At 72.4% G+C, this 54,511-nt stretch carries 59 protein-coding genes and 2 pseudogenes (2 of these 61 running past the window's edge); 33 read left to right on the top strand and 28 right to left on the bottom strand.

What is annotated here, in order from left to right; genetic code table 11:
- The 5 genes and pseudogenes from EDC02_RS30535 to hemB form a co-directional block, all read left to right on the top strand.
- Positions 1 to 128 carry the end of a redox-sensing transcriptional repressor Rex gene (locus EDC02_RS30535; protein ID WP_123605740.1) on the top strand. The gene continues 709 nt to the left of window position 1, outside the view, so the window shows 128 of its 837 coding nt (coding positions 710-837); its start codon lies beyond the left edge, outside the window; the stop codon is at positions 126 to 128.
- Positions 125 to 1,444 (top strand): glutamyl-tRNA reductase, encoded by a 1,320-nt coding sequence (locus EDC02_RS30530; RefSeq protein ID WP_123605739.1) that lies wholly within the window; start codon positions 125 to 127, stop codon positions 1,442 to 1,444. Before EDC02_RS30535 ends, EDC02_RS30530 begins: the two co-directional genes overlap by 4 nt.
- Positions 1,441 to 2,403 (top strand): annotated as a pseudogene (hemC, locus tag EDC02_RS30525) (hydroxymethylbilane synthase); the annotation flags it as partial. The gene EDC02_RS30530 and the pseudogene hemC, both read left to right, overlap by 4 nt.
- Before the next feature lie 64 nt (positions 2,404 to 2,467).
- Complete coding sequence (locus EDC02_RS30520) at positions 2,468 to 4,048, top strand: uroporphyrinogen-III synthase (protein WP_123605737.1); 1,581 nt, start codon at positions 2,468 to 2,470, stop codon at positions 4,046 to 4,048.
- Positions 4,049 to 4,057: 9 nt separating this feature from the next.
- Positions 4,058 to 5,029 (top strand): porphobilinogen synthase, encoded by a 972-nt coding sequence (gene hemB / locus EDC02_RS30515; protein ID WP_123605736.1) that lies wholly within the window; start codon positions 4,058 to 4,060, stop codon positions 5,027 to 5,029.
- Positions 5,030 to 5,090: 61 nt separating this feature from the next.
- Here hemB and EDC02_RS30510 read toward each other — a convergent pair whose 3' ends face one another.
- The gene (locus EDC02_RS30510; RefSeq protein WP_123605735.1) at positions 5,091 to 6,113 is read right to left on the bottom strand and encodes a GNAT family N-acetyltransferase; all 1,023 of its coding nucleotides are present in this window, start codon (positions 6,111 to 6,113) and stop codon (positions 5,091 to 5,093) included.
- Positions 6,114 to 6,186: 73 nt separating this feature from the next.
- Positions 6,187 to 7,512, bottom strand: a complete 1,326-nt coding sequence (locus tag EDC02_RS30505; protein ID WP_123607247.1) for a lytic transglycosylase domain-containing protein — start codon at positions 7,510 to 7,512, stop codon at positions 6,187 to 6,189.
- A 57-nt stretch (positions 7,513 to 7,569) separates the two neighbouring features.
- Here EDC02_RS30505 and EDC02_RS30500 point away from each other — a divergent pair, with 57 nt between their 5' ends.
- Both EDC02_RS30500 and EDC02_RS30495 read left to right on the top strand, forming a co-directional pair.
- Positions 7,570 to 7,806, top strand: a complete 237-nt coding sequence (locus EDC02_RS30500) for a zinc ribbon domain-containing protein (protein ID WP_123605734.1) — start codon at positions 7,570 to 7,572, stop codon at positions 7,804 to 7,806.
- A gap of 93 nt (positions 7,807 to 7,899) precedes the next feature.
- Positions 7,900 to 10,683, top strand: coding sequence for an adenylate/guanylate cyclase domain-containing protein (locus EDC02_RS30495; RefSeq protein WP_199757973.1), 2,784 nt, complete (start codon positions 7,900 to 7,902; stop codon positions 10,681 to 10,683).
- A gap of 86 nt (positions 10,684 to 10,769) precedes the next feature.
- Here EDC02_RS30495 and EDC02_RS30490 read toward each other — a convergent pair whose 3' ends face one another.
- Complete coding sequence (locus tag EDC02_RS30490; protein ID WP_123605733.1) at positions 10,770 to 11,300, bottom strand: phospholipase; 531 nt, start codon at positions 11,298 to 11,300, stop codon at positions 10,770 to 10,772.
- 185 nt (positions 11,301 to 11,485) lie between these two features.
- Entirely contained in the window at positions 11,486 to 11,644 is a 159-nt protein-coding gene (locus EDC02_RS40510; protein WP_158632368.1) for a hypothetical protein, read from the bottom strand.
- Between the two features lie 336 nt (positions 11,645 to 11,980).
- Here EDC02_RS40510 and EDC02_RS30480 point away from each other — a divergent pair, with 336 nt between their 5' ends.
- Complete coding sequence (locus tag EDC02_RS30480; RefSeq protein WP_123605731.1) at positions 11,981 to 13,000, top strand: TrkA family potassium uptake protein; 1,020 nt, start codon at positions 11,981 to 11,983, stop codon at positions 12,998 to 13,000.
- Positions 13,001 to 13,074: 74 nt separating this feature from the next.
- Here EDC02_RS30480 and EDC02_RS30475 read toward each other — a convergent pair whose 3' ends face one another.
- Both EDC02_RS30475 and EDC02_RS30470 read right to left on the bottom strand, forming a co-directional pair.
- On the bottom strand, positions 13,075 to 14,139 hold the full coding sequence (locus tag EDC02_RS30475; RefSeq protein WP_123605730.1) for a 2-oxoacid:ferredoxin oxidoreductase subunit beta: 1,065 nt from the start codon (positions 14,137 to 14,139) through the stop codon (positions 13,075 to 13,077).
- Entirely contained in the window at positions 14,132 to 15,979 is a 1,848-nt protein-coding gene (locus EDC02_RS30470; RefSeq protein WP_123605729.1) for a 2-oxoacid:acceptor oxidoreductase subunit alpha, read from the bottom strand. The genes EDC02_RS30475 and EDC02_RS30470 overlap by 8 nt, the downstream gene beginning before the upstream one ends.
- 303 nt (positions 15,980 to 16,282) lie before the next feature.
- Between EDC02_RS30470 and EDC02_RS30465 the strand changes: the two genes are divergently transcribed.
- Positions 16,283 to 16,660: an NADH-quinone oxidoreductase subunit A gene (locus tag EDC02_RS30465; protein WP_123605728.1), complete on the top strand. Its 378-nt coding sequence runs from the start codon at positions 16,283 to 16,285 to the stop codon at positions 16,658 to 16,660.
- 16 nt (positions 16,661 to 16,676) lie between these two features.
- Here the strand turns inward: EDC02_RS30465 and folP are convergent, their stop codons facing one another.
- Positions 16,677 to 17,546 (bottom strand): dihydropteroate synthase, encoded by an 870-nt coding sequence (folP, locus tag EDC02_RS30460; RefSeq protein ID WP_123605727.1) that lies wholly within the window; start codon positions 17,544 to 17,546, stop codon positions 16,677 to 16,679.
- Positions 17,547 to 17,712: 166 nt separating this feature from the next.
- Here folP and EDC02_RS30455 point away from each other — a divergent pair, with 166 nt between their 5' ends.
- The 4 genes from EDC02_RS30455 to EDC02_RS30440 are packed head-to-tail and all read left to right on the top strand — an operon-like array spanning position 17,713 to position 20,016.
- Positions 17,713 to 18,276 (top strand): DivIVA domain-containing protein, encoded by a 564-nt coding sequence (locus EDC02_RS30455; protein WP_123605726.1) that lies wholly within the window; start codon positions 17,713 to 17,715, stop codon positions 18,274 to 18,276.
- Positions 18,273 to 18,758, top strand: a complete 486-nt coding sequence (locus tag EDC02_RS30450) for an SRPBCC family protein (protein ID WP_123605725.1) — start codon at positions 18,273 to 18,275, stop codon at positions 18,756 to 18,758. Before EDC02_RS30455 ends, EDC02_RS30450 begins: the two co-directional genes overlap by 4 nt.
- Positions 18,755 to 19,357 carry a DNA-3-methyladenine glycosylase I gene (locus EDC02_RS30445; protein WP_123605724.1) on the top strand — a complete coding sequence of 201 codons (603 nt, stop codon included), beginning with the start codon at positions 18,755 to 18,757 and terminating at the stop codon, positions 19,355 to 19,357. The genes EDC02_RS30450 and EDC02_RS30445 overlap by 4 nt, the downstream gene beginning before the upstream one ends.
- 32 nt (positions 19,358 to 19,389) lie before the next feature.
- Positions 19,390 to 20,016, top strand: coding sequence for a hypothetical protein (locus EDC02_RS30440; protein WP_233606525.1), 627 nt, complete (start codon positions 19,390 to 19,392; stop codon positions 20,014 to 20,016).
- A gap of 87 nt (positions 20,017 to 20,103) precedes the next feature.
- Here the strand turns inward: EDC02_RS30440 and EDC02_RS30435 are convergent, their stop codons facing one another.
- Both EDC02_RS30435 and EDC02_RS30430 read right to left on the bottom strand, forming a co-directional pair.
- Entirely contained in the window at positions 20,104 to 20,895 is a 792-nt protein-coding gene (locus EDC02_RS30435; protein ID WP_123605723.1) for an enoyl-CoA hydratase-related protein, read from the bottom strand.
- A 48-nt stretch (positions 20,896 to 20,943) separates the two neighbouring features.
- Positions 20,944 to 21,756: a PaaX family transcriptional regulator C-terminal domain-containing protein gene (locus EDC02_RS30430; RefSeq protein WP_123605722.1), complete on the bottom strand. Its 813-nt coding sequence runs from the start codon at positions 21,754 to 21,756 to the stop codon at positions 20,944 to 20,946.
- 190 nt (positions 21,757 to 21,946) lie between these two features.
- Between EDC02_RS30430 and EDC02_RS30425 the strand changes: the two genes are divergently transcribed.
- Positions 21,947 to 22,114, top strand: coding sequence for a DUF3117 domain-containing protein (locus EDC02_RS30425; protein WP_007455245.1), 168 nt, complete (start codon positions 21,947 to 21,949; stop codon positions 22,112 to 22,114).
- A gap of 240 nt (positions 22,115 to 22,354) precedes the next feature.
- On the top strand, positions 22,355 to 23,782 hold the full coding sequence (locus EDC02_RS30420) for a M17 family metallopeptidase (protein ID WP_370461619.1): 1,428 nt from the start codon (positions 22,355 to 22,357) through the stop codon (positions 23,780 to 23,782).
- Positions 23,783 to 23,868: 86 nt separating this feature from the next.
- On the opposite strand, the gene EDC02_RS30415 is transcribed toward EDC02_RS30420, so the two are convergent.
- The 3 genes from EDC02_RS30415 to EDC02_RS30405 form a co-directional block, all read right to left on the bottom strand.
- Positions 23,869 to 24,441: an O-methyltransferase gene (locus tag EDC02_RS30415; protein WP_123605720.1), complete on the bottom strand. Its 573-nt coding sequence runs from the start codon at positions 24,439 to 24,441 to the stop codon at positions 23,869 to 23,871.
- Between the two features lie 148 nt (positions 24,442 to 24,589).
- Positions 24,590 to 25,467, bottom strand: a protein-coding gene (locus EDC02_RS30410; protein WP_370461505.1) for an IS5 family transposase whose coding sequence is annotated in 2 segments (ribosomal slippage) — positions 24,590 to 25,075 and positions 25,078 to 25,467 — 876 coding nt in all. Because the reading frame shifts where the segments join, the coding sequence is not laid out codon by codon here.
- A gap of 148 nt (positions 25,468 to 25,615) precedes the next feature.
- Positions 25,616 to 27,079, bottom strand: coding sequence for an NF041680 family putative transposase (locus EDC02_RS30405; protein WP_305036219.1), 1,464 nt, complete (start codon positions 27,077 to 27,079; stop codon positions 25,616 to 25,618).
- Between the two features lie 355 nt (positions 27,080 to 27,434).
- On the opposite strand from EDC02_RS30405, the gene EDC02_RS30400 reads away from it, so the two are divergent.
- Entirely contained in the window at positions 27,435 to 28,862 is a 1,428-nt protein-coding gene (locus EDC02_RS30400; RefSeq protein WP_370461618.1) for a S1C family serine protease, read from the top strand.
- A gap of 77 nt (positions 28,863 to 28,939) precedes the next feature.
- Positions 28,940 to 29,320: pseudogene (locus EDC02_RS30395) on the top strand (preprotein translocase subunit TatB); the annotation flags it as partial.
- A gap of 133 nt (positions 29,321 to 29,453) precedes the next feature.
- Here the strand turns inward: EDC02_RS30395 and EDC02_RS30390 are convergent.
- From EDC02_RS30390 to EDC02_RS30380, 3 genes are read right to left on the bottom strand one after another with little or no spacing between them, the layout of a single operon-like run.
- The gene (locus EDC02_RS30390; protein ID WP_123607243.1) at positions 29,454 to 30,602 is read right to left on the bottom strand and encodes an Mrp/NBP35 family ATP-binding protein; all 1,149 of its coding nucleotides are present in this window, start codon (positions 30,600 to 30,602) and stop codon (positions 29,454 to 29,456) included.
- Positions 30,603 to 30,640: 38 nt separating this feature from the next.
- Entirely contained in the window at positions 30,641 to 31,219 is a 579-nt protein-coding gene (locus EDC02_RS30385) for a DUF1003 domain-containing protein (RefSeq protein ID WP_123605719.1), read from the bottom strand.
- Positions 31,212 to 32,477, bottom strand: a complete 1,266-nt coding sequence (locus EDC02_RS30380; RefSeq protein ID WP_123607242.1) for a magnesium transporter MgtE N-terminal domain-containing protein — start codon at positions 32,475 to 32,477, stop codon at positions 31,212 to 31,214. The genes EDC02_RS30385 and EDC02_RS30380 overlap by 8 nt, the downstream gene beginning before the upstream one ends.
- 32 nt (positions 32,478 to 32,509) lie before the next feature.
- Here EDC02_RS30380 and EDC02_RS30375 point away from each other — a divergent pair, with 32 nt between their 5' ends.
- The gene (locus tag EDC02_RS30375) at positions 32,510 to 33,406 is read left to right on the top strand and encodes a PhzF family phenazine biosynthesis protein (RefSeq protein ID WP_123605718.1); all 897 of its coding nucleotides are present in this window, start codon (positions 32,510 to 32,512) and stop codon (positions 33,404 to 33,406) included.
- A 64-nt stretch (positions 33,407 to 33,470) separates the two neighbouring features.
- On the opposite strand, the gene EDC02_RS30370 is transcribed toward EDC02_RS30375, so the two are convergent.
- Positions 33,471 to 33,986 (bottom strand): hypothetical protein, encoded by a 516-nt coding sequence (locus EDC02_RS30370; RefSeq protein WP_123607241.1) that lies wholly within the window; start codon positions 33,984 to 33,986, stop codon positions 33,471 to 33,473.
- 124 nt (positions 33,987 to 34,110) lie between these two features.
- On the opposite strand from EDC02_RS30370, the gene EDC02_RS30365 reads away from it, so the two are divergent.
- Complete coding sequence (locus EDC02_RS30365; protein ID WP_233606522.1) at positions 34,111 to 35,067, top strand: DMT family transporter; 957 nt, start codon at positions 34,111 to 34,113, stop codon at positions 35,065 to 35,067.
- 95 nt (positions 35,068 to 35,162) lie between these two features.
- Here EDC02_RS30365 and EDC02_RS30360 read toward each other — a convergent pair whose 3' ends face one another.
- Together EDC02_RS30360 and EDC02_RS30355 are read right to left on the bottom strand one after the other, a co-directional pair.
- Complete coding sequence (locus EDC02_RS30360) at positions 35,163 to 35,642, bottom strand: DUF4190 domain-containing protein (RefSeq protein ID WP_123605717.1); 480 nt, start codon at positions 35,640 to 35,642, stop codon at positions 35,163 to 35,165.
- A gap of 32 nt (positions 35,643 to 35,674) precedes the next feature.
- On the bottom strand, positions 35,675 to 36,154 hold the full coding sequence (locus EDC02_RS30355) for a DUF4190 domain-containing protein (RefSeq protein ID WP_123605716.1): 480 nt from the start codon (positions 36,152 to 36,154) through the stop codon (positions 35,675 to 35,677).
- 112 nt (positions 36,155 to 36,266) lie between these two features.
- Between EDC02_RS30355 and EDC02_RS30350 the strand changes: the two genes are divergently transcribed.
- Positions 36,267 to 37,217 carry an SDR family NAD(P)-dependent oxidoreductase gene (locus tag EDC02_RS30350; RefSeq protein WP_233606521.1) on the top strand — a complete coding sequence of 317 codons (951 nt, stop codon included), beginning with the start codon at positions 36,267 to 36,269 and terminating at the stop codon, positions 37,215 to 37,217.
- 86 nt (positions 37,218 to 37,303) lie between these two features.
- Here EDC02_RS30350 and EDC02_RS30345 read toward each other — a convergent pair whose 3' ends face one another.
- Genes EDC02_RS30345 through EDC02_RS30335 form a run of 3 tightly spaced genes read right to left on the bottom strand, consistent with a single transcriptional unit; the run spans position 37,304 to position 39,829 of the window.
- Positions 37,304 to 37,711 (bottom strand): CoA-binding protein, encoded by a 408-nt coding sequence (locus EDC02_RS30345; RefSeq protein WP_123605715.1) that lies wholly within the window; start codon positions 37,709 to 37,711, stop codon positions 37,304 to 37,306.
- A 9-nt stretch (positions 37,712 to 37,720) separates the two neighbouring features.
- A complete protein-coding gene (locus EDC02_RS30340; RefSeq protein ID WP_123607238.1) occupies positions 37,721 to 38,749 on the bottom strand; it encodes an Rv2578c family radical SAM protein in 1,029 nt (342 codons plus the stop codon).
- Between the two features lie 54 nt (positions 38,750 to 38,803).
- Positions 38,804 to 39,829 carry a LacI family DNA-binding transcriptional regulator gene (locus EDC02_RS30335; protein WP_123605714.1) on the bottom strand — a complete coding sequence of 342 codons (1,026 nt, stop codon included), beginning with the start codon at positions 39,827 to 39,829 and terminating at the stop codon, positions 38,804 to 38,806.
- Positions 39,830 to 40,089: 260 nt separating this feature from the next.
- On the opposite strand from EDC02_RS30335, the gene EDC02_RS30330 reads away from it, so the two are divergent.
- Entirely contained in the window at positions 40,090 to 41,262 is a 1,173-nt protein-coding gene (locus EDC02_RS30330; RefSeq protein ID WP_123605713.1) for a Gfo/Idh/MocA family protein, read from the top strand.
- 91 nt (positions 41,263 to 41,353) lie between these two features.
- Positions 41,354 to 42,112, top strand: a complete 759-nt coding sequence (locus tag EDC02_RS30325; RefSeq protein ID WP_123607237.1) for a sugar phosphate isomerase/epimerase — start codon at positions 41,354 to 41,356, stop codon at positions 42,110 to 42,112.
- Positions 42,113 to 42,132: 20 nt separating this feature from the next.
- On the opposite strand, the gene trxA is transcribed toward EDC02_RS30325, so the two are convergent.
- Positions 42,133 to 42,495 carry a thioredoxin gene (gene trxA / locus EDC02_RS30320; RefSeq protein ID WP_123605712.1) on the bottom strand — a complete coding sequence of 121 codons (363 nt, stop codon included), beginning with the start codon at positions 42,493 to 42,495 and terminating at the stop codon, positions 42,133 to 42,135.
- Positions 42,496 to 43,073: 578 nt separating this feature from the next.
- Here trxA and EDC02_RS30315 point away from each other — a divergent pair.
- The 8 genes from EDC02_RS30315 to EDC02_RS30285 all read left to right on the top strand — a co-directional run bounded on the left by EDC02_RS30315 (position 43,074) and on the right by EDC02_RS30285 (position 49,457).
- Positions 43,074 to 43,715, top strand: coding sequence for an RNA methyltransferase (locus EDC02_RS30315; RefSeq protein WP_123607236.1), 642 nt, complete (start codon positions 43,074 to 43,076; stop codon positions 43,713 to 43,715).
- A 184-nt stretch (positions 43,716 to 43,899) separates the two neighbouring features.
- Positions 43,900 to 44,616: a DUF6758 family protein gene (locus EDC02_RS30310; RefSeq protein WP_370461617.1), complete on the top strand. Its 717-nt coding sequence runs from the start codon at positions 43,900 to 43,902 to the stop codon at positions 44,614 to 44,616.
- A 106-nt stretch (positions 44,617 to 44,722) separates the two neighbouring features.
- A complete protein-coding gene (locus tag EDC02_RS41060) occupies positions 44,723 to 44,881 on the top strand; it encodes a hypothetical protein (protein ID WP_199757972.1) in 159 nt (52 codons plus the stop codon).
- Between the two features lie 6 nt (positions 44,882 to 44,887).
- The gene (locus EDC02_RS30305; protein WP_123605711.1) at positions 44,888 to 45,772 is read left to right on the top strand and encodes a PH domain-containing protein; all 885 of its coding nucleotides are present in this window, start codon (positions 44,888 to 44,890) and stop codon (positions 45,770 to 45,772) included.
- Between the two features lie 103 nt (positions 45,773 to 45,875).
- On the top strand, positions 45,876 to 46,514 hold the full coding sequence (locus tag EDC02_RS30300) for a SigE family RNA polymerase sigma factor (protein WP_123605710.1): 639 nt from the start codon (positions 45,876 to 45,878) through the stop codon (positions 46,512 to 46,514).
- Between the two features lie 94 nt (positions 46,515 to 46,608).
- Positions 46,609 to 47,895 carry a hypothetical protein gene (locus EDC02_RS30295; protein ID WP_123605709.1) on the top strand — a complete coding sequence of 429 codons (1,287 nt, stop codon included), beginning with the start codon at positions 46,609 to 46,611 and terminating at the stop codon, positions 47,893 to 47,895.
- Positions 47,892 to 48,749, top strand: coding sequence for a PHP domain-containing protein (locus EDC02_RS30290; protein WP_123605708.1), 858 nt, complete (start codon positions 47,892 to 47,894; stop codon positions 48,747 to 48,749). The genes EDC02_RS30295 and EDC02_RS30290 overlap by 4 nt, the downstream gene beginning before the upstream one ends.
- A gap of 87 nt (positions 48,750 to 48,836) precedes the next feature.
- The gene (locus EDC02_RS30285) at positions 48,837 to 49,457 is read left to right on the top strand and encodes a MarC family protein (RefSeq protein ID WP_123605707.1); all 621 of its coding nucleotides are present in this window, start codon (positions 48,837 to 48,839) and stop codon (positions 49,455 to 49,457) included.
- Here EDC02_RS30285 and EDC02_RS30280 read toward each other — a convergent pair.
- Complete coding sequence (locus EDC02_RS30280; RefSeq protein ID WP_199757971.1) at positions 49,454 to 49,867, bottom strand: RNA-guided endonuclease TnpB family protein; 414 nt, start codon at positions 49,865 to 49,867, stop codon at positions 49,454 to 49,456. The genes EDC02_RS30285 and EDC02_RS30280 overlap by 4 nt on opposite strands.
- Before the next feature lie 290 nt (positions 49,868 to 50,157).
- On the opposite strand from EDC02_RS30280, the gene EDC02_RS30275 reads away from it, so the two are divergent.
- Positions 50,158 to 51,012, top strand: coding sequence for a PD-(D/E)XK nuclease family protein (locus EDC02_RS30275; protein WP_123605706.1), 855 nt, complete (start codon positions 50,158 to 50,160; stop codon positions 51,010 to 51,012).
- Here EDC02_RS30275 and EDC02_RS30270 read toward each other — a convergent pair.
- The 3 genes from EDC02_RS30270 to EDC02_RS30260 form a co-directional block, all read right to left on the bottom strand.
- Positions 50,975 to 51,895, bottom strand: a complete 921-nt coding sequence (locus tag EDC02_RS30270; RefSeq protein WP_233606520.1) for an oxygenase MpaB family protein — start codon at positions 51,893 to 51,895, stop codon at positions 50,975 to 50,977. The genes EDC02_RS30275 and EDC02_RS30270 overlap by 38 nt on opposite strands.
- Complete coding sequence (locus EDC02_RS30265) at positions 51,862 to 52,281, bottom strand: Fur family transcriptional regulator (protein WP_123607234.1); 420 nt, start codon at positions 52,279 to 52,281, stop codon at positions 51,862 to 51,864. Before EDC02_RS30265 ends, EDC02_RS30270 begins: the two co-directional genes overlap by 34 nt.
- Positions 52,282 to 52,397: 116 nt before the next feature.
- Positions 52,398 to 52,742, bottom strand: a complete 345-nt coding sequence (locus EDC02_RS30260) for a translation initiation factor 2 (protein ID WP_233606519.1) — start codon at positions 52,740 to 52,742, stop codon at positions 52,398 to 52,400.
- A 118-nt stretch (positions 52,743 to 52,860) separates the two neighbouring features.
- Here EDC02_RS30260 and EDC02_RS30255 point away from each other — a divergent pair, with 118 nt between their 5' ends.
- Entirely contained in the window at positions 52,861 to 53,043 is a 183-nt protein-coding gene (locus EDC02_RS30255) for a hypothetical protein (RefSeq protein WP_123605704.1), read from the top strand.
- 28 nt (positions 53,044 to 53,071) lie between these two features.
- Here EDC02_RS30255 and EDC02_RS30250 read toward each other — a convergent pair whose 3' ends face one another.
- Both EDC02_RS30250 and EDC02_RS30245 read right to left on the bottom strand, forming a co-directional pair.
- Positions 53,072 to 53,443 (bottom strand): FmdB family zinc ribbon protein, encoded by a 372-nt coding sequence (locus tag EDC02_RS30250; protein WP_123607232.1) that lies wholly within the window; start codon positions 53,441 to 53,443, stop codon positions 53,072 to 53,074.
- Positions 53,444 to 53,543: 100 nt separating this feature from the next.
- The gene (locus EDC02_RS30245) at positions 53,544 to 54,248 is read right to left on the bottom strand and encodes a 5-formyltetrahydrofolate cyclo-ligase (protein WP_123605703.1); all 705 of its coding nucleotides are present in this window, start codon (positions 54,246 to 54,248) and stop codon (positions 53,544 to 53,546) included.
- 84 nt (positions 54,249 to 54,332) lie between these two features.
- Between EDC02_RS30245 and EDC02_RS30240 the strand changes: the two genes are divergently transcribed.
- Positions 54,333 to 54,511, top strand: the 5' portion of a protein-coding gene (locus EDC02_RS30240) for a diguanylate cyclase (RefSeq protein ID WP_123605702.1). Its footprint extends 2,179 nt past the window's final position; the window shows 179 of its 2,358 coding nt (coding positions 1-179); the start codon lies at positions 54,333 to 54,335; the stop codon falls past the right edge of the window.

Here is a 54,511-nt window from a genome sequence, read left to right as displayed (position 1 = left end):
CCGCGTTGCCGGGCGGGCTGGGCGGCGGGCCCGCCGCCGCGGCGACCTTCGACGCCACAGCGGCCAGCTTCGACGTGTCCGGTGCCAGCTTCGACGCGTCCGGCCCGGCGGAGGCGGTCGGCTCATGAACCTTCTCGTCGTCGGCGCGTCCTACCGGACCACGCCGGTCGCCACCCTGGAGCGGTTGGCCGTCGCCCCCACCGACGTGCCCGAGACGCTGCGCCGGCTGCTCGCCCAGCCGTACGTCGACGCCGCCGTGGTGCTCTCCACCTGCAACCGGGTCGAGGTGTACGCGGCGGTCACCGGATTCCACGGCGGTCTCGCCGACATCTGCGGCGTACTGGGCGAGCGGGTCGGCAGCGCCCCCGGTGAGCTGGCCGACCACCTGTACGTGCACTACGGCCAGGCCGCCGTCGAACACGCGTTCCGGGTCGCGGCCGGGCTCGACTCGATGGTGGTCGGCGAGGCGCAGATCCTCGGCCAGTTGCGCGACGCCTACCACGTCGCCAACGAGGCCGACGCCACCGGCCGGCTGCTGCACGAGCTCATGCAGCAGGCGCTGCGGGTCGGCAAGCGGGCGCACGCCGAGACCGGGATCGACCGGGCCGGCCAGAGCGTGGTCAGCGCGGCCCTGCGGGTCGGCGGCGAACTGCTGCCCGGTGGGCTGACCGGCCGGCCGGTGCTGGTCCTCGGCGCGGGCGCGATGGGCGCCCTGGCGGTCGCCACCCTGGCCCGGCTGGGCGTCGAGTCGATCCGGGTGGTCAACCGCCGGGACGACCGGGCGGTCCGGCTGGCCGGAGCGTACGGCGCCACCGCGGTGCCGTACGACCAGTTGCCGGCCGCGCTCAGCCAGGTCGACCTGGTGATCAGCGCCACCGCCTCGGCCGAGCCGGTACTCACCCGCGACGCCGTCGCCGGGGTGCTGGCCGCCCGCCCGGCCGACCGGACCGGTCCGCTGGTCCTGCTCGACCTCGCCGTACCCCGGGACGTGGAGCCGGCCGCCGCGGCGCTGCCCGGCGTCGCGGTGATCGACATCGACGGCCTGGCCGGTTCGCTCACCGACGCGCCCGCCGCGACCGACACGGCGGCCGTCACCCGGATCGTCGACACCGAGGTGGAGTCCTTCCTCAGCTGGATGCGCGGTGCGGACGTGGCGCCCACCGTGGCGGCGCTGCGCGGCCGCGCCGACGACGTGGTCGGCGCCGAGCTGCGCCGACTCGCGCAGCGTCGGCCGGACCTCACCGACGACCAGCGCGCCGAGGTCGCGCACACCGTGCACCGGGTGGTCCAGCGGCTGCTGCACTCGCCGACCGTACGGGTGCGTCAGCTCGCCGCCGAGCCCGGCGGTGACCAGTACGCCGCGCTGCTGCGCCAGCTGTTCGACCTGGAGGTGCCGGGCACCTCCACCGCCGGCGACGTGCCGGACCTGGAGGCCGACCGATGAGTGTGTTGCGTTTGGGTACCCGGGGCAGCGCCCTGGCCACCGCCCAGTCCGGTCGGGTCGCCGCCGCGCTGCGCTCCGCCACCGGCCGCGACGTCGAACTGGTGGAGATCGTCACCGCCGGGGACCGGTCCACCGCGCCGGTCGCCGCGCTCGGCGTCGGCGTGTTCGTATCCGCGCTGCGCGACGCGCTGCTGGCCAAGGACATCGACTTCGCGGTCCACTCGTACAAGGACCTGCCCACCGCCGGCCAGGCGGAGCTGCTGGTCGCGGCGGTGCCGCCCCGGGAGGATCCGCGTGACGCGCTGATCAGCCGGGACGGCCGAATGCTCGCCGAGCTTGCGCCGGGGGCCACCGTCGGCACCGGGGCACTGCGCCGGATCGCCCAGCTGAACGCCCTCGGCCGTCAGCTCGTGGTCACCCCGATCCGTGGCAACGTGGACACCCGGATCGGCCGGGTACGCGGCCCGCAGCCCGATCTCGACGCGATCGTGCTGGCCCGGGCCGGCCTGGCCCGGCTCGGCCGGACCGCCGAGATCACCGAGACTCTCGACCCGATGCTGATGCTGCCGGCGCCCGCCCAGGGCGCCCTGGCCGTCGAATGCCGGGCCGACGACACCGACCTGGTCGAGCTGCTCGGCACGCTCGACCATGCACCGACCCGGGCCGCGGTCGCCGCGGAACGGTCGTTGCTCGCGACGCTGGAGGCCGGCTGCAGCGCACCGGTCGCGGCGTACGCGGAAGTCGCCGAGGGGGATGACGGCGACGAGATCTACCTGCGCGGGGCGGTGATCAGCCCGGACGGACTCCGGGAGATCAGACTGTCGCGCACCGGTCCCCCGGCCACCGCCGTCGAGATCGGCGCGGCGCTCGCCGCCGAGCTGCTCGACGCCGGAGCCGACACGATCCTTCCGGGGGCCACGCCCGGCGGTCCGTCCAGGGCCGCGGATGGCGACGGCGTGGTACCCCAGCGACCTTCAGCGCCCAATCCGTCCGGCGCGACGACCCAGAACATGGGGAGCATAAATGACCCGCACCCGTAAGCTCGCCGGCCACATCGCGTTCGTGGGCGCCGGCCCCGGCGACCCGGGCCTGCTGACCCGCCGGGCGCACGACGCCCTGGTCGAAGCGGACCAGGTCGTCTACGACCGGGGCGTCCCGGAGACCCTGCTCGCCGCGGTCCGCGCCGGCGCCAAGGCGGACACCCAGCTCAGCCCGGCCGAGGGCGCGCCAGGTGACGTGGCCAAGGTGCTGATCTCCGCCGCCCGGTCCGGGCAGGCCGCGGTGCGGCTGGTCTGCGGCGACCCGTTCGGCCACCACGCGGTGGTGACCGAGGTACAGGCCGTCGCGCGTACCGCGGTGCCGTTCGAGGTGGTCCCCGGGGTAAGCCAGGCCGAAGGGGTGGCCGGCTACGCCGGGGTCCCGCTGCCCGGCATCCGTACGGTGGCCGACGTCGACGACACCGCCGGCCTTGACTTCGACGCGCTCGCCGCGGCGGTCGGCCGGGGTTCGCTCGCCCTGGCGGTGGACGCCGGGGAGCTCGCCGCGGTCCGCGACGGACTGCTCGCCGCCGGTGTCGACGGTGCCACCTCGGTCGCGGTGACCGGGGACGGGACCGGCGAGACCCAGTACACCACCACCTCGACGGTGGACAGCTTCGTCGCCGCCGCGCTCGGCTTCACCGGCCGGGTGGTGCTCACCCTCGGTGCCGGGGTCGCCGAGCGGGACAAGCTGAGCTGGTGGGAGAACCGGCCGCTGTACGGCTGGAAGGTGCTCGTGCCGCGGACCAAGGAGCAGGCCGGCGTGATGAGCGCCCAGCTGCGCGCCTACGGTGCCATCCCGTGCGAGGTGCCGACCATCGCGGTCGAGCCGCCGCGTACCCCGGCGCAGATGGAGCGGGCGGTCAAGGGCCTGGTCGACGGCAGGTACGCCTGGGTCGTCTTCACCTCGGTCAACGCCGTACGGGCGGTGTGGGAGAAGTTCGCCGAGCACGGGCTGGACGCCCGGCACTTCGGCGGGGTCAAGATCGCCTGTATCGGCGAGGCGACCGCCGACGCGGTCCGCGCCTTCGGGATCCAGCCCGAGCTGGTGCCGGCCGGTGAGCAGTCCTCCGAAGGGCTGCTGGCCGAGTTCTCGCCGCACGACGAGATCCTCGACCCGGTCGGCCGGGTGCTGCTGCCCCGGGCGGACATCGCCACCGAGACCCTGGCCGCCGGGCTGACCGAGCGCGGCTGGGAGGTCGACGACGTCACCGCGTACCGGACGGTGCGGGCCGCGCCGCCACCGGCCGAGATCCGCGACGCGATCAAGTCCGGCGGCTTCGACGCGGTGCTGTTCACCTCCTCGTCCACCGTGCGCAACCTGGTCGGCATCGCCGGCAAGCCGCACGCCCGGACGGTGGTCGCGGTGATCGGCCCGAAGACCGCCGAGACCGCCACCGAGTTCGGTCTGCGGGTGGACGTGCAGCCGCCGCACGCGTCGGTCCCGGAGCTGGTGGAGGCGCTGGCCGGCTACGCGGTCGAGCTGCGGGAGAAGCTGGTGGCGATGCCGGCCAAGCAGCGGCGCGGGTCCAAGGTGCAGGGGCCGACCGCGCTGCGGTTCCGCTGAGTCGGCGCGATGACGTATCCGCAGAGCCGGCCACGCCGGCTGCGCCGTACCGCCGCGGTGCGGCGGCTGGTCGAGGAGACCCGGCTGTCCCCGGCCGAGCTGGTGCTGCCGATGTTCGTCAAGGAAGGGCTCACCGAGCCGCGCCCGGTCCCGTCGCTGCCCGGGGTGGTCCAGCACAGCCGGGACTCGTTGCGCAAGGCCGCAGCCGAGGCGGTGGCGGCCGGGGTCGGCGGGATCATGCTGTTCGGCGTGCCGCAGCGCCGGGACGAAACCGGTTCCGCCGGTGTCGACCCGGCCGGCGTGCTGAACGTCGCCATCCGGGACGTGGTCGCCGAGGTCGGTGACGCCACCGTGGTGATGAGCGACCTCTGCCTCGACGAGTTCACCTCGCACGGGCACTGCGGCCTGCTCGCCGCCGACGGGACGGTGGACAACGACGCGACGCTCGCCGCGTACGCGCAGCTGGCCGTCGCGCAGGCCGAAGCCGGCGCGGACATGCTCGGTCCGTCCGGGATGATGGACGGCCAGGTCGGGGTGGTGCGCCGGGCGTTGGACACGGCCGGGTACACCGACACCGCACTGCTCGCGTACGCGGCGAAGTACGCCTCGGCGTTCTACGGGCCGTTCCGCGACGCGGTGGAGTCGGCGCTGGTCGGCGACCGGCGGACCTACCAGCAGGATCCGGCGAATCTGCGGGAGTCGCTGCGCGAGGTCGAGCTGGACGTCGCCGAAGGTGCCGACCTGGTGATGGTCAAGCCGGCGCTGCCGTACCTGGACGTGATCGCGGCGGTCCGCCAGCGGGTGCACGTCCCGGTCGCCGCTTACCAGGTCTCCGGCGAGTACGCGATGGTCGAGGCGGCTGCCGCGAACGGCTGGATCGACCGGGACCGGGTGATCCTGGAGACGTTGACGTCGATCCGGCGGGCCGGCGCGCAGATCATCCTCACCTACTGGGCGACGGAGGTCGCGAACGCCCTCTGACCGGGGGAGCCGACGGCACCCACCGGCCCAGGTCGATGGCACACCCGCCGACCCGGGTCGTTCAGCTGCGCACGCCGAGCCTGTGCATCAGGGTGGCGATGTCGGCTCCGTAGTCCCACCAGTCCCGGTCGGGCTGGTAGCCGAGCTCGGCGTTGATCGCGATCAGATCCTCGTCGCCCTCGGCGTTCCAGGTCTGCACCTCGGCCAGCCTCGGCTCGACGCTACGCAGCTCCAGCAGCATCCGGGCCTTGATCGCCCGGTCGATGCCGTGCCCCAGGTGGGCTTGGGCGACGATGGTGTCGTACTGGTCGGCCCGGGTCGGGTGCTGCGCCGGCACCACCACCTCGGTCAGCCCGGCCACCGCGCCGCTGGCCAGGTGCCGGGCCAGCACGATGTACGGCGTCATGCCGCGGCGACGCAGACAGCCGAGGCTGTCCCGGAGCCGGTCCGGGTCGTAGGAGCTGGGCCGCAGGTCCAGGTCGCCGGCCTCCGGCACGCTCTGCTCGGCCTTGGTCCGGGCGTACGCCTCGACCAGACCCTCCGGCGGCCCGCCCGGATGGAACTCGATCTGATATCCGGGGACCGGGTCCTGTGCCGTCTTCTCGATCGCGGTCCAGTCGACCGCCGGCAGCCGGAGCACGCTGCGGATTTCCCGGAACTGGCGGGCGAACCCCAGTGACTCGTAGAAGTCGACGGCGCAGGTGCCCCCGATGACCTCGACACCGACCGAGCTGAACCCCTCGTGGTAGGCGCGGCGTACGGCGAGCGCCAACAGTTCCCGGCCCAGGCCGTTGCGCCGGGCGTCGGGCCGGACCAGGATCTCGAGCACTCCGATGTCGCCGAGGAGCAGCACGTTCACGTGCCCGTTGACCGGACCTGGCCGGCCGTCGTCGCCAGCGGCCTCCTCGGCCAGCCAGCAGATCCGTCGGACCCCGGGCATCGTCTCGGTCAGGTACTCCCGCAGGAAGTCTGGCCGCCAGCGCGGATCGCCTGGCAGGTCAGTCTCGAATACCCGGTTGAGACAGTCCAGCAGAGATGAGATCTCGGCGGACGACGCGGTTCGGGGGTCCCACTCGCGTACCATCACGCGTCTAGCTTGCCGCCAAGTCGCCGGTTGCGAAAGTGGCCGGGCCGGAAATTGTGGCTATCTGATTGCACTAAGTACGGCTACGTACGCCGTAGTCGTTGGCGGTGTCGAAGACCGCCTGGGCGTACGGCTGCACGTTGTTGTACGACAGGATCGCACTCCACCAATCGGAAGGTGTGGACAGATCGCGCCCGTTCCGGCACAAGTAGTTAGCGGCAGCGAGGCTGGCGTCGTCGATATCCTGCGGATCGATGACACCGTCGTTGTCCGCGTCCACAGCGAATTCCGCCCAGGTGGTCGGGATGAACTGCATCGGGCCGACCGCCCGGTCGTACACCGGGTCGTTGTCCAACTCGCCGTTGTCGGTGTCGGTGATCCGCTGACGTCCGCCGGCACCGTCCAACGGCAGCCCGGTGATCGGCGGTACGGCGCGGCCGTCGGCGTCCAACCGCGACCCGTTCGCCCGGCCGTGAGTCGACTCGATCATGCCGATCGCGGCCAGCGTGGTCCACGACAGCCGGCAGTCCGGCGTGGTGGTGGCCAGCACCAACTCGGCGTAGCCGTACGCCTCCATCGCCACTACCGGTATGTCGACCCGGCTGGCCGTGCGGGTCGCCCAGGCGGCGAGGACCGTGGCCGGCCGGGTCGGGGCACCCGGGTTCAGCCCGCCGTCGAGCGGGGGATCCGCCGGTGGCTCGAGCAGGTCGGGGTCCGTGGTCTCAGGCAACTGCGGTACGGCGGTGGTGCCGAGTGCCGTGGGCGAGGGGGCCGGTTGCCGGTCGCCGGCGGCCGCTGGGACCAGCACGGCACCGGCGGCACCGCTGCCGGCGACCAGAGCCAGCAGGAGCAGACCTGGCAGGGCCAACCGGCCGGCCGGTCGGCGACTCCACGCGCCGGCCGCCCGGGCCGCTCGACGCAGGCCGCGCCGGACCGGTCGCAGCCGCGCCGGGTGCAGCCAGCCGATCCGGGTGCCGAACGGCGCGTCCTCCCGGCGGTGTCGGCCGACCACGGCCAGCGTGGTGGCCGGTGCCGGTACGGGTGGGTCGGTCGCCGGCCGGGCCTGCTCGTCTGCGGAAGCACCGATCGGCCGGGTGCCGCCGTCGCCACCGGATTTGCTGCCGCCGGGGTCGCTGTCGGTGGGTTTGCTGCCGCCGGGGTCGCTGGCGGCGGTCGGCCGGGTGCCGTCACCCGCGGCGGGTCCGGTGTCGCCGCGTGGTCCGGAATCGCCGGTCGGTCGGGTGTCGCTGCCTGGTCCGGAATCGCCGGTCGACGCGGCGTCGGTCGACGAGACGAGGTCCGGGTCCGGGGTGCTTTCCTGCCGCGGCGGCCGGGCAGGCGCCGGCACCGCCGGACGCAACCGGTGTGGTGCTGGCGTGCCCGACCCGTCCTCGACCATGCCGTCGAGTATCACCCATCCGGCCGGAAGCGTCAGTTCCCGCCGTACCCTATCCACATGCCCCGGTACGAGTTCCGTTGTCGCGCGTGCGGCGACACCTTCGAGGTCAACCGTCCGATGACCCAGGCAGGAGATCCGGCGGCCTGCCCGCAGGGACATTCCGACACGGTCAAGCTGCTGTCCACCGTCGCGATCACCGGCCGTGGTGCCGGGGCCTCCGGTGGGCTGCCGGCCATGCCGCCAGCCCCGGCCGGCGGAGGTGGCGGCTGCTGCGGTGGCGGGTGCGGATGCTAGTTGACCCGCAGCGCTGACCGGTTCGCGATGAGCTGGGTTGCCTGACTGCGGCAGCATGAAACGCGACTTCCCAGCGGGGCGGAGGTTCCACGGGTGTCGGCACCGATCGCACTGCCGAGCGGACTGGTCACCTTCATGTTCACCGACATCGAAGGATCGACGAGGCTGGCCCGACTGCTCGGCCGCGACTACCGCCCGGTGCTCAGCGAACACCGACGGTTGGTGCGGCGTACCTTGTCGGCCAGCGACGGCACCGAGCTGTTCACCGAAGGGGATTCGTTCTTCGTGGCGTTCGCTGACGCGTCCGCCGCACTGGACGCCTGCCGGCGCGCGCAGTGGGCCCTGGCCGCGCACGAGTGGCCTACCCCGGATGTCGCACCCCGGGTGCGAATGGGGCTGCACACCGGGCACGCCGAGCCGGTCGGGGGCGAGTACGCCAGCCCGGAGGTGCACCGCGCGGCGCGGGTCGCGGCGGCGGCGCACGGTGGCCAGGTCCTCTGTTCCGCTGCGACCGCCCGGGCCGCCGACCCGTTGCCGGTCGGCGTCTCGCTGCTCGATCTCGGCCTGCACCGGCTGCGCGGATTCGACGACCGGGAGCGGCTGTTCCAGTTGGTCGCCGCCGGGCTGGAGCGCCAGTTTCCCAGACCGCGTACGGCCGACTCGGCCAGCCACAACCTGCCCAATCAGATCAGCTCCTTTGTCGGTCGCCGGACCGAACGCCACGAGCTGCGCCAGCTGGTCGCCGAACACCGGCTGGTCACCGTGGTGGGTGCCGGCGGTGCCGGCAAGACTCGGCTGGCGATCGAGGTCGCGGTTGACGCCAGCGGCGGTGATGCTGCCGAATCACCGGCGGTGGACCCGGCCACGGCCGGCCACCCGGACGGGGTGTGGTTCGTCGACGTCGCGACGGTGACCGATCCCGGCCTGGTCGCCTTCGCCGTCGCCGCGGTGTTCGGCCTGCGGCCGGAGCCGGGCCGGCCGATCCTGGACACCGTCGTGGAGTACGCGGCCGCCCGCCGGCTGCTGCTGGTGCTCGACACCTGCGACGCCCAGCCGGCGGCGTGTGCCGAGGTGATTGCCCGGCTGCTCGGTGGTGGCCGGCAGGTCCGGGTGTTGACGACCAGCCGGGAGCCGCTGGGGGTGCCCGGCGAGGTGGTGTGGCGGATTCCGCCGATGTCGGCCGAACCGGGGCCGGCCGGCGGCCCCAGCGATGCCGTGGCGCTGTTGCTGGACCGCACGGCGGCGGCCCGTGGCGGTCACCCGCCGGGTCCGACCGAAACCGCCCAGCTGCATCGGGTGGCGGCCCGGCTGGACGGGTTGCCGCTGGCGATCGAGCTCGCCGCCGCCCGACTTCGGGTGCTCTCCGTCGGGCAGCTCGTGGATCGCCTCGACGATGTCCTGGGGGTGCTGGACGCGGGGCACGAGGAGCCGGTCGACGCGCAGCGCTCCGCCGGGCGGCGGCACGGCACGCTGCAGGCGACGGTCACCTGGTCCTACCGGACGCTGGCCCCCCGGGCGGCCCGCCTGCTGCGCTGGATGTCGGTCTTCGCCGGACCGATCGATCTGGCCACCGTGGAGTGGCTGCTCGACGACGATCCGCTGGGGCCGTTGGCGGTGCTGGTCGACAAGTCGATGATCCAGGCCGAGCCGGCCGCCGGCGGCACCAGCTACCGGATGCTCGACCCGATCCGGGCGTACGCGGCACGGCGGCTGGTCGAAGCGGGTGAGGAGCAGGCTGCCCGGGACCGGCACGTGGCCTGGGCCCTGCACGCGTTGCAGCGTGCCTACCTGGGCCCGGACGGCAAGCCGGTCACCCTTTCGCTGTACACCCTCGATCCGTTGGCCGACGAACTCCGGGCCGCGCTGCGGTGGAGCACCACCGGTGGCAGCGCCCGGCGTGGCCTGCAGCTCGCCAGCGGGCTCGACCAGTGGTGGCGCGAACGCGGCCTGGCCCGGGAAGGCCGGCTGTGGCTGTTCCGGCTGTACGGGCGGATCGCCGAGACCGGCGAGGCGATCCCCGAGGCGGAGCTGGCGGCCGCGTACCACATGCATTCGCAGCACGCGGGCGCGGACGGCGAGTTCGGCGAGGAGATGCGGTTTTCGCACCGGGCGGAGGCCGCCGCCCGGCAGGCCGGCGACGCGGGCCTGCTGGCCCGGGTGCTGGCCGGTCGGGGTGCCTCGCTCATCGATCTCGGGCAGTTCGTCGAGGCCGAGCAGGTGTGCCGGCGGGTGATCGACTGGGCGGCGGCGAACGGCGCGGTCGGCGACGCGCTGTTCGCCGTCTACAGCCTGGCCGAACTGCTCTGCCGGCGGGGGGCGTTGGACGAGGCCGCCGAGGTGCTGGCCACCGCCCGCCCGGCGGAGGCCGCCCGGCCGGCGGAACGCGGCCGGCGGACCGTGGACATGCTGCTCGGGCTGGTGGCGTTGGGCCGCCGGGACCTGGTCGCCGCGCACGACCACCTGGTGGTGGCGCTACGGTCCCGGATGCGGTACGGGTTCCACCGGCGGGCCTGCGACACGCTGAACGCGATGGCGGTCCGGTGCGCGTTGGGCGGCGATCCGTCGACCGCTGCCCGCCTGTTCGGTGCCGCTCAGGCGACCCGCTCGGCGCTGCGCAGCACGGCCGGCATGTTCGGCGGCTACTGGGCGCAGGAGCAGGCCAAGGTGCGGTCGGCGATCGGCGACAGGGCGTTCGACGCCGGGTACGCGCAGGGTAGCCGGATGGGTCTGGTCGAGGCGGCGGCGTTGGCGCTCGCGGTGGAGCATCCGGACCTGACGACCGGCGCCCGGTGGTTCGCCGACGAGTCCGCTGACGCGGTCGGTGACGGCGACCCGCTCGGCGGCCGTGGTGGCCGACGGCCGGCCCGGCCGTGGTGACTGGCGACCCGCTCGGCGGCCGTGGTGGCCGGCGGCCGGCCCGGCCCCCCCGGGGGGAGAGGACGGGCCGGCCGGGTGCGGTGCGGTCAGTCGGTGCCAACCAGCCGCGGCCCGGCGGCCTGCAGCTGCCGGGCCCGCTCCAGGTCGGCGGCATTCACGACCGGCGCGCCGAAGATGCGCACCGCCTGGTAGTACGTCCAGGCGAGGCTCAGACAGGCCGGCCGGACGAAGCTGCTGTACCGGGCACACACCCGCTTGAGGTCCTCGTAGAAGGCGCTGTCCACCCGTGCCTTGTTGGCGGAGAACTGGCCGATCGCCTTGTAGTTGCGGTAGCCGAAGTCGTGCCGGTGGCAGGAGAGCCGGAAGTCGAAGCCGAGCGGGTTGTCCGGGCTGGACGAGCAGTAGTCGGTCGACCAGTCGAACTGGTACGCGGCCCAGCCCCCCTGGTTGAGCCGAGCCAAGTTCCAGGCGCTGTAGCTGCTCGCGCTGGTCTGGGTCCAGCTGGACAGGACCGCAGGCTTGTCGGCGGGCACGGCGGCGGCCGGGCTGGCCGAGCCGAGGGCGGCGGTGAGGCCGAGCAGTGCGGCGGTGAGCAGGGTGGTCAGGCGTCGGGTCATCGCGATACCTCCGGTGGACGGTCCGTGGGGGCGGCGTCGGCGCGCTTGTTACCGATGGGTCACAAGCGTGTCCACAGTCTCGTGGTATCAGCTAGAGTCGATCTTTAGTTGGCCTGATTGTTTGTCGACCAGTGTGTAAACAGACGAGTCGGCCGGACCGGTCACATCGGCCGACCGGCCCGTGGTCAGCCGACGTCGGTGGCGTCGGCCTGGGTCGCACCGGGCAACGCGGCGACCCGGACCAGGGCGACCACTCGGCCGAGCCCGCCGCCATCCGTTCCGAGGGAACGTCCGACGATCCACACCCACCGATTGTCGTAATAGACCGACAGATCGGGTCGCATCTGCTCCACCTGAAGGATGAGATTGTGTCCGCCGTACCGCCAATCGTCCTTGCCGAGTCGCAATACCGTCCCTGGGGTGATCGCAGGAATGGCGGTCGGTCGTGGCGGGTTCACAGGCTGCTCCGAAACTCACGGATGGATGGCTTGCTGGGTGAGCATCGACAACACTGCGTCCCGATGCAATGTCTCTAAGCAAGATTTGAGGCGGCGGGATACCACCGCTTCCGTCCCGGACGCACCTGGCGCAAGGTGTTGTCCAGGCGATCAAGATCAGACGGCACGGAACAGCTATGTTGTGGGCGTGTACGGGGACAAGAAGGCGGAGGCGGGCCGGCGGTGATTCACTTTCCCGCAGTACGGCAGGGGCCGCTGCGGGCACTGAGCCTGCGGCTGATGGCGGCGATCGGCCTGGTGCTCGGCGTGGTGGCCGTGGTGTACGCCGACCGCGACGGCTACCGGGACGCCAACGGCGACGGCGTCTCGCTGCTCGACAGCTTCTACTACGCGGTGGTCAGCCTCTCCACCACCGGGTACGGCGACATCGCCCCGGTCACCGAGTCGGCGCGGCTGGTCAACGTCCTGATCATCACGCCCGCCCGGGTGGTCTTCCTGATCATCCTGGTCGGCACCACCCTGGAGGTGCTCACCGAGCAGTACCGGACGAACCTTCGACTGACCCGGTGGAGAAAGAACGTGAAGGACCACGTCATCATCTGCGGCTACGGCACCAAGGGCCGTAGCGCCGTCTCCGCGCTGCTGGAGAACGGCTTCGACAAGCAGCACATCGTCGTCGTGGAGAGCAGCGGGATCGCGCTGCGGCAGGCGACCTCCGCCGGGCTGGTGGCCATCGAAGGATCGGCCACCCGGTCGTCGGTGCTCAACGAGGCGCACGTCAAGCACGCCAAGGCGGTGATCATCGCGACCGACAGCGACGACGCCTCGGTCCTGGTCACGCTGACCGTCCGGCAGTTGACCGCCGGGAAGGTACGGATCATCGCCGCCGCCCGGGAGGCGGAGAACGCGGCACTGCTGCGGCAGAGCGGTGCGCACCATGTCATCGTCTCGTCCGCCACCGCGGGCCGGCTGCTCGGCCTGTCCACGTCGGCGCCGCCGCTGATCGACGTGGTCGAGGACCTGCTCACCCCGGGGCAGGGGATGGCGCTGGCGATGCGTTCGGCGAACCGCGACGAGGTGGGCACCTCACCGCGGCAACTGGCCAACCTGGTGATCGCGCTGATCCGGCGCGGCCGGGTGGTGTCGCTCGCCGACCCGGACAGCGTCAAGATCGAGACAGGTGACCTGCTGGTCTACGTCCGCGACGACCGGACCTCGGCCAGCACGCCGTCGATCGGCTGACGCCACCCCGAACGGCCGCTGGTCGGCCAGGAAATCGGTTCCGGACCGACCAGGTCGGTCCGGAAACCGGCCAGTCAGTTGATCGACCAGGTGTCGCCGCTGCGCAGCAGCCCGGCCAACTGCTCCTCAGGGGTGCCCTCGGCGGCCGCCCGGGCCTGCTCGACCTGGGTCTGGATCAGGTTGTCGTAGCTGGGCCGGGACACGCTGCGGAACACCCCGATGGGCGTGTTGCGCAGGTCGGCGGCGGGCAGCCGGGACAGCGCGAACGCGTAGGCGGGCTCGGCGATCGTGGCGTCGTGCACCACGATCTGCTCGGCCGGCACCGACGCGGTCTCGCGGACCTCCAGCCCGAAGCCGCCGGGTGGGTGGACCACGCAGAACTGCCCGTCGGCCCCGAACGTGATCGGCTGGCCGTGCTCCAGCCGGATCAGGTAGTCGTCCCGGGTCGCCGGCTCCTTCAACTGCTCGAACGCGCCGTCGTTGAAGATGTTGCAGTTCTGGTAGATCTCCACGAAGGCCGAACCCTGGTGCTCGGCGGCGGCACGCAGCACCGACTGCAGATGCTTACGGTCGGAGTCGATGGTCCGGGCGACGAAGGTCGCCTCGGCGCCGAGGGCCAGCGACAGCGGGTTGAACGGCGAGTCGGCCGAGCCGACCGGCGTCGACTTGGTGATCTTGCCCAGCTCGGAGGTCGGCGAGTACTGCCCCTTGGTCAACCCGTAGATCCGGTTGTTGAACAGCAGGATCTTGAGGTTGACGTTACGGCGCAGCGCGTGGATCAGGTGGTTGCCGCCGATCGACAGCGCGTCGCCGTCCCCGGTCACCACCCAGACCGACAGGTCCGGGCGGGATACCGACAGGCCGGTGGCGATCGCCGGCGCCCGGCCGTGGATGGAGTGCATGCCGTACGTGTTCATGTAGTACGGGAAGCGTGACGAGCAGCCGATGCCGGAGACGAAGACGATCCGCTCCCGGGGCATGTTCAGCTCCGGCATGAACGACTGCACGGCGGCGAGGATCGCGTAGTCACCGCACCCGGGGCACCAGCGCACCTCCTGGTCGGACTTGAAGTCCTTGGCGGTGAGCTTGACCGCCACCGGCGTACCGCCGGGGCGTCCGTTGCGGGCGGGCTCAGACATTCTTCACGACCTCTTCCAGCATGGTCTCCAGCTCCGTGGCGGTGAACGGCAGGCCCCGGACCTGGTTGTAACCGATCGCGTCGACCAGGTAGCGGCCCCGGATCACGTGGGCCAGTTGACCGAGGTTCATCTCCGGGATCACCACCCGGTCGTAGTTGCGCAGCACCTCGCCGAGGTTGGCCGGCAGCGGTGCCAGGTGCCGCAGATGCGCCTGCGCCACCGAAAGGCCGCGCTGGCGCAACGCCCGGCAGGCGGCACCGATCGGCCCGTACGTCGACCCCCAGCCCAGCACCAGCGTACGGGCGTCGCCGTCCGGATCCTCCACCTCGACGTCCGGCACCGGGATCGCGTCGATCCGGGCCTGCCGGGTCCGCACCATGAAGTCGTGGTTCGCCGGGTCGTAGGAGATGTCGCCGGTGCGGTCGGCCTTCTCCAGACCACCGATGCGGTGCTCCAGACCGGGAGTGCCGGGGATCGCCCACGGCCGGGCCAGCGTCTGCGGGTCGCGCAGGTACGGCAGGAAGGTCTTGCCGTCGTCGTCGTTGGCCTCGGTGGCGAACTCGACCTGCAGGTCGGGCAGGGAGTCGACGTCGGGCAGCAGCCACGGCTCGGAACCGTTGGCCACGTAGTTGTCGGACAGCAGCAGCACCGGGGTGCGATAGGTGAGCGCGATCCGGGCCGCCTCGATGGCGGCGTGGAAGCAGTCCGACGGCGAGCGCGGTGCGATCACCGCCACCGGTGCCTCGCCGTGCCGGCCGAACAGCGCCATGTTCAGGTCGGCCTGCTCGGTCTTGGTCGGCATGCCGGTGGACGGACCGGCCCGCTGCACGTCGACGATCACCAGCGGCAGCTCCAACGCGACGGCGAGCGAGATGGTCTCGCCCTTGAGCGCCACGCCCGGCCCGGAGGTGGTGGTGATGCCGAGAGCACCGCCGTACGCCGCGCCGAGCGCCGCGCCGACCGCGGCGATCTCGTCCTCGGCCTGCATAGTGACCACACCGAACCGCTTGTGCTTGCTCAACTCGTGCAGGATGTCCGAGGCCGGCGTGATCGGGTAGGCACCGAGGAAGATCGGCAGCTTGGCCCGGACCCCGGCGGCCACCAGCCCGAGCGACAGCGCCGCGTTGCCGGTGATGTTGCGGTACGTGCCCGGGCGCATCCGGGCCGGGTTGACCTCGTAGCGTACCGAGAAGTCCTCGGTGGTCTCGCCGAAGTTCCAGCCGGCCTTGAACGCGGCGATGTTCGCCGCTACCAGGTCCGGGCGCTTGGCGAACTTGCGCTCCAGGAACCGGATGGTGGACTCGTACGGCCGGGAGTACATCCAGGAGAGCAGACCCAGCGCGAACATGTTCTTCGCCCGCTCGGCGTCCTTCTTCGATACGGACAGCTCGGCGAGCGCGCCGATGGTCATCGAGGTCAGCGCCACCGGATGTACGGCGTACCCGTCGAGCGAGCCATCCTCCAGCGGGCTGGCGGCGTATCCGACCTTCGCGAGGTTGCGCCGGGTGAACTCGTCGGTGTTGACGATGATGTCCGCGCCGCGCGGCAGATCGCCGAGGTTCGCCTTCAGCGCCGCCGGATTCATGGCGACCAGGACGTTCGGTGAGTCACCGGGGGTGAGGATGTCGTAGTCGGCGAAGTGCACCTGGAAGCTGGACACCCCGGGCAGGGTGCCGGCGGGAGCCCGGATCTCGGCCGGGAAGTTCGGCAACGTGGAGATGTCGTTGCCGAGCTGTGCGGTCTCCGAGGTGAACCGGTCACCGGTCAGCTGCATACCGTCACCGGAGTCGCCAGCGAAACGGATGACCACCCGATCCAGTTGACGGACCTGCTTGGTCACGTGAGCTGACCTCCTCGTTTCCTGCCGGTGGCGTGGATCGCCGGCCGTGCTGGGGCGGTTGCCGGCGTCCTGCGGCTGTTGCCGGCCGTGGCGCTGCCGTTGCCCGGTGCCACGATGGGTGTCCCGGTAAGGGCGTCCTAACCATGGTGACACTCTGAGGAAAGCCTACGTCGGATCGGGTCGGATACCCGGCTCGGGTCCGCCCGGTGGGACTGGAATCACCCTACGGTCACGGGGCGGTGACGCCGGTCTCGGCCGCTCGGCCCAGGCCGGCCCGGACGACCGGACGGTAGGCTGTCGGACATGCAGGGCTACCTCGGCTCGTACGCGACGTTGGGGCTGTTGCTGCTGGTCGGCGTCGCCTTCTTCACCGTCGGCTACGGCGCCAACCGGTTGCTGCGGCCGGGTCACCCGGCCGACCCGGTCGGTAAACGGGCCAGCTACGAGTGCGGCCTCGACCCGGTGGGCGGCGACTGGGCCCAGGCGCAGATCCGCTACTACGTGTACGCGTTCCTGTACGTGCTCTTCGCGGTGGAGGCGGTCTTCCTCTTCCCCTGGGCGGTGATCTTCGACCGGCCGGGGTTCGGCCTGGTCACCGTCGCCGAGATGGGCGTCTTCGTGGCCGTCCTGGCGCTGGGCATCCTCTACGCCTGGCGAAAGAACGTGCTCCGCTGGACCTGACCGCGACCGGACCCGGTCAGGCCAACGCCCGGCGGGACACCGCCGGCGGGCGGTCGCCCCGGATCGACGCCACCATGTCCAGCGCCCGCCGGGTCGCCGCGACCTGGTGCGCCCGGAACACCCGGGCACCCAGCCAGGCGGAGACCGCCGTGGCCGCCAAGGTGCCCTCCAGCCGCTGGTCGACCGGCAGATCCAGGGTCTCTCCGATGAAATCCTTGTTGGAGAGGGCAACCAGGACCGGCCACCCGGTGTCGACCAGTTCGGTGAGCCGCCGGGTGACCTCCAGCGAATGCCGGGTGTTCTTGCCGAAATCGTGTGCCGGGTCGATCAGGATGCCGTCCGGCCGTACCCCGAGACCGACCGCGCGCTCGGCGAGGCCGGTCACGGTACCCACCACGTCGGCCACCACGTCGTCGAACGCGGCCCGGTGCGGTCGGGTCCGTGGCGTGGTCCCACCGGTGTGCGAGCAGATCAGCCCAGCCCCGGTCGCCGCCGCGACCTCGGCGAGCCGGGGATCCGCGCCGGCCCAGGTGTCGTTGAGCAGGTCGGCGCCGGCTCCGACCGCCTCCCTGGCCACCTCGGCCCGCCAGGTGTCGATCGAGATGACCAGGTCCGGGAAGGCGGCCCGGACCGCCGCGATCGTGTCGACCGTACGGTCGATCTCCTCGGCCACGTCGACGGCGGTCCCGGGCCCGGCCTTCACCCCGCCGATGTCGACGATGTCCGCGCCGGCGGCGACCGCGGCGGCGACCGCGTGCAGCGCGGCGTCCGCGGCGAAGGTCGCGCCGCGGTCGAAGAACGAATCGGGCGTACGGTTGACGATCGCCATCACCGCGAGATCCCCGGGTGCCAGGGACCGTCGGCCGAGCCGCAGCGTACGCCCCATCCGTGCCTCCGATCCCGTCCCGCCTGCCAGGAGGCTAACCGGCTGCGGGATGCCGACTGCCGGCGGTCGCCGGGAGCGGCGCTCACCGGGGCGGGAGAGCCCGCCGCCGACCGACGACGCGCCGCCGGGGGTCGCCCTCGCCGCGCCGGCATGCCACGATTCGGTCATGGATCAGTTTCTCCTCGTTCTGGTCGCCGCGTTGACCGTCGCCGCGGTCGTCTTCGGGGTCACCGTGCTCGTCACCGGCAACGACCCGGGGCTGGTCCCGGTCGAGCCGGACGGGCGGGCGGTCCCGCTGCCCGGCACCCGACCGCTGCTGGAGCACGACGTCAGCCAGGTCCGGTTCGACACCGCGCTGCGCGGGTACCGGATGGCGCAGGTCGACCAGGCGCTGCGCCGGGCGGCGTACGACATCGGGTACAAGGACGAGTTGATCGAGGTGCTGCAGGCCGAGGTGGCGGCGCTGCGGGAGGGGCGTACCGAGGACGCCGACCAGTTGCGGCTGGCCCGGAACGCGGCCCTCGTGCCGGCCGTCGACCTGCCGGCGCCTGCCGGGGACGGTGCGCCGATCGACATCACCGCGACGGCGGAGCCGGACGGGGCCGCTAGCCCCGCCGCCGAGCCGGAGTCGGCCACCGCCGACAAGCCGGAGTCCGCCCCGTCACCCACGGTCGACGCAGCCGCCGGGGCCGGGCCGGAGGCCCGCCCGGCGGACGGTGCTGCCAGGTGAGCGGTCCGAACGAGGCCGCCGCCGGCACCCCCGGCGCCGGTGAGGTGACCGCGACGGTCATCATCCGGGCCCCCGCCGAACAGGTGTTCGCCGCCTTCACCGCCTGGGAACGGCAGTCCGAGTGGATTCCCTTCACCGACGTGAAGGTGGTCTCGGGCGACGGCGGCGAGGGCAGCCTGATCGCGGCGGTCACCGCGGTCGGTCCGGTGGCGTTGCGCGACGAGATGCGGGTGGTCCGGGTCGACGCTCCGTACGAGGTCCGGGTGGTGCACTGCGGCACCCTGCTGCGTGGCCCGGGGGTGCTGCGCTGCACCCAGATGGACCACGACCGCACCCAGGTCGTCTGGCACGAGTGGTTCCACCTGCCCGGTGGCGTCGCCGGCCGGATGGCCTGGCCGCTGCTCTGGCCCGGTTCCAAGGTGAGCCTGACCCAGGCGTTGAAGAAGTTCGGCCGGCTGGTCGAGACCGGGGCGCTGCCGTGACCGGGCTGAGCGTCGGGGCGGACGGCCTGGCCCGGTGCGGCTGGAGCGCCGGTTCGGCGGACTACCGCCGGTACCACGACCAGGAGTGGGGTCGACCGGTCCGCGACGACGACGCGCTGTACGAACGGCTGACCCTGGAAGCCTTCCAGTCCGGCCTGTCCTGGCTGACGATCCTGCGCAAGCGGGAGGCGTTCCGGGCTGCCTTCGACGGTTTCCGGATCGAGAAGGTCGCCGGGTACGGCCCGGCCGACGTCGAGCGGCTGCTCGCCGACGCGGGCATCGTCCGCAACCGGGCGAAGATCGAGGCCGCCGTGTCGAACGCGCGGGCCGTACTCGACCTGCCCACCGGCCTGTCCGAGCTGCTCTGGCGACACGCCCCGGCGCCCCGGTCCGCCCGGCTCGCCTCGGTGGACCAGGTGCCGGCGGTCACCGCCGAGTCGACCGCGCTGGCCCGGGAGCTCAAACGGCACGGCCTCCGGTTCGTCGGACCCACCACCGCGTACGCGTTGATGCAGGCGACGGGGATGGTCGACGACCATGTCGCCGGCTGCCACGTGCCGCCGCCGACGCGGTCCGGCGGCCCGGTCGTGGTCCGGTGATCCGCCGCCCCGCGTCGTGATGAGATAGGAGCATGCGCGAGATCAGCCAGCTCGACGATCAGCCCGCGACGCCCGGCCCGGTCCGGTCCGGCACCGGTGCCTGGGCGGTGGTCATCCCGGCCCAGCGTTACGAGGCGGAGCGGCTGTTCCACCACGACACGCTGGAGGTGACCGGCCTCGACGGTGACCCCCGGCCGCCGTACGGCGCGCCGGTGCTGGTCGTCACCGACGGCGACCCCCGGTTCGTCGTCGCGCTTGGCCGGATCGGCGGCGCCGGCGGCGGCGTCGAGGGCGGGGAGACCCGGGCGGCCGAGCCCGAACCGCTGGTGGTGCACTACACCTGCCGGGCCTTCGACGAGCCGGTGCCGGCGGCCGCCCTGCGGCTGACCGGGGCGGTGACCCCGGTGGACGGGGCCACCTACCGGTCGTTGGCCGGCCGGCTCGCCCCGGCCGGTGACCGTCGCGCCTGGCTGGTCAGCCTTGACCTGCCGATCGAGGCACCGACGGCGGCGGAGGCGGTCCGGCTGTTCTGGTCGTACGTGCGCGAGCTCGGCCCCCGCGAACTGCCGGCCTTCGTCTACCCGAGCGGCGACGAGCTGGCCATGCAGGCGTTCGTGCTCGGTGCCGAGGCCAACCAGGACCCGGAGGAGGACGACTGACGGGACGGCTGCGGCCCGGTCAGCGGCCCCGACATGGCTCCCGGTCGGCCCCGACGTGGCTCCCGGTCAGGCCGGGTGCCGGCGGCTTCAGCGCCCGTCGAACACCGGCCGCTGCTTGGCGACGAACGCAGCTGTCGCCTGCCGGTGGTCGGTGGTGGCACCACAGATCGACTGGGCCTGCGTCTCCGCGGCCAGCGCGTCGGCCAGCGAACCCGAGGCGCCGATGGACAGCGCGCGCTTGATCGCCCCGTACGCGACGGTCGGCCCGGCCGCCAACCGTTCGGCGAGTTCGTGGGCTACCGGCAGGATCTGCTCGTCGTCGTCGACCAGTTGGTTGAGCAGCCCGATCCGGTGTGCCTCGGCGGCTGGCACCGGCTGTGCCAGCAGCAGTAGCTCGGTCGCCTTCGGGTAGCCGACCAGCCGGGGCAACGCCCACGAGGCGCCGGTGTCCATCGCCAGCCCGACGTTGGCGAACGCCATCAGGAAGCTGGTCCGTGGCCCACCGATCCGCAGATCGGCCAGCATGGCCAGCGAGGCGCCGGCGCCGGCCGCCGCGCCGCGGACCGCGGCGACCACCGGCTTGGACAGTCCGGCCAGCCGGGTGGCGATCGGGTTGTAGTGCTCCCGGACGGTGTCCAGCGGCTCGGCCGTCCCGGATTCCAGCGTCTCGACGTGTTCGCGCAGGTCCTGCCCCACGCAGAAGGCCCGCCCGGCACCGGTCAGCACCACCGCCCGGCAGCCGGGGTCGGTCTCCACCTCGGCCAGCGCGTCACGCAGCGCCTCTTTGAGCTCGACGTTCAGCGAGTTCAGCGAGTCGGGTCGGTTCAGGGTCAACGTGACGACCGCACCACGACGGTCGACGATCAGCGCCTCGGTCACCTCGGATGCCCCTTTCGATAGGCTGGCGGGAGTTTGCGCGGGTGCGGCTCAGCGCGGTCCGCCGTCGCGCTGGCCGAGCTCCAGGCACTTGTCGACGTACCGGTCGGCGGCCGGGCGAAGCCGGGTGGCGTGCCGGTCGAAGAAGGTCGCCGCACTCGTCCCGGGCCAGCGTTCGGGCAGCAGCGCCGGGGGGAGCTGCGGATCCCGGAACAGGAACCCGCGCCAGGCGTGGACCAGCTGGAACCGGGCGGCGTACGCCTCCTCGTCGTCGCTGCGTACGGTCACCTTGGCCAGCAGCGGTCGCTGCGCGGCGACGAACCGCTCGTAGGCCTGTCCGATCTGGGCCAGGTCCCAGGCGCGGCGGACCAGCGCGGCGGCCCCGGTGGTGCCGGCGGCGTGGGCGGCGGTGAACCGCTCGAACCGTACGCCGGCCTCGGCCAGCATGCCGTCCACCTCGCCGGCGGCCCGGGTCGCCACCCAGGTGTGCTCGTCCAGCATCCCGTAGCCGAGGTAGCTCAGGTTGGCGCACAGCCGTTGCCGGTCCCGCCGACCGCCGGGTGGGTCGAGTACCAGCAGGTCGAACTTGCCGTCCCAGCTGATCCTGCCGGTGCGGTAGATCCGGGCGGCCGCCTCGTCCAGCCGCCGGGCGGCTTTCGGGGTCAGCAGATAGCCCGGGCCGGCGGCCAGCCGGGACGGTTGCAGCCATCCCTGCCGCACCATCCGGGAGACGGCGGTGCGCACGGCGGGCGGCGCGATCCCGAGCGGGGCCAGCAGCTTGACCAGGGCAGCGACGGGCGCGCGACCACCTCGTGGCCGAAGATGGTCACCGAACAGGTCGAAGAGCGCCGACCGTGCCTGCATGACCGCACATTGTGACAGCCCACTTCAAGATAAGCTAGACGCTGTCACAGCATTGTGGCCTCGGTTTGGGTCCGGCGGTGTTCATCAGGGAAAATCGTTGGTCGGCACCGTGGCAGTGGGATGCGGTGAGACTTACGAGGTGGCTGGGGTGCTCCCCAGCGGCCCTGGGGCAAGTCTGAGGGGAGACAACATGGCGGCGATGAAGCCGCGGACGGGCGACGGTCCGCTGGAGGTCACCAAGGAGGGCCGGGGCATCGTCATGCGGGTTCCGCTGGAGGGTGGGGGTCGACTCGTCGTCGAGATGACACCGGACGAGGCCAACGCGCTCGGTGATGCGCTGAAGGCCGCCGCAGGCTGATCGAGCCGGACCCGGGGGCGACGCTGGCCCACGGGTCGACATAGCGACGGTTGACGAGTCCGCCGATCCGGCCCCCGCCGGGTCGGCGGACTCGGTACGCCGTGGGCAGCACCCAATCTCGTACCTGGAGGTAACCCCGGCGTGTTCGCCATCCGTCTGCTGGCGGAGACCACCGCCGCCGGCACCATCGTCCTGCCCGTCGAGCCGGACCCCGGGCCGGCCGGCGCGCGGCTCGGACCACTGCCCGACCAGTTGACGATCGACGGCGACCGCGCGGAGCTCGCCGCGTCGGCCGCCGCGTTGCTCAGCCGCACCGGGCACGATGGCAGCGCCGGCGAGATGCAAGTGCTGCACCGGCCCCGGCACTCGCCGTACCAGGTGATTCTGGCCGGGGTCGGCGCGGCCGACGAGGCCGGCTGGCGGGCGGCGGGCGCGGCCGTCGGCGGGCTGCTGCGCCGGGATGCCCAACCGGCCGCCGGGCCGTGTCTGGTCGCCGTACCACCGCAGGCGGGCCCGGCGGCGGTCCGCGGGTTCGCCGAAGGTTGCTGGCTGGCCGGCTACCGGTTCACCGCGCCGGGCGAGCCCCGACCGGCGGCGGACGCCGATCGGGCGCACGACCGGCTGCCGGTGGTGCTGCTCGCCCATCCGCCCACCGGGGCGGCCGAACAGGCGTTGCGGTACGCCCGGGCCACCGCCGCCGCCACCTACCTGGCCCGGGACCTGACCAACATGCCGTCCTCGGTCAAGAACCCGGCCTGGTTCGCCGAGCAGGTCGCCGCCGCGGCGGCCGACCGGCCCGGGTTGACCGTCTCGGTACGCGGGCCGGCGGAGCTGGCCGCCGAGGGGTTCGGCGCGCTGCTGGCGGTCGGCGGCGGTTCGGTGGCTGGTCCCCGCCTGGTGGAGATCGACTGGTCCCCGCCGCACGCCGGGCGGCACGTGGTGCTCGCCGGCAAGGGCATCACGTTCGACACCGGCGGCATCTCGATCAAGCCGGTGGACGGGATGAAGCTGATGCGCAAGGACATGGGCGGGGCCGCCGCGGTGGTCGCCACCGCCGTCGCCGTCGCCGACCTGGCGCTGCCGGTACGGCTGACCGTGCTGGTTCCGCTCGCCGAGAACATGGTCAGCGGGGCGGCGTTCCGCCCCGGTGACGTGGTGCGGCACTACGGCGGGCGGACCAGCGAGACCACCAACTCCGACGCCGAGGGCCGGCTGGTGCTGGCCGACGCGATCAGCTATGCGGTCAGCAGGTTCACCCCGGACTATCTGGTCGACCTCGCCACCCTCACCGGGGCGAACGCGATCGCCCTGGGCCGGCGTACCGCCGCGCTGTACAGCGAGGACGACGACCTGGCCGGAGCGCTGCTCGACGCCTCGGTGGCGGCCGGGGAGGGGGCGTGGCGGATGCCGCTGCACGCCGACTACGTCGAGTACCTGGGCAGCGAGATCGCCGACCTGTTCAGTGCCCCGGACCGGGGGGCCGGCTCGGTGGTGGCCGCGCTCTACCTGCGCGAGTTCACCGGGCCGTTGCGCGACCGCTGGGCACACTACGACATGTCCGCCCCGGCCTGGTCCGACGACGACCACGCCGAGCTGACCCGGGGCGCCACCGGCTGGGGGGTACGGACGCTGGTGCGCTGGCTGACCGCGCTCGACCCGGCGGCATGACGGCCGGCCGAGGGTCGGCTCCGTTCCTCAGCGCGGTGCCGTTCCTCAGCGCGGCACCGTTCCTCAGCGCGGCACCGTTCCTCAGGTCAGCGCCGTACCGCCGCCAGCAGCCCGTCGCCGGCCGGCAGCAGCGCCGGCACCCATTCCTCGGCTTCCCGGATCGACTTGACCAGTTCGCGGATGGCGACCGTGTCGGGGTCGCGCGCCGCCGGGTCGCCGATCCGGCCACCGGCCAGCGCCCCGTGCACCGCCAGGATGCCGCCGGGGCGCAGCAGCCGCAGCGCCGCGTCGACGATCGCGCCGAACTCGGCGCTGTCACCGTCGACGAAGACCATGTCGTACACCGAGTCGGCCAGCCGGGGGAGCACATCGAGCGCCCGGCCGGTGATGATCCGGGTCCGCGACGTCGGGTAGCCGGCCTCGATGAAGATCCGCCGGGCCATCCGCTGGTGCTCGTTCTCCACGTCGATCGTGGTCAGCACCCCGTCGGGGCGCATCCCGCGCAGCAGCCAGACGCCACTCACCCCGGTCCCGGTGCCGATCTCGACGACGGCGCGTGCGTTGCCGGCGGCGGCGAGCAGCCGCAGCGTCGCGCCGGCGTCCGGCGAGACCGGGCGCAGCCCGACCTCCTCGGCCAGGCTACGGGCGGTACGCAGCACCAGGTCCTCGGCGGCGTACCCGGTGACGAACTGGAGGGCCTGGGGCGCCGTCCAGGCAGGGGGTCGGGTGACCGGGTGGATGGCGCACCTCCAGCGGGGGGTCGGGCGGCGGTTGCCGGTACGAGCCTAGGGCGTGTATCAAAGTCGGTCACAGCCACTCGTTGATCGCCGCGACCTGCACGGTCGCCTCGTACCGGACCGCGAGCTTGTCGTAGCGGGTCGCGACGGCACGGTTGCGCTTGAGCCGGTTGATCCCGCACTCGACCGCGTGGCGCTGCTTGTAGATCTCGGGGTCGAAGGCCGGCGGCCTGCCGCCCTTCGACCCCTTCTTCCGCCGGTTGGCGTCCTGGTCGGCCTTCGACGGGATCGTCGCGGCGACACCCCGTCGACGCAGGTAGGCACGGTTCGCCTTCGACGTGTACGCCTTGTCCGCCAGCACCCGGTCCGGACGGGTCCGGGGCCGACCGGCCCCGACCCGGGGCACCCGCACACCGTCGAGGACCGTCGTGAACTGCGGGCTGTCGCCACGCTGCCCGCCGGTCAGCACGATCGACAGCGGTTTCTGTCCCTGTTCACAGCCCAGGTGCAGTTTCGTGGTCCGTCCGCCACGGGAACGCCCCAACGCGTGGTCGTCGGGTTCCGACCCGGTACCGCCGGGTGGTTCGGCCTGCAGATCCCCCTTTTACGCGCTCCGGCGGCGTGCTGGTGCGCTCGGCTGATCGTGGAGTCCACGGACACGTCCCAGACGATCCGTCCCGCCGCGTCGGCCAGGGCCTGCAACGCGGTCAGGATCCTGGCCCAGGTCCCGTCGCGCTGCCACCGGCGGAACAGGGCGTACGCCGCCGCCCAGGAGCCGTAGTGGTCGGGGATGTCCCGCCACGGGGCGCCGGCCCGTGTGCGCCACCGGATCGCGTCGATGAGCTGCCGTTTCGTTGATGCGGGCGGTCGGCCCGGTCGGCGTGCGGTGGGCAGGAGAGGCTCCAGGACTGCCCACTGCGCGTCCGTCAGGTCGTGCCGCCTCGTCACCGCTACGCTGGTCACGAGGTCTCCGTGTTGATGGTTCGTCTTGGTCGATAAGCCATCTACCGGAGGCCTCGCTGTTTACCGGGCAGCGACACGCCGGAAGTTCGTCACCCGCCCACGGCCGACTTTGATACACGCCCTAGCTTGATCTTTAACCTGTGCGGCGTGGTCTGGGATTGGCCGATTTTTTCTTTCTGGAGGTCGTCTTCCCGGTTTGGCTGCTGGTGACGGTGTGGACGTCGTAGCGGCGGGTGGGGTGACGGTTGGGTGTGCCGGGTGGTCGTCCGGGGCCTGGCCGGGTGGGTTTCGGCGCGCTGGCGGGGCAGGTGCTTGTCGGACGTAGGTGCCGAAATCCGCGGCGGACCCGGGATGGGGTGAGCCGTTCGGGTGGCGCTGGTCGTTCCCATGGGTGACGCAGGTCGGCGGCCAGTGGCCGGGCCAGCCTCAGCTGCGTGTAGGCGGCGATGATCAGCCAGGTCCACCGGTCGGCGGCGTGCGGGTCGCGCAGTTTCGGCACTGTCCAGCCGAGGGTCTGCTTGAACAGCCGGAACGTGTGCTCGATGTCGAAGCGGCGTAGGAACGCCTGCCACAACAGGTCGATCATCGCCGGATCCGGGCTGGGATCGTGGCCCGGCTCGTGGTCGATACCGGTGGACCACCACAACCATACCGGTTTCGCGGTCGCGCCCGACGGCAGCCGCCCGACGTCGAGACGGATCACGGTGCCTTCCAGGATCGGCAGTGCAGGGCAGTCGGTCCAGGCCGCGCGGCGGGTCAGTCTCGGATGCAAGCGGTGCCAGGCTCGGGCGGTGACGGTGCCGTAGAGGCGGGTATCGGTCACCGTGGTCACATCCGGGGCACCCCAACTGCGGGGGTCGCCGAAGATGAACTCGGCGCCGTGGCGGGGCAGCCGGCCCCGCCGGCCGGGCAGCGGTGGTGGCGCGGGTCGGCGCAGGACCCTGTCCGAGCGCAGCCTGGCCAGGACGCGCACCGGCAGGTCCCGCAGCAGCCAGGCCAGGCGGGCCGCGTCGTAGCCTGCGTCCATCACCACCCAGACCTGCGGATCGCCGGGCCGCCAATGGCCGGCGGCGATCAACCGGCCGACCACGTCCCGCAACTGGGCGGCGGTCACCGCCGCCAGATCCGCACCCGGAGCCAAGCGGACCGCGTCCAGCGGTGCGGTCCACGAGGTGCGGCCGGTCTCCAACGCCACAACGAACGCATACGGCCAGCCCGGAACTCCGATGTGCTGGTCCCTGCCACGGCCGTAGGTGTGACACAGGATCCGCTCCGGCGACGTGTGCGCCTCCGGCCGCAGCCAGCACGTCACATCCACGGCCAGGACGAGCCGCCCGTCAGCCGCCCGCGGCGGCGGCACCGCCGCCACCGCCGTACGCAGCCGTTGCACGTCAACCCGCCCGGCGGCCAAGGCGTCGTACAACGCGCCGTGCCCACGGCGGTACTCCGCTACCAGCGACAACCCGGGCAACGACCGCACCGGCCCATCCGCGCACAACACCGCGTCGGTCAACTCGAACAACGCATCCGACCGCCGTGACAGGGCCTGGTGGAAGTCCCGCCGAAACCCGGCCAACACCTCCGCCGGATCCCTCACCGGCCCGGTCGAGACAGAGCCGGGTAACACCAGCCCACTCAGATGGTCCAAAATCGTGGCCACGGCCACCGCCTTGATCTCGCGTCCTTGCCAGGGAACCCGAAGATCATCAACGGTGGCCGTTCCCACGTCAGCCCGACACGCCGGAATCCTCACAGGAGCAACCGGCGCCCGCCACCGACGGGTTAAAAATCAAGCTAGAGCGCCGCTGGTCGACCGGCTGGGCGGGCACCGGGGCACACCGCTGTTCGGCGACCACTGAATGTTCTTCGATTATCCGTGCAATCCTGGACGCGGAGCGATGTCACCGATCGGACCGGTGCCGTCGCGCTGGGGGATGGACTGGGAGGCAACCGTGACCGACGGCGGAAACTGGCGCCAGGCCGACGGGATCGCACCGCCGGGGCACCAGCCGCCGGTCGGCGGGTGGGCTGGGCCGTACGGTCCCGCACCGACTCCGCCGTACCCGCCGGTGGCCGGTCCGCCGCCCTACCCGCCGTCGTACGGCGCATCGGTACCGGTGCACCGACCGGCGGCCGGTTCGCCGTCGTACGGCCCGTCGGCGCAGCCGTCGCCGTGGTGGTCGGACGCGTTGCGGGATCCCTGGCGTGATCCGTACGCGCCGGCTGCGGTGGTGGTCGACGTCCCGCCGGGTGCTGCCGGCACCGGCGAGGGTCCGGAACCGGTCGTCGAACCGGAGCCGGCGGTACGCCGTGGGTTCACGCCGTACGTGGTCGTGTCGGTGATCGCCGCGCTGCTCGCCGGAAGCCTCGGCGGTGCCCTCGGGTTCGCCTTCGCGGTCCGGGGTGGTGTCGCCGGTGCCGGGACGGTGCTCGGCGGCTCGCCGGCCGATCCGCCCGGGGCGGCGCAGCGGCCGGCCGACTCGCTGGCCGGGGTGGCCCAACGGGTCCTGCCGAGCGTGGTGACCGTGCAGGTGAGCGGGCCGGGCGGGCAGAGCGTCGGCTCCGGCTTCGTCGCCACCGCCGACGGCTACGTGATCACCAACGACCACGTGGTCGGGGTGGGGGCCGAGGAGGCGATGGTGCTGTTCAACGACGGCTCGACCGCGCGGGCCTCGATCGTCGGCCAGGAGCCGGAATCGGATGTGGCGGTGATCAAGGTCGACCGGACCGGGCTGACGCCGGTCGAGTTCGGCGACTCCGAGGCGATCGCGGTCGGCGATCCGGTGCTCGCCTTCGGCTCGCCGCTCGCGCTGACCAACACGGTCACCTCGGGGATCGTCAGCGCCCTCGACCGCACCATCCAGGCTGGGGAGCCCGGCGGCCAGGTGCGCTACTACGCGGCGATCCAGACCGACGCGGCGGTGAACCAGGGCAACTCGGGCGGCCCGCTGGTGGACGCCGCCGGCCGGGTGATCGGTGTCAACTCGGTGATCAAGTCGCTGGCCGCCGACGAGGAGACGGCCGGCAACATCGGTCTCGCCTTCGCCATCCCGATCAACCACGCGAAGCGGATCACCCAGGAGATCATCGACACTGGCACGGCCCGGCGGACGATCTTCGGTGCTCAGGTGACCGACGCCGCCCGTACCCCCGGTGCCGGTGTCCGGCTCAGTGAGGTGGTCGACGGCGGGCCGGCGGACGCCGCCGGCCTGCAGGCCGGCGACGTGGTGCTGCGGATCGACGGTCGGCCCCTGGACCAGGCGACCGACCTGATCGCGCTGGTGCGCAAGTACGCCCCCGGGTCGGTCGTGACGGTCGACTACCGCCGGGGCAGCGAGGCCCGGTCGGCCTCGGTGACCTTGGCCGCCGACGCCAAGTAACACCCGGTCGGCCCTCCCGGACCGGCTGGTGACGTGCGTACCCTTGCCTTCGACGGCGGCACAGGGAGGCCCGGAGCATGTTCGACAACCTGAACTGGTGGGAGATCGGTCTGCTCCTGCTGCTCGCTTTGTTGATCTTCGGTGACCGGTTGCCGCAGGTCATCTCCGACGGCCTGCGGATGCTGCGCAATCTGCGCAACATGGCCCGTAACGCCACCTCGGACCTCGGCCGTGAACTGGGCACCGACATCCAGCTCGAGGACCTGCACCCCAAGGCGTTCATCCGCAAGCACCTGCTCAGCGAGGAGGACGAGGCCGCGCTGCGCAAGCCGTTGCAGGGCGTCTACGACGACCTGCGTTCCGACGTCAGCGGGGTCCGCGACGAGCTGCGTGAGGTCGCCGAAGCGGCCGATCTGAAGTCCGCCGCGAAGCCGACGACGGTGACCGGTGGTGCCAGCAGGTCGGCTGCCACGACCAGCCCGGCCGCCGATACCGGCCTGGCCGCCGGGACCAGCCCGGCCGCCGGGACCAATCCAGCCGCCGTCCCGGCCAGGACGTTGGACGCCGACGCCACCTGACGCCCTCTGACGGTCAGCCGGCGGACGGCCGCAGGCCCAGGGGTTTGCCCAGCAGCGACTCGCGACGGACCGCGAGCCGGTCGGCGACCGCATCGAGCGCCCGGGCCGCCGGGGCCTGCGGATCGGCCAGCACGATCGGGGTGCCGCGGTCACCGGTCTCCCGTACCCGGGTGTCCAGCGGAATCTGGCCGAGGAGCGGCACCTGGGCGCCGACGGTGCGGGTCAGCGACTCGGCGACAGTGCCGCCGCCGCCGCTGCCGAAGATCTCCATCCGTTCCCCGGTGGGCAGCTCCAGCCAGGACATGTTCTCCACCACGCCGACCAGCCGCTGGTGGGTCTGCAGCGCGATGGCACCGGCCCGTTCGGCCACCTCGGCGGCGGCCGCCTGCGGCGTGGTCACCACCAGGATCTCGGCGTTGGGCAGCAGCTGGGCCAGGGAGATCGCCACGTCCCCGGTGCCCGGCGGCAGGTCCAGCAGCAGTACGTCCAGGTCACCCCAGTAGACGTCGGCGAGGAACTGCTGCAGCGCCCGGTGCAGCATCGGCCCACGCCAGACCACCGCCGCGTTGCCGGCGGTGAACATGCCGATCGAGATGACCTTCACGCCGTGCGACTGCGGCGGCATGATCATCTCCTCGACCCGGGTCGGCCTTCCCTCCGCGCCGAGCATCCGGGGCACCGAATGTCCGTAGATGTCGGCGTCGATCACCCCGACCGACAGCCCGCGCGTCGCGAGCGCGGCCGCCAGGTTCACCGTCACGCTGGACTTGCCGACCCCGCCCTTGCCGCTGGCCACCGCGTAGACCCGGGTGCGGGACCCGGGCTGGGCGAACGGGATGACCGGTTCGGCGCCGGCGGAACCGCCGCGCAGCTGCTCCTGCAGCGACTTGCGCTGCTCCGGGCTCATCACACCGAAGTCGACGTCCACCCCGGTGACCCCGGGCACCCGGGTCACCGCCTCGGTGATGTCGGTGCGAAGTTTGTCCTTCAACGGGCAGCCGGCGACCGTCAGCAGCAGCTCGACCCGTACCCGGCCGGCGGCGTCGATCGTCGCGGAGCGCACCATGCCGAGCTCGGTGATGGGGCGGCGGATCTCCGGGTCGTTGACCGTGGCCAGGGCGGCGTTGATGGCGTCGTTGACGGTGCTGGTCGGTGCGGACATGCTCGCCATGCTACGTCGGGTGTGCAGGTCGCCGTCGGTCACTGTCCGGCGGCCGCGGTCCCGTCCGGCGGCAGGTCCGGTCGGCTGTCCGGCGGCTGTGGCCCCTCCACCGGGCGGCGGTCCAGCCGGTGCCGGCGGTACGCCTGCTCGTCGAGCTCCTCGGCCAGCCGGCTCAGCTCCGACCGCAGGAAGTCACGGGTCGCCACCTCGCCCACCGCCACCCGCAGCGAGGCGATCTCCCGGGCCAGGTACTCGGTGTCGGCCTTCTGCATCGCCGCGCGCCGCCGGTCCTCCTCCAGCGAGACCCGGTCCCGGTCGGCCTGCCGGTTCTGCGCCAGCAGGATCAGCGGCGCCGCGTACGAGGCCTGGACCGACAACATCAGGGTCAGGAACGTGAAGGTGTACGGGTCGAAGCGCAGGTCCGCCGGGGCGAGGGTGTTCCAGGCGATCCAGCCGACGACGAAGACCGTCATGTAGACCAGGAACCGGGCGGTGCCCATGAACCGGGCGATCGCCTCGGCCCACTGCCCGAACGCCTCCGGGTCGTAGCGGGGCAGCGACAGCCGGCCAGGATCGCGCGGCTGGTCCAGACGTACGGTCCGGCGGTGCTCAGCCATCTGCGCTCCCGTCGTCGAGCGGGGTGTCCCGGTCCCGCCAGTCCGCCGGCAGCGAATGGTCCAGCACGTCGTCCACGGTCACCGCGCCGACCAGCCGGTTCGTCGCGTCGACCACCGGCATCGCCACCAGGTCGTAGGTCGCCATCCGTCGGGTGATCTCCAGCAGCGGCGTCTCCGGCTGCAACGGGTCGATGCCGCTGTCCACCACCCCGCCGAGCAGTTCCGCCGGCGGCTCCCGCAGCAGCCGCTGGAAGTGCACCACACCCAGGTACTTACCGGTCGGGGTGGCCATCGGCGCCCGCGCGACGAAGACCTGGGCGGCGATCGCCGGCGGTAGCTGCGGCTCCCGGATCCGGGCCAACGCCTCGGCGACGGTGGCGTCCGGCGTCAGGATCACCGGCTCGGAGGTCATCACGCTACCGGCGGTCCCCGCCTGGTACTGCAGCAACTGGCGTACCGAGTCCGCTTCGTCCGGCTCCATCAGATCCAGCAGCACGTCCTGCTCCGGCGGCGGCAACTCGGCCAACAGGTCGGCCGCGTCGTCCGGATCCATCTCCTCCAGTACGTCGGCGGCGCGTTCCCGGTCCAGCGCGGTCAGGATCGCCACCTGGTCGTGCTCGGGCAACTCCTCCAGCACGTCGGCGAGGCGTTCGTCGTCGAGCGCGGCGGCGATCTCGTGCCGGCGGCTGTCCGGGAGATCCTGCAGGGCGTTCGCCAGGTCCGCCGCGCGCATCTGATCGAGTACGGAGAGCAGCCCGGCCGTGCCCTGGGTGTCCGGTAGCCCGATCAGCCCGCGCACCCGGTGCCAGTCGAGCTGGTGCAGGTGACCGCGTCGGGTCAACCGCCCGGTGATCTCCCGGACCGCGACCCGGGTCAGCGACCACTCGCCGACCCGGTTCGCCTCCATCGCGACGTCCACCACCGAACCGGGCTGATCCTCAGGGTCGAACCGGACCCGCCGGTCCAGCAGGTCCTCCAGCACCAGCAACTCGTTCGGCCGTTTCTCGAACCGCCGCAGGTTGAGGGTGCCGGTGTTGAGCAGCACCGACTCCGGGTCGATCGCGGTAACCCGGCCCATCGGCAGGAAGATCCGCCGACGCATCGGCATCTCCGCCACCAGTCCGACCACCTGAGGTGGCCGGTTGGTGGTCCGCAGCCGTACCACCGCGTCCCGGACCCGCCCGACCTGGTCGCCGTTGGGGTCGAAGACGGCGAGCCCGGCAAGCCGGGCGACGTACACCCTGGTCGCCGTAGTCACGGCCACAGCGTACGGGCCGTAGGGTTTGTTTCATGTCCAGCCTCCGGTACGAGATCGTCGACGTCTTCACCGACCGGCCGTTCACCGGGAACCCGCTCGCCGTGGTGTTCGGTGCCGATGCGCTGGCCGTCGACCAGATGCAGGCGATCGCGCGGGAGTTCAACCTGTCCGAGACGGTGTTCGTCCTACCGCCCGGCACCCGGGACGCCAGCTACCGGGTGAGGATCTTCACACCGGAGAAGGAACTTCCGTTCGCCGGGCATCCGAGCATCGGTGCGGCGGTCACCGCCGGCCGGCGAGGCCTGGTGAGTGCCGGGACGGTGACCCAGCAGTGCGGTGCCGGGTTGCTGCCGGTCGAGCTGACCGAGCACGGGTACGCCACACTGCGCGGCGGCGAGCCGACTCTCGGGGCGCCGGTGGACCCGGCCCCGCTGCTGGCCGCGGTCGGTCTGACCGCGGCCGACCACACCGGTCCGGCACCCCGCCGGGCCGGCTGTGGTCTGGAGTTCGACTACCTGTGCGTACGTCCCGAAGCGCTCGCCCGAGCGACCTGTGACCCGGCGGCCGCCGCCCGGGCCGGCGTCGGGATGGTCAGCGTGCTGACCTGGGCGGTGGCCGGCTCCCCGGCGGGGGAGCCGGAGCGGCCGACGGCGCACTGCCGGGTCTTCTGCCCGGGAGCCGGGGTGACCGAGGACCCGGCTACCGGGTCCGCCGCCCTCGGCCTCGGCGTCTGGGCGGTGGGCAGCGGTCTGCTGCCGGCCAACGGCCAGTCACGGTATCTCGTCCGGCAGGGGGTCGAGCTGGGCCGTCCATCGACGTTGGACTGTACGGTGACCGCGCTGGGTGGACGGGCGCGGAGCGCCACCGTCGCCGGCCAGGTGGTGCCGATCGCCAGCGGGCAGATCGCCGTACCGCCGTTCGTCGGCTGACCTTCGATCCGGCGTGGGTCGCCCGGTTGTCCAGACCGCGGCACGGCGTGGGCCCTGGCGTGGTTCAGCGTCGGCGGACCCGGTGCAGGCGGAACGGACGACGGGTCGGCCGGGTGACCGTGCTGGGGCGGGGCGGCGCGGCGAGCGATCCGTCCGGCAGTGACGCGCCGGCCGCCACCGGCGGCCCGGCCGGGGTCAGGCGGTACAGCTGGCACTCGTCGGCCCACCGTCGCACCAGGTCGGCCGGGCTGCCCGGGGCGTTCAGCCGCTTGGCGGCCACCTGGGCCGCGACCGACTCCCAGTCGGGGTCGGCCGGCTCGATCAGGGTTACCTCGGCGGGCCAGGACACGATCCGGCCGCCGTGATCGCCCCGCAGCGTCACCGTCGCCGGTACGCCGGCCGCCAGACCGGCGGCGGACTGCTCGCCGGTCCCGGTCACCACGTGCAGCGAGCCATCGGCCGGCACGCACCACAGGGCCCGGGCGGGGGCGCCGTCGACCGAGACCCACGCGACCGCAGCCTTCTTGCCGGCTTCATCCACCAGTGGGACGGGCCCGCCGGTTTCTGTCGGGTCGGTCATGTCGACCATCCTGCCGTAGTCCCGGCGCGGTGTCGCGCCGGAGCCGGCCAGCAGGTGACGCCGTGGCCGGTCGACGCGGTCCCGGTGCACGGACCCGGTCGGTGGTCTGTGAGGATCAGATCCCGTGTCCCCCGGTGCCCACCCCTCCGGTCCGGGCGGCCGGGGTGAGCTGCTCGCCACCGGTGCCACCGCGATCGCCGTACTTGCCGTGTCCACCTCGGCGCCGCTGATCGCCTTCGCCGCCGCGCCCGCCCTCGCTGTGGCCTTCTGGCGCAATGTGCTGGCCACCGGTGCGGTCGCGCCCTTCGTACTGGCCCGGCGCCGGCCCGAGCTGCGGCTGCTGGCCCGACCGGGCGGCCGCAGCCAGGCCGGCTGGAGCGCGTTGGCCGGTGTCGCACTCGCCGCGCACTTCGGTACCTGGATGCCGAGCGCACAGCTCACCTCGGTGGCGACCGCCACGGCGCTGGTCGCCACCCAGCCGGTCTGGCAGGGCCTGATCGCGCTGGCTCAGGGCCGGCGACTGCCGCTGGTCACCTGGGGTGGGATCGGTCTCGCGGTGCTCGGCGCGGTGCTCGCCACCGGGGCCGACGTCGGGTTCGACGCGCAGGCTGTCCTCGGTGACCTGCTGGCTCTGGCCGGGGCGGTCTTCGCCGCCTGCTACACCGCGCTCGGCGAGCAGGCCCGGCAGACGATCAGCACCACCACGTACACCACGATCTGCTACGGCGTCTGCGCGGGCGTGCTGCTCGTCGTCTGCCTGGCCGGCGGGATCCAACTGACCGGGTTTCCCGGCTCGGCCTGGTTGGCGGTGCTCGGCCTGGTGGTCGGTGCCCAGCTGCTCGGTCATTCGATGTTCAGCTACGCCCTGCACAAGATTCCCGCGACCACGGTCAGCGTGCTCATCCTGCTGGAGGTGCCCGGCGCCGCGCTGATCGCCTGGCTGTGGCTGGGCCAGGTGCCCCGTACCGCCGCGTTGCCCGGGCTCGGGTTGTTGCTGGTCGGTGTCGCGGTGGTCGTGCTCGGCGGGACCCGCAGCCGCACGTCGCCGCCGCTGCCGCCGGAGGCGGGGCCGCCGGCCTGACCGGACCTCGCCCGCGCACCGCCCTCCCGGCCGGACCGCTGCCCGGCCGGACCGCCATCTGGCCGGACCGCTGCCCGACGGCGCGGCCGCCAAGCTCAGAAGCCGGCCGTGGTGTTGTTGAGCATGGCGAGAATGAATCCGAAGTAGACCACCATGAACAGTGCTATCAGCACCCCGAAGCCGACCCCGCACCAGCCGATGATCACGCCGGCCTGGGCGAGCCCGTCGCCCTGCTGGCCGGTCCGGCGAATCTCGTCGCGAGCCCGGCGCCCGAGGTAGACCGAGATCCCACCGAGCAGCGGGCAGCTGAACAGGCTGACCAGCGACACGATGAACGACGCGAGTGCCATGCTGTTCATTGGCTGCGGCGCGGCGTAGCCGTACGGGTACCCGCCGTATGGATACTCGCCGGCCGGATAGCCCGGCGGCGGGTACTGGCCCGGCGGCGGGTACTGGCCCGGTGGCGGTAGCTCGCCGCGCGGCGGTTGCCCGTCGGCTGGTGCCGGCCCGGCGCCGGTCTGCGGGGACTGCGGTGATGGCGGGCGGATCTGGCCGCCGGCGTCTGGCTCCTTCACCCGGATCTCCTTCTGTGGCGGCCTGGCTGCTGCTAGCCCTGACTGATGTTGGCCGCGATCGCGACCGTGAAGACAACCGCCCCGGCCATCCCGAGGCTGAAGGCGATCCAGCCGGTGATCATCCCGGCCAGTGCCATCCCGTCGCCCTGCTCCGGACGCCCCTGCTCGGCCGCGGTGCGGATCTGACGCCGGGCTGAGTGCCCGAGCAGTGCGCCGATGATGCCGATCAACCCGGGCACCAGATAGCCGCACAGCCCGAGGACGCCGAGGACGCCGAGGACCAGCGCGGCGATCGCCCGGCCGTTCATCGGCATCGGGGCGGGCGGCGGATACAGGTAGCCCGGCGCGGCGTACCCGGCCGGCGGGTAGCCGGGCGCCGGGTAGCCGGCCGGCGGCTGACCGGGCACGCCGTACCCGGTTGGCTGCTGGCCGGTCGCCGGGTAGCCGGCCGGCGACTGGTGGCTCGGCCAGGACGGATCGCTCCAGTTGCCCGGCTGCTGGGGTTGGCTCATCGGCGATGGTCTCTCTGCGGGGCGGGTTCGCCCGATCAGAGTAGTCGGTACTGGCGAACCGCTCACGGGCAGCGTCGTTGCCCGCGACGGCGCCAGCGGGCAGGATCAGCCCATGGTTTCTGACGTACGAGCCGTGGTCGGCCGCGCTGGACTGGACGCCGGCCCACACCCGTCCCCGGTCGCCACCCTGCGCCCCGGACCGGACCAGAGCTCAGCCGCCGTCCCGTCGGGTCCGGACCGGGACGGTACCGATCCGGACCGGACGGATCCGGACGGTGCGGCCGGGCCGGCACCTGAGCTCGGTACGTTGCGTCTGGACGGCCGGGTCGCACTGGTGACCGGTGCCGGCAGCTCGGACGGGATCGGCTATGCCACGGCCCGGCGGCTCGGCGAGCTCGGTGCCCGGGTGGCGATCGTCTCCACCACCCGGCGGATCCACGAGCGGGCGGCGGAGCTCGGCGCGACCGGGTTCGTCGCGGACCTGACCGACGAGGCCGAGGTCGGCGCGTTGGCGGACGCGGTGGCCGAACAGTTGGGCGACGTGGAGGTGCTGGTCAACAACGCAGGACTGGCCAGTCGGGCCAGCCCGGAGGTGTTGCGGCCGGTGGCCCAGCTCACCTTCGAGGAGTGGCGGGCGGAAATCGACCGCAACCTCACCACCGCGTTCCTGTGCAGCCGGGCCTTCATCGGTGGGATGTCGGAGCGTGGCTGGGGCCGGATCGTCAACCTGGCAGCCACCGCCGGGCCGGTCAACGCCCTGCCTACCGAGGCGGGGTACGCGGCCGCGAAGGCCGGCGTCGTCGGGCTCACCCGGGCGCTGGCGATGGAGATGGTCGCCGACGGCGTCACCGTCAACGCGGTCGCACCGGGCACGATCTACACGGCCGCGTCGACGGTCACCGAGCTCAAGCAGGGCATGGGTACGCCGATCGGCCGTCCCGGCACCCCGGACGAGGTGGCCGCCGCCATCGCCTTCTTCTGCTCGCCGGCCGCCTCCTACATCACCGGCCAGATGCTCGTCGTCGACGGTGGCAACAGTGTCCGGGAGGCCGAGTACCGCTGACTCGGCGCGCTGCCCGCTGCGCTCCGTCCGGCCCGGCCGCATGCCGGGTCGGTGGCTGCGTCGCGGGCCACGGGCCGCAGGCCGGGTCAGCCGGCCCGGGTGAGGCCGCCGAGGGCCCGTTCGACGGCCGTACACCGGTCCTCGACGTAGTCGATCCCGGCCGTGGCGGCGATCTCACGGGCGACCGGCGAGGCGATCCCGCTCTGCAGCCACACAGCGGGGGCACCGATCCGTACCGCGGCACGTACCACCTCGACGGCCTCCGGCACCGGCCGGAAGACGTTGACCAGATCGACCGGTACGTCGAGCTCGGCGAGGCTCGGGTAGGTCGGCTGGCCGAAGATCTCGGCGACGTGCGGGTTGACCGGGATGACCCGCCAGCCGTACCGGATGAGCTGCGCCGGCACGCTGTGCGCCGACTTCGCCGGGTCACGTGACGCGCCGACGACGGCGATGGTCCGCGCGTCGGCCAGGATCTGTTGCGGAGTCCTCACCCGTCGAGCCTAGTTCCCGGTGGCGCCGCCCGCCTCGTCGAGCCGCCGAGCGGCACCCGGCCCGGTGGGGGACAGGCCGTGCCGGCGAGCGGCCATCCGCACCCGGCCAACGACCTCCCGTTGGTACGCCTGCGGCAGATAGGACCCGGAGCGGAACAGCGCCCGGTAACGCGGGACGAGATCGGGGCGGGTCCGGCCGAGCCAGGCGGCGTACCACTCGCGGGCGCCGGGGCGTAGATGCAGCGGCAGTGGGGTGACGCTGATCGCGCCGGCCCGGGCGATCGCGCCGACGGTGGCCTCGATCGACTCCGCGTCGTCGGTCAGCCCGGGCAGGATCGGCGCCATCAGCACCCCGACGTCGAAGCCGGCGTCGGTCAACGCGCGGACCGTGTCGAGTCGTCGGGCCGGGCTCGGCGCGCCGGGCTCGACCGCCCGCCACAGGGGCTCGTCGACGAACCCGACCGACATGGCCAGGCTGACCCGGGTGACCTGGGCGGCCCGGCGCAGCAGCGGCAGATCCCGCAGGATCAGCGTGCCCTTGGTGAGGATGGAGAACGGATTGGCGGCACCGCTCAGCGCCTCGATGATCCCGGGCATCAGCCGGTAGCGTCCCTCGGCGCGCTGGTAGCAGTCGACGTTGGTGCCCATCGCGATCGGCTCGCCCGACCAGCTGGGCGCGGCCAGCTCCCGGCGGAGCAGCGCCGCGGCGTTGACCTTCACGACGATCTTCGTGTCGAAGTCGAGGCCGGCGTCGAGGTCCAGGTAGGTGTGGGTGTTGCGGGCGAAGCAGTACGTGCAGGCGTGGCCGCAGCCGCGGTACGGGTTGACGGTCCACTCGAACGGGACGCGGCCGGAGCCGCGTACCCGGTTGATGATCGACCGGGCGTGAATCTCGTAGAAGGTCATCCCGGCGAAGCCGGGCGTGTCGAAGGTGCGCTGCACGGCCTCGGGCAGCGCCAGCGGCAGGGGTGGAGCCGCCGGCGCTGCCCCGGGAGGGACCTGCTGGTCGGGGGGAGCCGACAAGGTGTCCCAACGCATGGCCATCATTCGAACATACGTACGACTCCGAAGCAAGTCGGCCGACCGGTCAGATCACCCGGTCCGGGGCGGCCCAGCGCTGTCCCGGCGGACGAGCTCGGCGCCGATCTCCTCGATGAGCGGTGGGCGTGCCCCGCCGGGCGACCGCAGCGCCAGCGTCATCGCCCGGGCGCCCATCTCGGCCAGCGGCAGCCGTACGGTGGTCAGCGCCGGTGTGACGTCCCGGGCGACCGGCATGTCGTCGAAGCCGACCACGCTGAACTGGTCGGGCACGACGATGCCGCGGGAGCGCAGCAACGCCAGCACGCCGATCGCCATCGAGTCGTTCAACGCCGCGATCGCGGTCAATCCGGGCTCGGCGTCCAGCAGGCTGGCCGCGGCCGCGGCGCCACTGGCCCGGTCGAAGTCGGCGTACGCCACCCGCCGCGCCGGCAGCTTCTGACCGTGTTCGCGGGCGGCCCGACGCAGCCCGGCGAGCCGGTCGGTGGTGGTGGTCAGCACCTTCGGCCCGGCGACGACCCCGAAGTCGGTGTGCCCGAGGGAGTAGAGCTCGGCGCCGAGCAGGTAGCCGCCCATCTCGTTGTCCGGCACCACCGCGTCGCCGGCGTGCTCGTGCCGGCCGATCACCGCCACCCGTCCGCCGGTGCGCTCGTACACCCGCAGCTTGCCGGCGAGCGTCGCGGTGAACGCCTCGTCGTGGTAGCCGGATCCGGCGAGGACGATCGCCGCCACCTGATGGGCGCGGAGCAGCTCGACGTACTGCAACTCCTTGTCCGGATCCCGGTAGCTGTTGCAGATGATCACCAGTCGGCCGTGTTCGGTCGCCACCCGCTGCAGGCCGCGGGTGATCTCCGCGAAGTACGGGTCGGACACGTCGTGCACGATGACGCCGATCGCGCTGCGGTGCGACCGGGCCAGCGACTGCGCGTGGGCGTTCGGAACGTACTGCAGCTCCTCGACCGCGGCCAGCACCCGCTCGCGCAGGGCTTCAGTGACGGGTTTGCTGCTGCCGTTGATGATCCGCGAGGCGGTGGCCGGGGACACGCCGGCGCGTTTCGCGACATCGGCCAGTGTGGCCACGACCCGCTCCTTTCCCGGGCTCCCGCAGCGCGGTGGGAGCCGGCCAGGCCGGATGCTCGCGGCACTGCGCGCGGTCCGGAATGCTTGCGGTGAGGATAGCGTGACTGGCCGGCGGCGAGCCGGGAAAGCCCTTGCCGAACGCTGCGGAGAGGCAGTAGCGTACGCCGGAAAGCGCTTACCTCAGCCGGCCCGCGCTACCTCGCTGACCTGCGACAGACACCCGTTACTTCCCGCCACCACCACTTCAAAGGAGGCGAGGCATGGCCCGCACCACCATCGGGATCATCCTCAACGGCGTCACCGGTCGGATGGGATACCGGCAGCACCTGGTCCGGTCCCTGCTCGCCATCCGAGACCAGGGTGGACTGTCGCTGGCCGACGGCACCCGACTGTGGCCGGAACCAGTGCTGGTCGGGCGGAACGAGCACAAGCTGCGCGAACTCGCCGACCGGCACGGCCTCACCGAGTGGACCACCGATCTCGCCGCCGCGCTGGCCCGCCCCGACCTGCAGATCTACTTCGACGCGCAGGTCACCGCGCAGCGGGAGAAGTCGCTGCGGCTGGCGATCGAGGCCGGCAAGCACATCTACACCGAGAAGCCCACTGCCGAGGATCTGGCCGGCGCGGTCGACCTGGCCCGGCTGGCCGACGCGGCCGGGATCAAGCACGGCGTCGTGCAGGACAAGCTGTTCCTGCCCGGCCTGCGTAAGCTCGATCGGCTGGTCAAGGGCGGATTTTTCGGCCGGATCCTGTCGGTACGCGGCGAGTTCGGCTACTGGGTGTTCGAGGGGGACTGGCAGTCCGCGCAGCGGCCGTCGTGGAACTACCGGGCGGCGGACGGCGGCGGGATCACCGTGGACATGTTCCCGCACTGGCACTACGTGCTGGAGCAGATCTTCGGCCGGGTGACCTCGGTGACCGCGCAGGTGGCCACCCACGTCGACCGCCGCTGGGACGAGTCGGGCGAGCCGTACGACGCCACGGCGGACGACGCCGCGTACGGCATCTTCGAGATCGACCGGCCGGGGCCCGACGGCGGCCGGATCATCGCCCAGATCAACTCGTCCTGGGCGGTCCGGGTGTACCGCGACGAACTGGTGGAGTTCCAGGTGGACGGCACCGAGGGCAGCGCGGTCGCCGGGTTGCGTAACTGCCGCGTCCAGCACCGCTCGACCACGCCGAAACCAGTGTGGAACCCGGACCTGCCGGTCACCGAGGAGTTCCGTGCGCAGTGGCAGACGGTGCCCGACAACGAGGAGTTCGACAACGGGTTCAAGGCGCAGTGGGAGCTGTTCCTGCGGCATGTCGTCGAGGACGCCCCGTACGGCTGGGACCTGTGGGCCGGCGCGCGCGGGGTGCAGCTCGCCGAGCTGGGCCTGCGGTCGGCGCGGGAGGGCCGGCGGATCGAGGTGCCGGAGCTGACCGGTGAGTGACCCGTTCGCCGGGATCGAGGTACCGGCCGCCGGTGTCGGGCCGGTGCCGCCCCGGTTCGCGCTCAACGCGGCGACCACCCGACGCTGGCCGATGCCGGAGCTGGTCGCCGGCTGTGTCGCCGCCGGGGTCCGCGGGGTCGGCCTGTGGCGCGAGGAGACCGCCGCGTACGGCCTGCGCCGGACGGCCGCGCTGTTGCGCGACGCCGGCCTGCCGGTCACCTCGCTGTGCCGGGGCGGCTTCTTCGGCGCGGACGACTGGTACGACGACAACCGGCGCGCCGTCGACGAGGCCGCCGAACTCGGCGCCCCGGTCCTGGTGCTGGTCTCCGGCGGCCAGGACGGCCGGGATCTGGATGGTGCCCGGGCCCGGGTCGGTGATGCGGTCGGCCGGCTGGTTCCGTACGCGTTGCAGGCCGGGGTGACCCTGGCGATCGAGCCGTTGCATCCGATGTTCTGCGCCGACCGGTGCGTGGTGTCGACACTCGGCCAGGCGCTGGATCTCGCTGAGCCGTACCCGGCGGAGGCGGTCGGCGTGGTGGTCGACACCTACCACGTGTGGTGGGACGACCAGGTGTGGGCGCAGATCGAGCGGGCCGGTCGGGCCGGTCGGATCGCCTGCTTCCAGCTCGCCGACTGGATCACTCCGCTGCCGGCGGGGGTCCTGCTGGGGCGCGGTCTGCCGGGCTCCGGCTGCATCGACCTCGGCAGGTTCGCCACGGCGGTGGACGCGGCCGGCTACACCGGGCCGGTCGAGGTCGAGGTGTTCCACGAGCTGGTGTGGCAGCGACCGGGAGCCCAGGTGCTGGCGGCCACGGTCGCGGGCTACCGTTCAGCGGTTGGTGACCGGTAGCCCGCCCTGGCCGTGCACGGTCAGTGGTTGTGCGATGCCAGCTGCTTGCGAACGTCGTCCATGTCGAGCGCCCGGACCTGCTCGATCAGCGACTCCAATGCGGACTCCGGGAGCGCGCCGGGCTGCGCGAACACGACGACGCCGTCGCGGATGGCCATGATCGTCGGGATCGACCGGATGTCGAACTTGGCGGCGAGCGCCTGCTGCGCCTCGGTGTCCACCTTGCCGAAGGTGATGTCGGTGTGCTTCTCGGACGAGCGCTCGTAGACGGGGGCGAACCGAACGCAGGGTCCGCACCAACTCGCCCAGAAATCCACCAGGACGATGCCGTCGGCGGAGGTTACCTCGTCGAAGTTCTCGGCGGTTAGCTCAGCGGTTGCCATCGATGTCTCCGATCGCCAGATGTGGGGCCGTGATTCCCCGGTCTACCGTGGGAAACCGCTCTGCGTGCCACAGCATTCCCGATCGATACCTCGCGAAACGCGTCCGTTCGCGGTCACTCATCGTGATGGGAGCGTTTCCAGGAGTTTTCGCAGGTGGTGCGCGGTTTCATCGAGAAGTGCCGGGGTGACTAGGATAAACGCCGCCGCCGATGGGTCGGTTGAATCTTCGATCCGACTACCCAAAGTAATGTAACAAAACGGTAACTGTGACTTCCGTCTCCGCTCGTGCCCTTCCCGAGCCGGGGTGGGTCCGGCAGAATCTCTAGGCATCAGAGCGTGGACGGCGGGTGCCGGGGAGGGCCCCGCCGTTCATTGCGTCCAGGCCCGGAAACCAGGCCCGTCCAGCAAGCGCGGGGACGCGCGGCCGGCGGCCCACCGGCCGCCCCTGGGCCGGGATGTCCCGCATCCCGGCATCGGCGACGGGTCCGTAGGCTCTGCAGAACGTGGAACAGTGGCAGAGCGCGGCGCGGTCGGGTCCGCCGGTCGGCGACGGGGCGAGTGACGACGCCCGGGTCGACGTGGCGCAGGTCGGCGTCGGCCCATGGCCCGGTGACTGGCCCTCGGACCCGCGTTACGACCCCGAACTGCTCGCCGCCGGGGATCGCCGCAACGTCGTCGACCGTTACCGGTACTGGCGCCGCGAGTCGATCGTCGCCGACCTCGACCAGCGCCGCCACTCGTTCCACGTGGCGATCGAGAACTGGCAGCACGACCTGAACATCGGCACGGTGGTCCGCAACGCGAACGCCTTTCTCGCCGCCGAGGTGCACATCGTCGGGCGGCGTCGGTGGAACCGCCGGGGTGCCATGGTCACCGACCGGTACCAGCACGTTCGCCACCACGCCGACATCGCCGGCCTGCTGGCCTGGGCAGGCCGGCTCCAACTGCCGGTCGTCGGGATCGACAACCTGGCCGGTTCCCGGCCGATCGAGACCGTACGGTTGCCGCGCCGCTGCGTCCTGCTGTTCGGACAGGAGGGCCCCGGTCTGTCCGACGACGCCCGGGCCGGCTGCGAGCTGCTGTTCTCGATCGCCCAGTACGGTTCCACCCGGTCGATCAACGCCGGGGTGGCGAGCGGTATCGCGATGCATGCGTGGATCCAGGCGCACGCCGGGCCGCCGCCGGACCCCGCCAAGGCACCGGCACCGGCCCGGCGGTAGCCGCGCACGGACCGGGGCTAAGGCGGCGCGGACCTGGGCGGTAGTGGCCCGACCTGGGCGGTAGTGGCGAACGTCCTGGTCGGGTGGGGCGTACCGACCCGCGACAGAGGGAAAGAACGACCGAAAAAGCCGGTTCGCTTGACGGGGGAGCGGCGCGGCGAGCAACGTGGGTGGCGTGGGTGTGATGGTGAGCTGTCCTCGTTGCGGAGGCCCGGTGCGGCCGCCCGACCTGATGCACACCGAGTCCCGCTGTGACGGTTGCGGGCCGGTGCCTCCGCTGCACGTCGCCGAGCACATCGGGGCCGAGATCGTCGCGAGTGTGGCGCACCGGCTGCTGGCCACCGCCGGCCCGGGCCAGGCCGCGCCGGTGCCACTGTGGGCGATCTGGCCGCTGCTGGCGGGCTGGACGTTGACCGGCGTCGGCTGGGTCGGCGACGACCGGGAGGCGGTCCGGGCTACGGTCACCGCGTTCAGCGGCCCCGCTCCGGTCTCCGGCGGGCCGGCCGACCTGGTGCTGGTGGCCGAGGAGCCCGGGGTGGGGCTGGGCACCCGGTTCGCCGGACTGCCCGGCCCGGATCCCGGGCAGCTACTGACTGGAGCGCTCGGTGACCGGCCGTCAGCCGGTGACCGGCGGACCGTCGGTGGCGGTCCGGGCGGTGGCGGTCCGCACGCCAAGCTGCGCGCTGGTGGACATCCAACTCCCTTGTGGTCGATTCCGGCCGAGCCGGACCGCTGTGCCTACGTCGGCGAGGCGCGTGGCCTGTGGCTGTACGCAGTGGCCTGGCCGGCGAACGCCGGCTACCTGCTGGCCGAGGAGATCGTCCTGCACGACCTGTCTGAGGAGGTGCCGACCGGGATGGTGTACGGCGCGCCGTCGCCGTACCTGCACGGGAAAGCGTGAACACCTTTTCCCACGATCAACTACACCACCGCGGGACGATGGGCTGATATTCTAGTAACGCCGGGACGAGCGTCGCGGCGCGCCACACGGAGGGGGATGGCCCGCAATGGTCAAGAAGGTCCTCACCTGGGGCGGAATCGCGTTCCTGATTTTCTTCGTCGCGTTCCGGCCCGACTCGGCGGCCGACGTGTTCAAGTCGGTGGGCGGCGGCATCGTCGACATAGCGCAAGGGTTCGGCGACTTCTTCACTAGCCTCGTGGCCTAGTCGCCCATGGGCAACCCCTCCGAGCCCCCCGACGCTGACGACGAGGCCGCACGTAGGCGCCGTCAACGCGACACCGAGCCGATTCCGCAGATCCGTCCGGAGGACGGCCCCCACTTCGGTGAGGGGCCGTCCTACGGGGATGGTCCGGCCTACTCGGACGGTCCGGCGTACGCCAGCAGTGCCGGCTACGGCGGCCGGTCCGGCGGCGGCACCCGTCAGGTTCCCGACGAGCCGATCATCAGTTACTCGCCGCCGGACATCTCCGCGGACGAGCTCGCCGGCCTCCAGGTCGACGCCTCCGGCATGCCGGTGCAGCCGCGCCGGGTGCTGCCGCTTGAGGACGAGCCGACCCCGCTGGTCGCGCGGTACCTCTTCCCCACCGAACGCTACCGGGGCGAGTGGAAACGGCACTGGATCCACCTGCTCACCCCACTGCTGATCGGGGTGGTCGCGACCTTCGTCCTCGGCTACCTCTCCGGCTTCCTCGCCGGTCAGGACGTCGGCGGCCTGACCACGGTGGCGGTGCTGCTCTGGCTCGGTGTGCTCGGCTGGGTCGGCTGGAAGATCGCGGACTGGTGGTTCGACCGCTTCATCCTCACCAACAAGCGGGTGATGGTGGTCAACGGCATCGTCACCCGTAACGTGGCGATGATGCCGCTGCTGCGGGTGACCGACATGAAGTACGAGCAGTCACCGCTCGGCCGCTTCCTCAACTACGGCACGTTCATTCTCGAATCGGCCGGCCAGGAGCAGGCGCTGCGCGAGGTCAAGCACCTGCCGAACCCGAACGAGCTCTACCTCCGGGTGGTCGAGGAGATGTACGAGCCGCAGGCCGTCGAGGCACGGTTGAGCAAGGACGAAGCCGCCGCCAAAGCGGAAGACGGAGCGTGACGGCGTCGCGGTTGTCTCCTTCCGCCCGGCCCCGCCACCGGTCGGTCCGACCCCGACGGTGTCCCGTCCGGCGTACCGTGTCCGGTGACGGGGGAGGTAGCCGATGATGCCCAGGGACTCCGTGGAGGAGGACTTCCGCGAGTTCGTCGCATCCCGCTCCGGTGCGCTGCTGCGCACCGCCTATCTGCTCGCCGGTGACTGGGCGACCGCCGAGGACCTGCTGCAGACCGCGCTGACCAAGACGTACCTGGCCTGGAAGCGGCTCGGCCAGATCGAGGCGGTGGAGCCGTACGCCCGCCGGGTGCTCGTCAACACCGCGACCAGCTGGTGGCGTCGGCGCTGGCACGGTGAACGTCCCACGGAGACGCTGCCGGAACGGGCCGGCCCGGACCTCATCCAACAGCAGCTCGACCGGGACGTGCTCTGGCGCCATGTCAAGGCGTTGCCCGCCCGGCAACGTGCGGTGCTGGTGCTGCGCTACTACGAAGACCTCTCCGAGGCTCAGACCGCCGCCCTGTTGAACATCTCACCGGGCACGGTGAAGAGTCAGACCTCCCGGGCGCTCGGCACGCTGCGCAAACGGCTCGCCGCCGAGGAACCACACCTCGTCCCTGCCACAGCCGCCCCGGCCGTCGCCGCACCCCGCTCCGCTCGGCCCGCCGTGCCGGTGCCGACCACCGCCCGACCGCTGCCGGCACCGACCCAGGCGGCACCGGTGCGATCCACCAGAGTAGTGGTGTAGCGAACCGGTGACTCCCTTCTCCAGGCCGCCCAGCGACGGTTGCTCCAGGCCACCCAGCGACAACCTTCCACCGACACGGCGGCGTCCATCTGTCGTGGCGACCGACGACCTTGAGCGAGCGCTCCGGCAGTGTCTGAGCGACCAGGCCGTCGACCCGCCTGCGGTCGCCGATCTCGCCGACCGTGCGATGCGTCGGGCCCGGCGGACCCGCCGGGCCCGCAACGGAGCTGCTGCGGCGGTCGGTCTCTGCCTGTTCGCCACGGCCGGTGTCGCCAGTGGCCATCTGCTGCTCGTTGACAGCTCGCAACCGCCGGCCCTGGCTGAACCGCTGACGGTGACCGGTGGGGACGTCGCAGCCAGCACTCCGGCCGCTCCGGCTGCCCCGCTGCCGTTCAGTGAGGACCTGCGCAGTCAACCGCTGGCCGCCACCCAGGCACCCCCGGTCGACCTCGTGGTGGCCGGCGAACTGCACACCGTCGACGGTCAGCGGATGGACCTCGCGGAGATCGGTGGCGTCGCCCAGGCCAGCCGGTTGACGGATGGTTGGCTCGTCGTCACCGAGACATCGGCAGACGGTGCGGCCGGAGTGTGGTTCGTGGCACCCGACACCGCCCCGCAGGTGGTGCTGACCGGTGTCGACGCGGTCGTGGTCGATCCGGTCGGCACCCGGATCGCCTGGCGGCACGGCGCCGAGCTGGCCGTGGCCTCGGTGGTACACGGCGAGCTGGCCGGCACCAGACGCGGTCGAGCACCGGAGCAGAGCCGGCCGGTCGGCTTCGCTGGCGACGACGTACTGCTGGAACGCGACGGAGGCGGCGAGCGGCGCCGCGGCTACGGCGTCTGGCGGCCCGGCCAGGGCGAGTCCCGGACCAGCTGGAGTGAGACCGCCAGCGTCGTGTACGGCGCGTTGCCGGGCGGGCAGACCGTCGTCGCCCAGGTACACGACGCGTCCGGTGGCCCCTGCCTGGCCCTGCTGGACGTGGAACAGGGCCTCACCGCGGTGAAGACCGCCTGCGCGGTGCCGTTGACCGGCGACGGCCGGGGAGCGGTCTCCGCGGACGGCCGGTGGCTGGTGGCCAACGGGGTCGCGGACGCGCGGGTGGCCAGCGAGCCCGAGCTGGCCCTGCTCGTCGACCTGAACCAGGTCTTCGACGACCAGATCGGCGCGGTGCGGGAAGCCGGGCAGCGGCTTGCCGGCAGCACCGTCTGGGTGGATCATGACAGCGTGGTGCACGCGGCCGGCGCCGACCAGCTGGTCCAGATCAACGTGGACCGGATCAGCGCCGGCCAGGGTGGTGCGGTGGAGCACATCGCCGTACCGGCCTCGGCCGCCATCGACGTCGAACCGGTGCTGGTCGCCGGTGCCCCGGACCGCCGATGACCGTCGACAGCCGGATCGACCTGCACACCCATTCCACCGCCAGCGATGGCACGGTCGACCCGGCGGACCTGGTTCGGCAGGCCGCCGCCGCAGGTCTGGCGGTGCTGGCGCTCACCGACCACGACACCACCGCCGGCTGGGCGCTGGCGGCCGCGGCCCGCCCGGTCGGGCTCACCCTGATTCGCGGCGCCGAGATCTCCTGCCGGTGGTACGGGACCGAGCCGTCCATCCCGCTGCACCTGCTCGGCTACCTGTTCGATCCGACCTACGGTCCGTTGACCGCCGAGCTGGACCGGATCCGGGCGGCCCGGACGGTACGCGGCGAGCGCATCGTCGACCGGCTGCGCGCCGACGGCTACGACATCAGCTGGGACGCGGTGCTCGGCCACGCCGCCGGCGGCACCGTCGGCCGGCCGCACATCGCCCAGGCCCTGATCCGGGCCGGCCTGGTCGCCGACACCGACGAGGCGTTCCGGCCGGAATGGCTCGGCCAACGTTACCGGCTGCCCAAGGACGACCTCGACGTCTTCACCGCCGTCCGGCTGGTCCACGAGGCGGGCGGGGTCACGGTCTTCGCCCACCCGTCCGCGACCAAGCGGGGACGGACCGTGCCGGACAGCATGATCGCCGACCTGGCCGCGGCCGGGCTGACCGGCCTGGAGGCCGACCACGCCGATCACCGGCCGGACCAGCGGGCACACGTACGCCGGCTCGCCGACGAGCTCGGGCTGGTCGCCACCGGCTCCTCCGACTACCACGGCAGCCACAAGACGGTCCGGCTGGGCGAGTACACCACCGCACCGGCGGCGTACGAACGGCTGATCGCGGCGGCACACGGCGTACCGCCGCTCTGACCCCGACCCGGACCCGGTGCTGACCCCGACCACGACCCGGTCCGGACCCGTCCGGGCCGGCGATCCGTCGGTCACTAGGTTGACCTGGTGGATTTCAAGCTGTTCGGCGAGGTCTTCGTAACCCTGCTGGTGATCACCGATCCGCCCGGTATGGTGCCGATCTTCCTCGCCCTCACCGGAGCGTTGCCGGTCCGGGAACGCCGCCGGGCCGCCTGGCAGGCGGTGGCACTGGCCCTCGGCGTGATCGTGGTCTTCGCGGTCGCCGGGCAGACGCTGCTCGCCTATCTGCACATCGAGCTGCCGGCGCTGCAGGCCGCCGGCGGCCTGCTGCTCATCCTGGTGGCGCTGGAGTTGCTCACCGGCAAGGCCGACGACCCGGGCCAGCAGTCGACGTCCAACATCGCGTTGGTCCCGCTGGGTACCCCGCTGCTGGCTGGTCTGGGCGCGATCGTGGCGACCATGCTGTTCGTGCAGCGTGCCGGGACCGCCGCCGACTATCTGGCGATCGCGCTCGGCATCGTCGCGGTGATGGTGGTGGTCTGGCTGACGTTGCGGTTCTCCGGCGGCATCGTCAAGGTGCTCCGGCCGGGCGGCATCGAGGTGCTGACCCGGATCGCCGGACTGCTGCTCGCCGCGATCGCCGTCCAGCTGATCGCCGACGCCGTCGCCGCGTTCGTCCACTCCTATTCGACATCCTCGCCGCTCTAAACGGCGGCGATTCCAGCCACGCTGCGCGTGACACGCGCGGTGTTCTGGTGGGTTACCGTTTCACCGCGCGGTGCCGGGACGGGTCCCGGTCCTACCCGCGCTCCACGGTCGTTGAAGTCCGCCTGCCCGGCGGCCTTGATGTTGATCGCGGCGTTGACGTCCCGGTCGTGGTGGCTGCCGCACGGACAGACCCACGATCGGACGTTCAGCGCCATCTGGCCGTTGACGCGCCCGCAGTCCGAACACATCCGGGTGGACGGGAGCCACCGGTCCACCCGGGCGAACGTACGCCCGTATCTCGCCGCCTTGTCCTCCAGCATGCCGACGAACGACGACCATCCGGCGTCGTGGACGCTCTTGGCGAGCCTCGTCCGGCCGAGACCGACGACGCACAGGTCCTCGACGTACACCGCTTGGTTCTCGCGGATGATCGTCGTGGACAGCTTGTGCTGCCAGTCCCGCCAGGTTAGAGCACTGCTCGGGCCCTGGCGGCCCTCCCAGCGCGGGCCTTCACCCCCGGGCCTGAAGGCCGGAGCACTGGCCCGCATTCCGGTAGCCGCCGGCTGACCGTCGGCAGGCCCGTGGCAGGATCGGGGACGTGTCTCGGCCTTCCTCCCCGTCGGGCCGGCGGCCCTCCGGTGCCGCCCGTCCGGCCAAGGGTGCCCGTCCCGCCCGGGCCGAGCAGCTCGGTTTCGACGGCATGCCCGAGCGGCTCTTCGTCTGTACGCCGAGCAAGCTGGCCGCGTTCGCGGACTGCCCCCGTCGCTACCGCTACAGCTACGTCGACCGGCCGGCGCCGCCCAAAGGCCCGCCGTGGGCGCACAACTCACTCGGCGCCAGCGTGCACACCGCGCTGCGGGCCTGGTTCGCCCGCCCGGTGGAGCAGCGCCGCCCGGAGGCGGCGGCAGCCCTGCTCAAGGGCACCTGGGTGCGTGACGGATACCGCGACGAGGAGCAGGAACGCGCTGCGTACCGGCAGGCCCTGCAGTGGCTGGAGGCGTACCTGGACCAGCTCGACCCGACCGTCGAGCCACTCGGCGTCGAACGGGTGGTGGCGGCGAAGACGTCGGTGCTGGCCTTCAACGGTCGAGCCGACCGGATCGACGCCCGGACCGGCCCGGACGGCCCGGAGGCGGTGATCGTCGACTACAAGACCGGGCGGGCCGGGCTGACGTCCGACGACGCGCGTGGCTCGCAGGCGCTCGCACTCTACGCGTACGCCGCGCAGCGGGTCTTCCGCCGGCCCTGCCGGCGGGTGGAGCTGCACCATCTGCCGACCGGTACGGTGAGCTCCTTCGAACACAGCAGCGAGTCGCTGGACCGGCAGGTCACCCGGGCGGAGGCGACGGCGCGGGACATCACCGGTGCGGAGCGGGCCGTCGCCGACGGCGCAGACCCGGACGACGCGTTTCCGGCGTCGCCGGGCACGCTGTGCGGCTGGTGCGACTACCGGCGGGTGTGCCCGGCCGGCGACGGCTACCCGGAGCAGCAGCAGTGGGCCGCCGTCGACCGGCTGCTCACGGCGCCACCGCAGCCGCGTACGCCGCAGGATTGACCGGGGCGGCGGCCCGTTCCGCCCGGTCGCGTGCGGCGGCGCGGATCGGTCCCTCCACCAGGTTGCGCGGCACCGCCCGCAACGCCAACCGCAGGCCACGGGCGGCGACCGCCGCGCAGCGGTCGGTGGTCGGCAGGCCCAGGCCACCGTACATGCGCCGGGCCCAGGCCGGCAGCAGGCCGATCGCGGTGGCCGCTACACCGAGGTACGCCAGCCGGGGCGGGCCGAAACCCAACCCGAGCCGCCACGGCAGACTGAGCTGACCGGGTACCGGCGGGGCGGTGAGGAACAGCGCGGTGTCGGCCGCCTCGCGGGTCATCCGCAGGTCCGGTCGGACCGCTCGGTAGTACGCGTCGACGTCGGCCGCGCTGCCGGGGACGCTGTCCGGGTCGAGACCGACCAGCGCCGCGCTGCGCCGCTGCTCGGCGTAGTAGCGGTCCACCTCGGCCGGGGTCAGCCGCAGGCCGGCGCGGGTGGCGGTGTCCAGGAACGACTCGACCTCGGCGACGTGTACCCAGCGCAGCAGGTCGGGTTCGTCGACGCGGAACCCGGTGCCGGTGGACGGGTCGATGGCGCGCAGCCGGGCGTGCAGCCGGCGGATCCGGGCGCCGGCGGCGTCCGCCTCGGCGGTGGTGCCCCAGACCGTCGTCGCCACGTAGGTGGAGGTGCGCATCAGCCGGCCGAACGGGTCGCTGCGGTAGCTCGAGTTCTGCACCACCCCGGCGATCGCCCTCGGGTGCAGCGCCTGCAGGTACAGGCTGCGGAGCCCGGCGACGACGAGAATCGGCTCGTCGTGCACCCGCCAGGTGACCGATCCGGGCCCGAACAGCCCGAGGTCGTCGTCGGCGGTCACCGGGCCGCGCTCGCCTGACAGTCGGGACACAACCCCCAGAAGGTGACTTCCGCCTCGTCGATCACGAAGCCGTGGTCGGCGGTCGGCTCCAGGCATGGCGCGGCGCCGACCGCGCAGTCGACGTCGCCGACCACGCCGCAATCGCGGCAGACCACGTGATGGTGGTTGTCCCCGGTGCGCCGCTCGTAGCGGGCCGCGCCCCCGGCCGGCTCGATCCGCCGGGCCAGACCGGCCTCGGCGAAGACGTTGAGCACGTCGTAGACCGCCTGGGTGGAGACCGAGTCGATGCGGCTGCGCACCTGGCGGGCGATCTCGTCCACGCCGAGATGCCCGCCTTGCCCGAGCACGTCGAGGACGGCGAGCCGTGGCCGGGTGACCCGCAGACCCCGGCTGCGCAACTCCTCCTCGGCCGGCATCTGTCCATCGAAACACGCAGGTGGGCGTGGTACAAGATAGAACCATGGGCATCGTGGCGGTGGCCACAGCGGGTTCGGGTGGTTGCCGCGCGGTGCGCCGGTGCCAGGTCCGCCGGTCAGAACACCAGCCGGGAGCAGAGCAGACAGGTCAGGATGATCATGACAGCGGCGGCGATCATGCCGACGCCGTAGGTGACGGTACGGGCGTTGCGCTCCTCGCCGTCGAGCGCCGCCAGGTCCTGCGGCGGCAGCGTGCCGGGCGGAGCCGGATTGACCACTACCGGCGGACGCCAGCCGGGCGGCGGCGGAGCGCCGACCGGTGGCCCGCTGTAGCCACCGCCAGGCCCGGCGCCGCCTGACTTCCCGTCCGGTCCACCGCCTGACCCGTCCGGTCCACCGCCGGGGGTGTCCGGGTCCGGGCGCTGCCAGTACGCGTCGCCCGCGCCGTCATCTGTGGTCACGACAGACGACGCTATCAATTCACCGGCCGGCTCCGACGGCTCGGCCAGTGCGATGTCGGGCTCCGACGGATCACCGGCCGGGGCGGTAATCTGGTGGGGTGCGAACAACGGATGAGCGGTGACCGGCCTGACCGTGCCGGACGGCCGTGGTGACGATGATCGTCTCGTCGACCTGAGCGACGCCGACGGGCCGCTGCTGCCCGAGCAGACCAGCGACGACACCGACCTGGGCTGGGGCGAGCGGACCACCAGCTCGGACGACGCCTGGTTGTTGGCCGAGCGGCCACCGCACTGGAGCTGACAGTCGGTCTGCCCGCCGTCGATCCGGGTCAGCTGTTCGCTGACCCGGCTGCGGCAGGTGCCTTGGCCGAGCCACCGGACGTCGACGTACCGCCGGAACTGCTCGACGAGCTGCCACCGCTGTCGGTCTTGCCGCCGCCGGCGGATGCTGCCGCGTCCTTCTTCTCCGCAGGCTTGTCCGACGACGGAGCCGAGGAACCGTTGGCCGGGCCGCCGCCCTGGCCGCTGCGCGAGTCGGTCCGGTAGAAGCCGGAGCCCTTGAAGACGATGCCCACCGAGTTGAACACCTTGCGGAGTCGCCCGGTGCACGACGGGCAGTCGCGCAGTGGCTCGTCGGTGAACGACTGCACCGCCTCGAGTTGGTGTCCGCACGCGGTGCAGGCGTACTGGTACGTAGGCACGGTCTCCTCCGACACTGGCTAGGCCATCTGGCACTCAACCCATTCGAGTGCCAATGATCCGCCATCGGACCCCACTACGTCCAGCGGGAAGCGGCAGAGCTCACCGCGCGGGAGTGAACCAGCGCACCTCCGACGGTGTGACTACCGCTGACACCGGCCGGTCGTGCGGCTCGGCCGGGACCTGCGGCAGCAGCTCGCCGTCGTGCAGCAGCGCGACCACCGGTACGCCACCGGGCACCCGGGCGAGCGCCCGGTCGTAGGAGCCGCCACCACGACCCAGCCGTACGCCGTGGTGGTCGACGGCGAGGGCCGGCACCACGACGAGCCCGACGTCGGCCACCGCCGAGCGGCCCAGCCGGGGACCGGCCGGTTGCCGTAGACCAGCGGTGCCGGTCCGGCCGGATGTGTCTGCCTGGCCGGATGTGCCGGTCCGGGCGGGTGCGTCTGCCTGGCCGGATGTGCCTGCCTGGCCCGACGTACCGGTCGGATTCGGCCCGTCGAACCGGGCCCAGTCGAGGTCCCGGTCGGGCAGCAGGACCGGCAGCAGCACCCGGTCCGGTCCGCCGACCGCCTCGGCGAGCAGGCCGGCGAGCCCCGGACCACCAGGTTCGCGGCCGATCGGCAGGTATCCGGCGACCAGCGCCGGCCTGACCCGATCGATCAGCTGACGTACGGTGGCCCTGACCCGGCTACCGGCCAGGGTGAGCTGATCGGACGTCAGCTTGCGCCGCTGCGCGAGAATGTCAGCACGGAGTCCGTCCTTGATCGATGGACAGGCGTTCGCTCCATCGGGAAAATCCGACACTCAACACTCCTGGTGGCAACCGCTGCGGAATATCTGGCTTGTGTCAGCATCGCACCATCAGGTGCAGAATCCTCTGGGGGAAGCGTGACCCTGCGCGGACGGTTGACCACCGCTTTCCTCACGGTCGTGCTCGGACCGGTCCTGCTCGGGGCGTTCTTCGTCGGCGCGACCGTCGCGGCGGTCGGGCAGAGCCGTTCCACCGAACGCCTCGACCTGGCCACCGCCAGCGTCGGCACTTCGGTCAACGCGCTGTGCAGCCAGCT

The organism is Micromonospora sp. Llam0 (assembly GCF_003751085.1).
GTDB lineage: Bacteria > Actinomycetota > Actinomycetes > Mycobacteriales > Micromonosporaceae > Micromonospora_E.
The sequence above is the reverse complement of the archived record's forward strand: the minus strand, read 5'-3'. Positions and strand labels throughout refer to the sequence as shown.

Excerpts from the sequence above, each read along its gene's own strand:
- EDC02_RS30530 (WP_123605739.1), top strand. The coding sequence starts at position 125 with ATGAACCTTCTCGTCGTCGGCGCGTCCTACCGGACCACGCCGGTCGCC.
- EDC02_RS30520 (WP_123605737.1), top strand. The coding sequence starts at position 2,468 with ATGACCCGCACCCGTAAGCTCGCCGGCCACATCGCGTTCGTGGGCGCC.
- hemB (WP_123605736.1), top strand. The coding sequence starts at position 4,058 with ATGACGTATCCGCAGAGCCGGCCACGCCGGCTGCGCCGTACCGCCGCG.
- EDC02_RS30510 (WP_123605735.1), bottom strand. The coding sequence starts at position 6,113 with ATGGTACGCGAGTGGGACCCCCGAACCGCGTCGTCCGCCGAGATCTCA.
- EDC02_RS30505 (WP_123607247.1), bottom strand. The coding sequence starts at position 7,512 with ATGGTCGAGGACGGGTCGGGCACGCCAGCACCACACCGGTTGCGTCCG.
- EDC02_RS30500 (WP_123605734.1), top strand. The coding sequence starts at position 7,570 with ATGCCCCGGTACGAGTTCCGTTGTCGCGCGTGCGGCGACACCTTCGAG.
- EDC02_RS30490 (WP_123605733.1), bottom strand. The coding sequence starts at position 11,300 with ATGACCCGACGCCTGACCACCCTGCTCACCGCCGCACTGCTCGGCCTC.
- EDC02_RS40510 (WP_158632368.1), bottom strand. The coding sequence starts at position 11,644 with ATGCGACCCGATCTGTCGGTCTATTACGACAATCGGTGGGTGTGGATC.
- EDC02_RS30475 (WP_123605730.1), bottom strand. The coding sequence starts at position 14,139 with ATGTCTGAGCCCGCCCGCAACGGACGCCCCGGCGGTACGCCGGTGGCG.
- EDC02_RS30465 (WP_123605728.1), top strand. The coding sequence starts at position 16,283 with ATGCAGGGCTACCTCGGCTCGTACGCGACGTTGGGGCTGTTGCTGCTG.
- folP (WP_123605727.1), bottom strand. The coding sequence starts at position 17,546 with ATGGGGCGTACGCTGCGGCTCGGCCGACGGTCCCTGGCACCCGGGGAT.
- EDC02_RS30455 (WP_123605726.1), top strand. The coding sequence starts at position 17,713 with ATGGATCAGTTTCTCCTCGTTCTGGTCGCCGCGTTGACCGTCGCCGCG.
- EDC02_RS30440 (WP_233606525.1), top strand. The coding sequence starts at position 19,390 with ATGCGCGAGATCAGCCAGCTCGACGATCAGCCCGCGACGCCCGGCCCG.
- EDC02_RS30430 (WP_123605722.1), bottom strand. The coding sequence starts at position 21,756 with ATGCAGGCACGGTCGGCGCTCTTCGACCTGTTCGGTGACCATCTTCGG.
- EDC02_RS30425 (WP_007455245.1), top strand. The coding sequence starts at position 21,947 with ATGGCGGCGATGAAGCCGCGGACGGGCGACGGTCCGCTGGAGGTCACC.
- EDC02_RS30390 (WP_123607243.1), bottom strand. The coding sequence starts at position 30,602 with ATGTCCGCACCGACCAGCACCGTCAACGACGCCATCAACGCCGCCCTG.
- EDC02_RS30385 (WP_123605719.1), bottom strand. The coding sequence starts at position 31,219 with ATGGCTGAGCACCGCCGGACCGTACGTCTGGACCAGCCGCGCGATCCT.
- EDC02_RS30375 (WP_123605718.1), top strand. The coding sequence starts at position 32,510 with ATGTCCAGCCTCCGGTACGAGATCGTCGACGTCTTCACCGACCGGCCG.
- EDC02_RS30370 (WP_123607241.1), bottom strand. The coding sequence starts at position 33,986 with ATGACCGACCCGACAGAAACCGGCGGGCCCGTCCCACTGGTGGATGAA.
- EDC02_RS30355 (WP_123605716.1), bottom strand. The coding sequence starts at position 36,154 with ATGAGCCAACCCCAGCAGCCGGGCAACTGGAGCGATCCGTCCTGGCCG.
- EDC02_RS30350 (WP_233606521.1), top strand. The coding sequence starts at position 36,267 with ATGGTTTCTGACGTACGAGCCGTGGTCGGCCGCGCTGGACTGGACGCC.
- EDC02_RS30340 (WP_123607238.1), bottom strand. The coding sequence starts at position 38,749 with ATGCGTTGGGACACCTTGTCGGCTCCCCCCGACCAGCAGGTCCCTCCC.
- EDC02_RS30330 (WP_123605713.1), top strand. The coding sequence starts at position 40,090 with ATGGCCCGCACCACCATCGGGATCATCCTCAACGGCGTCACCGGTCGG.
- EDC02_RS30325 (WP_123607237.1), top strand. The coding sequence starts at position 41,354 with ATGCCGGAGCTGGTCGCCGGCTGTGTCGCCGCCGGGGTCCGCGGGGTC.
- trxA (WP_123605712.1), bottom strand. The coding sequence starts at position 42,495 with ATGGCAACCGCTGAGCTAACCGCCGAGAACTTCGACGAGGTAACCTCC.
- EDC02_RS30310 (WP_370461617.1), top strand. The coding sequence starts at position 43,900 with ATGGTGAGCTGTCCTCGTTGCGGAGGCCCGGTGCGGCCGCCCGACCTG.
- EDC02_RS41060 (WP_199757972.1), top strand. The coding sequence starts at position 44,723 with ATGGTCAAGAAGGTCCTCACCTGGGGCGGAATCGCGTTCCTGATTTTC.
- EDC02_RS30305 (WP_123605711.1), top strand. The coding sequence starts at position 44,888 with ATGGGCAACCCCTCCGAGCCCCCCGACGCTGACGACGAGGCCGCACGT.
- EDC02_RS30300 (WP_123605710.1), top strand. The coding sequence starts at position 45,876 with ATGATGCCCAGGGACTCCGTGGAGGAGGACTTCCGCGAGTTCGTCGCA.
- EDC02_RS30290 (WP_123605708.1), top strand. The coding sequence starts at position 47,892 with ATGACCGTCGACAGCCGGATCGACCTGCACACCCATTCCACCGCCAGC.
- EDC02_RS30275 (WP_123605706.1), top strand. The coding sequence starts at position 50,158 with ATGCCCGAGCGGCTCTTCGTCTGTACGCCGAGCAAGCTGGCCGCGTTC.
- EDC02_RS30265 (WP_123607234.1), bottom strand. The coding sequence starts at position 52,281 with ATGCCGGCCGAGGAGGAGTTGCGCAGCCGGGGTCTGCGGGTCACCCGG.